50 protein-coding genes, 1 tRNA gene and 1 rRNA gene (1 of these 52 running past the window's edge) are annotated in these 57,671 nt (G+C 55.4%); 34 read left to right on the forward strand and 18 right to left on the reverse strand.

All coding sequences use genetic code 11. The features are described 5' to 3' along the window. Nucleotides 1–6: 6 nt before the first annotated feature. From rrf to nagZ, 8 genes are all read left to right on the forward strand, one after another. Nucleotides 7–123: ribosomal RNA gene (gene rrf, locus J3351_RS11170) — 5S ribosomal RNA — on the forward strand. Between the two features lie 253 nt (nucleotides 124–376). Continuing rightward, nucleotides 377–3,409: a right-handed parallel beta-helix repeat-containing protein gene (locus tag J3351_RS11175; RefSeq protein ID WP_207697753.1), complete on the forward strand. Its 3,033-nt coding sequence runs from the start codon at nucleotides 377–379 to the stop codon at nucleotides 3,407–3,409. 163 nt (nucleotides 3,410–3,572) lie between these two features. Next, nucleotides 3,573–4,466, forward strand: a complete 894-nt coding sequence (locus tag J3351_RS11180; protein WP_242699395.1) for a D-alanyl-D-alanine carboxypeptidase family protein — start codon at nucleotides 3,573–3,575, stop codon at nucleotides 4,464–4,466. An 85-nt stretch (nucleotides 4,467–4,551) separates the two neighbouring features. Then, a complete protein-coding gene (locus J3351_RS11185) occupies nucleotides 4,552–5,283 on the forward strand; it encodes a YkgJ family cysteine cluster protein (RefSeq protein ID WP_242699396.1) in 732 nt (243 codons plus the stop codon). Between the two features lie 164 nt (nucleotides 5,284–5,447). Beyond that, nucleotides 5,448–6,473 (forward strand): ABC transporter substrate-binding protein, encoded by a 1,026-nt coding sequence (locus J3351_RS11190; RefSeq protein ID WP_207697756.1) that lies wholly within the window; start codon nucleotides 5,448–5,450, stop codon nucleotides 6,471–6,473. A gap of 163 nt (nucleotides 6,474–6,636) precedes the next feature. Continuing rightward, the gene (locus J3351_RS11195; RefSeq protein ID WP_098922117.1) at nucleotides 6,637–7,584 is read left to right on the forward strand and encodes an ABC transporter permease; all 948 of its coding nucleotides are present in this window, start codon (nucleotides 6,637–6,639) and stop codon (nucleotides 7,582–7,584) included. Next, nucleotides 7,577–8,371, forward strand: coding sequence for an ABC transporter ATP-binding protein (locus tag J3351_RS11200; protein ID WP_207697757.1), 795 nt, complete (start codon nucleotides 7,577–7,579; stop codon nucleotides 8,369–8,371). The genes J3351_RS11195 and J3351_RS11200 overlap by 8 nt, the downstream gene beginning before the upstream one ends. A gap of 110 nt (nucleotides 8,372–8,481) precedes the next feature. Beyond that, nucleotides 8,482–9,660, forward strand: coding sequence for a beta-N-acetylhexosaminidase (nagZ, locus tag J3351_RS11205; protein ID WP_307862862.1), 1,179 nt, complete (start codon nucleotides 8,482–8,484; stop codon nucleotides 9,658–9,660). 71 nt (nucleotides 9,661–9,731) lie between these two features. On the opposite strand, the gene J3351_RS11210 is transcribed toward nagZ, so the two are convergent. Then, nucleotides 9,732–10,820 carry a sugar kinase gene (locus J3351_RS11210; RefSeq protein WP_035395021.1) on the reverse strand — a complete coding sequence of 363 codons (1,089 nt, stop codon included), beginning with the start codon at nucleotides 10,818–10,820 and terminating at the stop codon, nucleotides 9,732–9,734. A 278-nt stretch (nucleotides 10,821–11,098) separates the two neighbouring features. Beyond that, entirely contained in the window at nucleotides 11,099–12,019 is a 921-nt protein-coding gene (locus J3351_RS11215; RefSeq protein WP_207697759.1) for a 4Fe-4S cluster-binding domain-containing protein, read from the reverse strand. Nucleotides 12,020–12,153: 134 nt separating this feature from the next. Between J3351_RS11215 and J3351_RS11220 the strand changes: the two genes are divergently transcribed. The 3 genes from J3351_RS11220 to J3351_RS11230 all read left to right on the forward strand — a co-directional run bounded on the left by J3351_RS11220 (nucleotide 12,154) and on the right by J3351_RS11230 (nucleotide 16,565). Further along, on the forward strand, nucleotides 12,154–14,160 hold the full coding sequence (locus tag J3351_RS11220) for a fructose-1,6-bisphosphatase (protein ID WP_207697760.1): 2,007 nt from the start codon (nucleotides 12,154–12,156) through the stop codon (nucleotides 14,158–14,160). 238 nt (nucleotides 14,161–14,398) lie between these two features. Continuing rightward, complete coding sequence (locus tag J3351_RS11225; RefSeq protein WP_097773760.1) at nucleotides 14,399–15,682, forward strand: UDP-N-acetylglucosamine 1-carboxyvinyltransferase; 1,284 nt, start codon at nucleotides 14,399–14,401, stop codon at nucleotides 15,680–15,682. A gap of 94 nt (nucleotides 15,683–15,776) precedes the next feature. Then, nucleotides 15,777–16,565: an MBL fold metallo-hydrolase gene (locus tag J3351_RS11230; protein WP_097771776.1), complete on the forward strand. Its 789-nt coding sequence runs from the start codon at nucleotides 15,777–15,779 to the stop codon at nucleotides 16,563–16,565. Between the two features lie 61 nt (nucleotides 16,566–16,626). Here J3351_RS11230 and J3351_RS11235 read toward each other — a convergent pair whose 3' ends face one another. Then, nucleotides 16,627–17,175 (reverse strand): DUF1836 domain-containing protein, encoded by a 549-nt coding sequence (locus tag J3351_RS11235; RefSeq protein ID WP_117477426.1) that lies wholly within the window; start codon nucleotides 17,173–17,175, stop codon nucleotides 16,627–16,629. Between the two features lie 162 nt (nucleotides 17,176–17,337). On the opposite strand from J3351_RS11235, the gene J3351_RS11240 reads away from it, so the two are divergent. From J3351_RS11240 to J3351_RS11325, 18 genes are all read left to right on the forward strand, one after another. Then, on the forward strand, nucleotides 17,338–18,177 hold the full coding sequence (locus J3351_RS11240) for a DegV family protein (RefSeq protein WP_242699397.1): 840 nt from the start codon (nucleotides 17,338–17,340) through the stop codon (nucleotides 18,175–18,177). Nucleotides 18,178–18,329: 152 nt separating this feature from the next. After that, a complete protein-coding gene (gene cls / locus J3351_RS11245) occupies nucleotides 18,330–19,859 on the forward strand; it encodes a cardiolipin synthase (protein WP_207697761.1) in 1,530 nt (509 codons plus the stop codon). Between the two features lie 202 nt (nucleotides 19,860–20,061). After that, a complete protein-coding gene (locus tag J3351_RS11250; RefSeq protein WP_207697762.1) occupies nucleotides 20,062–21,078 on the forward strand; it encodes a hypothetical protein in 1,017 nt (338 codons plus the stop codon). Nucleotides 21,079–21,383: 305 nt separating this feature from the next. Beyond that, nucleotides 21,384–22,226, forward strand: coding sequence for a transporter substrate-binding domain-containing protein (locus tag J3351_RS11255; protein ID WP_207697763.1), 843 nt, complete (start codon nucleotides 21,384–21,386; stop codon nucleotides 22,224–22,226). A gap of 174 nt (nucleotides 22,227–22,400) precedes the next feature. Continuing rightward, on the forward strand, nucleotides 22,401–23,039 hold the full coding sequence (locus tag J3351_RS11260; protein ID WP_207697782.1) for an amino acid ABC transporter permease: 639 nt from the start codon (nucleotides 22,401–22,403) through the stop codon (nucleotides 23,037–23,039). A gap of 15 nt (nucleotides 23,040–23,054) precedes the next feature. Beyond that, nucleotides 23,055–23,837 carry an amino acid ABC transporter ATP-binding protein gene (locus J3351_RS11265; protein ID WP_097773767.1) on the forward strand — a complete coding sequence of 261 codons (783 nt, stop codon included), beginning with the start codon at nucleotides 23,055–23,057 and terminating at the stop codon, nucleotides 23,835–23,837. 260 nt (nucleotides 23,838–24,097) lie between these two features. Continuing rightward, nucleotides 24,098–25,453, forward strand: coding sequence for an MATE family efflux transporter (locus tag J3351_RS11270; protein ID WP_035394998.1), 1,356 nt, complete (start codon nucleotides 24,098–24,100; stop codon nucleotides 25,451–25,453). A 198-nt stretch (nucleotides 25,454–25,651) separates the two neighbouring features. After that, nucleotides 25,652–27,865 carry an ATP-dependent RecD-like DNA helicase gene (locus tag J3351_RS11275; RefSeq protein ID WP_207697764.1) on the forward strand — a complete coding sequence of 738 codons (2,214 nt, stop codon included), beginning with the start codon at nucleotides 25,652–25,654 and terminating at the stop codon, nucleotides 27,863–27,865. 152 nt (nucleotides 27,866–28,017) lie between these two features. Then, a complete protein-coding gene (locus tag J3351_RS11280) occupies nucleotides 28,018–29,043 on the forward strand; it encodes a rod shape-determining protein (RefSeq protein ID WP_005936170.1) in 1,026 nt (341 codons plus the stop codon). A gap of 165 nt (nucleotides 29,044–29,208) precedes the next feature. Further along, nucleotides 29,209–29,565 (forward strand): OadG family transporter subunit, encoded by a 357-nt coding sequence (locus J3351_RS11285; RefSeq protein WP_207697765.1) that lies wholly within the window; start codon nucleotides 29,209–29,211, stop codon nucleotides 29,563–29,565. 15 nt (nucleotides 29,566–29,580) lie between these two features. Continuing rightward, on the forward strand, nucleotides 29,581–30,789 hold the full coding sequence (locus J3351_RS11290; RefSeq protein ID WP_156072207.1) for a sodium ion-translocating decarboxylase subunit beta: 1,209 nt from the start codon (nucleotides 29,581–29,583) through the stop codon (nucleotides 30,787–30,789). Nucleotides 30,790–30,911: 122 nt separating this feature from the next. Continuing rightward, complete coding sequence (locus J3351_RS11295) at nucleotides 30,912–33,560, forward strand: ATP-dependent helicase (RefSeq protein WP_207697766.1); 2,649 nt, start codon at nucleotides 30,912–30,914, stop codon at nucleotides 33,558–33,560. Nucleotides 33,561–33,567: 7 nt separating this feature from the next. Then, nucleotides 33,568–34,347 carry an FAD-dependent thymidylate synthase gene (gene thyX / locus J3351_RS11300; protein WP_207697767.1) on the forward strand — a complete coding sequence of 260 codons (780 nt, stop codon included), beginning with the start codon at nucleotides 33,568–33,570 and terminating at the stop codon, nucleotides 34,345–34,347. Continuing rightward, a complete protein-coding gene (locus J3351_RS11305) occupies nucleotides 34,344–35,012 on the forward strand; it encodes a deoxynucleoside kinase (protein ID WP_207697768.1) in 669 nt (222 codons plus the stop codon). Before thyX ends, J3351_RS11305 begins: the two co-directional genes overlap by 4 nt. Nucleotides 35,013–35,035: 23 nt before the next feature. Further along, a complete protein-coding gene (locus tag J3351_RS11310; protein ID WP_097773776.1) occupies nucleotides 35,036–35,848 on the forward strand; it encodes a hypothetical protein in 813 nt (270 codons plus the stop codon). Between the two features lie 13 nt (nucleotides 35,849–35,861). Further along, entirely contained in the window at nucleotides 35,862–36,998 is a 1,137-nt protein-coding gene (mltG, locus tag J3351_RS11315) for an endolytic transglycosylase MltG (RefSeq protein ID WP_207697769.1), read from the forward strand. 143 nt (nucleotides 36,999–37,141) lie between these two features. Beyond that, nucleotides 37,142–38,377, forward strand: a complete 1,236-nt coding sequence (locus tag J3351_RS11320; RefSeq protein WP_097773778.1) for a U32 family peptidase — start codon at nucleotides 37,142–37,144, stop codon at nucleotides 38,375–38,377. 72 nt (nucleotides 38,378–38,449) lie between these two features. Next, nucleotides 38,450–38,523, forward strand: a tRNA-Ala gene (locus J3351_RS11325). Nucleotides 38,524–38,731: 208 nt separating this feature from the next. On the opposite strand, the gene J3351_RS11330 is transcribed toward J3351_RS11325, so the two are convergent. From J3351_RS11330 to J3351_RS11380, 11 genes are all read right to left on the reverse strand, one after another. Next, nucleotides 38,732–40,411, reverse strand: a complete 1,680-nt coding sequence (locus tag J3351_RS11330) for a recombinase family protein (protein ID WP_207697770.1) — start codon at nucleotides 40,409–40,411, stop codon at nucleotides 38,732–38,734. Nucleotides 40,412–40,432: 21 nt separating this feature from the next. After that, nucleotides 40,433–41,434: a virulence RhuM family protein gene (locus tag J3351_RS11335; RefSeq protein ID WP_207697771.1), complete on the reverse strand. Its 1,002-nt coding sequence runs from the start codon at nucleotides 41,432–41,434 to the stop codon at nucleotides 40,433–40,435. Nucleotides 41,435–41,513: 79 nt separating this feature from the next. Then, on the reverse strand, nucleotides 41,514–41,693 hold the full coding sequence (locus J3351_RS11340) for a hypothetical protein (protein ID WP_186850777.1): 180 nt from the start codon (nucleotides 41,691–41,693) through the stop codon (nucleotides 41,514–41,516). A gap of 67 nt (nucleotides 41,694–41,760) precedes the next feature. Further along, nucleotides 41,761–42,588, reverse strand: a complete 828-nt coding sequence (locus J3351_RS11345) for an ATP-binding protein (protein WP_370684128.1) — start codon at nucleotides 42,586–42,588, stop codon at nucleotides 41,761–41,763. Between the two features lie 5 nt (nucleotides 42,589–42,593). Further along, nucleotides 42,594–43,043 carry a hypothetical protein gene (locus J3351_RS11350; protein ID WP_207697772.1) on the reverse strand — a complete coding sequence of 150 codons (450 nt, stop codon included), beginning with the start codon at nucleotides 43,041–43,043 and terminating at the stop codon, nucleotides 42,594–42,596. A gap of 176 nt (nucleotides 43,044–43,219) precedes the next feature. Further along, on the reverse strand, nucleotides 43,220–44,929 hold the full coding sequence (locus J3351_RS11355; RefSeq protein ID WP_242699398.1) for a recombinase family protein: 1,710 nt from the start codon (nucleotides 44,927–44,929) through the stop codon (nucleotides 43,220–43,222). Between the two features lie 98 nt (nucleotides 44,930–45,027). Beyond that, a complete protein-coding gene (locus J3351_RS11360; protein WP_207697774.1) occupies nucleotides 45,028–45,207 on the reverse strand; it encodes a hypothetical protein in 180 nt (59 codons plus the stop codon). A 355-nt stretch (nucleotides 45,208–45,562) separates the two neighbouring features. Beyond that, complete coding sequence (locus tag J3351_RS11365; protein WP_207697775.1) at nucleotides 45,563–45,808, reverse strand: helix-turn-helix domain-containing protein; 246 nt, start codon at nucleotides 45,806–45,808, stop codon at nucleotides 45,563–45,565. A gap of 6 nt (nucleotides 45,809–45,814) precedes the next feature. After that, nucleotides 45,815–46,246, reverse strand: coding sequence for a sigma-70 family RNA polymerase sigma factor (locus J3351_RS11370; protein ID WP_207697776.1), 432 nt, complete (start codon nucleotides 46,244–46,246; stop codon nucleotides 45,815–45,817). A 523-nt stretch (nucleotides 46,247–46,769) separates the two neighbouring features. Next, complete coding sequence (locus J3351_RS11375) at nucleotides 46,770–46,955, reverse strand: cysteine-rich KTR domain-containing protein (RefSeq protein ID WP_097793625.1); 186 nt, start codon at nucleotides 46,953–46,955, stop codon at nucleotides 46,770–46,772. A gap of 71 nt (nucleotides 46,956–47,026) precedes the next feature. Beyond that, on the reverse strand, nucleotides 47,027–48,403 hold the full coding sequence (locus J3351_RS11380) for an MATE family efflux transporter (protein WP_207697777.1): 1,377 nt from the start codon (nucleotides 48,401–48,403) through the stop codon (nucleotides 47,027–47,029). 212 nt (nucleotides 48,404–48,615) lie between these two features. On the opposite strand from J3351_RS11380, the gene J3351_RS11385 reads away from it, so the two are divergent. The 5 genes from J3351_RS11385 (at nucleotide 48,616) to J3351_RS11405 (ending at nucleotide 52,649) form a co-directional block, all read left to right on the forward strand. Then, complete coding sequence (locus tag J3351_RS11385; protein WP_097793623.1) at nucleotides 48,616–49,155, forward strand: PadR family transcriptional regulator; 540 nt, start codon at nucleotides 48,616–48,618, stop codon at nucleotides 49,153–49,155. Nucleotides 49,156–49,466: 311 nt separating this feature from the next. Beyond that, entirely contained in the window at nucleotides 49,467–49,835 is a 369-nt protein-coding gene (locus J3351_RS11390; RefSeq protein WP_207697778.1) for a helix-turn-helix transcriptional regulator, read from the forward strand. 190 nt (nucleotides 49,836–50,025) lie between these two features. After that, entirely contained in the window at nucleotides 50,026–50,355 is a 330-nt protein-coding gene (gene mobC / locus J3351_RS11395; RefSeq protein ID WP_015536573.1) for a plasmid mobilization relaxosome protein MobC, read from the forward strand. Then, on the forward strand, nucleotides 50,316–51,644 hold the full coding sequence (locus tag J3351_RS11400) for a relaxase/mobilization nuclease domain-containing protein (protein WP_207697779.1): 1,329 nt from the start codon (nucleotides 50,316–50,318) through the stop codon (nucleotides 51,642–51,644). The genes mobC and J3351_RS11400 overlap by 40 nt, the downstream gene beginning before the upstream one ends. A gap of 111 nt (nucleotides 51,645–51,755) precedes the next feature. Beyond that, nucleotides 51,756–52,649 carry a Bro-N domain-containing protein gene (locus J3351_RS11405; protein ID WP_207697780.1) on the forward strand — a complete coding sequence of 298 codons (894 nt, stop codon included), beginning with the start codon at nucleotides 51,756–51,758 and terminating at the stop codon, nucleotides 52,647–52,649. A gap of 116 nt (nucleotides 52,650–52,765) precedes the next feature. Here the strand turns inward: J3351_RS11405 and J3351_RS11410 are convergent, their stop codons facing one another. From J3351_RS11410 to J3351_RS11425, 4 genes are all read right to left on the reverse strand, one after another. Further along, nucleotides 52,766–52,966 (reverse strand): transposon-transfer assisting family protein, encoded by a 201-nt coding sequence (locus tag J3351_RS11410; RefSeq protein WP_118564492.1) that lies wholly within the window; start codon nucleotides 52,964–52,966, stop codon nucleotides 52,766–52,768. A gap of 2 nt (nucleotides 52,967–52,968) precedes the next feature. Next, entirely contained in the window at nucleotides 52,969–53,895 is a 927-nt protein-coding gene (locus J3351_RS11415) for a hypothetical protein (RefSeq protein ID WP_207697783.1), read from the reverse strand. 21 nt (nucleotides 53,896–53,916) lie between these two features. Beyond that, nucleotides 53,917–57,123 (reverse strand): YodL domain-containing protein, encoded by a 3,207-nt coding sequence (locus J3351_RS11420; RefSeq protein ID WP_207697781.1) that lies wholly within the window; start codon nucleotides 57,121–57,123, stop codon nucleotides 53,917–53,919. 99 nt (nucleotides 57,124–57,222) lie between these two features. Continuing rightward, nucleotides 57,223–57,671 carry part of the coding region annotated (locus J3351_RS11425) for a DNA topoisomerase (protein WP_242699399.1) on the reverse strand (this coding region is incomplete at its 5' end). Its footprint extends 880 nt past the window's final position, so 449 of the 1,329 annotated nt are shown.

Raw genomic sequence — 57,671 nt, forward strand, 5'->3', positions numbered from 1 at the left:
ATATTGGTCGGTGACGATGACGGTGAGGTTCCACCTGTTCCCATTCCGAACACAGAAGTTAAGCTCACTCGTGCCCAAGATAGTTCGCTGGAAACGGCGCGTGAAAATAGGTAGTCGCCGACTTAAATGAAACCCCTGAGGAAGAAATTCCTTGGGGGTTTATTGTTTTTGTGCGGTACTTTCTTTCACTGGCAAAGAAATTGCCAAAGGTTTCTATTTCTGCCTGATTTTTTCGTACGGTGTGCTATCATAAGGCTGGAAACGCTTTTGGGAGAAACGCGTTCCCATGCAAAAAACAGTTGACAAAGGATCGGCCTGCTGTTTGACCACCACTTTTCGATCATGTGAGCATGAACTGGAAAGGAGCAGAAGAAAAATGACAAACAAGAAATTCAAGTTGGCAGCAATGTCGCTGGCCACTGCGGTTGCAGTGAGCACGGTTGGCCCCAGTGCTTCTGCGGTGACGTATTATCTGGGCGATGGCAGTGTAACTGTTGACCAGGATGAGAATCGTGGTGCGTACAGTTATCAGGGTGAGGACGGCAGTGAGGAACACCGTACCTACGTCAATGAGGATACACCGGATAAAGGTACGATCTACGTTAAGGACGGCAACGCGCCAGAAGTAGTCCCGCCAACCACTGATAACTCCAACAATGGCACAGAGGAAACCACACTGACGGATACTACCACAGATTCTTCTGGCAACAACACAGTGAACAGTTCCATGTCTGAGACCACAACTGAAAACACCATCACGGTCAAGGAAGATGTGAAAGATGCAACCATCGTGGTTGAGGGTGTGAATGTAGATACCAGTGATACCAGCACCCAGACTGACACCCAGGCTGAAGTGTCCGCAGATGCCAAAGAAGATAAAACCATCATCAAAGTGGGCGAGGGTGCAGATGTTGACCTGACAGTCAAGGATTCCAACCTGACCACCGGCGGCCATGGCATTGATATTGGTGTGAATCTGGATGACAAAGATGATAACAAAGGAGCTAACGTTGACCTGACGCTGGATAATACCAAAATCAATCTGACCGAAAAAGATAACACCGCAGGTATTGTTGCACGGGATCACTCCAAGGTGGACGTCACATTAAAGGGCGAAAACACCATTGATGGCAAGAAAGCCTTGGAGGATGCCGCCCAGGAAGCAGAAGAAGCGAAAAAAGAAGGCACGAGCAGCCCCAACCGCAATGTGGAAGGCATCCGCGTGGGCGGCGAAAACGCAGGTGATGACAGCAGTGGCGAGGGTGCGTCCCTGACCATCAAAGGAGACGAGACCAGCGACCAAGGCTCTCTGAACATTGACCATACTTCTACCGGAATGGTGATCTCTAACGATTCTGATGTGACCTTGACGGACAATGCCGATGTGGATATCAAGCACACAGAAGCAGGTTCCACTACGCAGGGTGGCCGCGGTATCGTACAGCGGGGTGACCTGGCCATAGAGGACAACTCCAGCCTGACAATCGACACGGTGCACCGAGGTGTTCACAAAATCGATAACGATCAGGGCGGCTTGAGATACGATAACAACGGGCATGGCATCGACAGCACCGCTGGTATCACTGTGACAGATGACAGTACCCTGGAAATTAAGGGAACAGATGGTTCTGCAATCTACGGCGGAACCGGTTCCAGCCTGACCGTAAAGGACAGCACGCTGGACATCGACGGCAATGGCAAGGGCATCGACTATGAGAGCGGTGCCGGGAACATCACCTTCGAAGATTCCAAGGTGGATATCAACAGCAATGGCATGGGCATTGCCGTTGCTCCCGAAGGCGGCACCAACATCACCTTTGACAACTCCACCGGAAGCGTCAGTGCTCAGAATGGTACTGCCATCTACGGCCCCGAGAGTAACGGAAAGGGAAAACTTACCGTTACCAACAAGAGCGAGGTCAAATTGGAAGCTCCCACTGGCATCTACGCTGGTTTTGATGAAGTAGAAATCAGCGGTAAGAGCAAGGTAACCTCCATAGGCAGTGTTGGTATGATGTTTGTTGGCGGTCAGAGTGGTGCGACCAAACTGCATGTTACCGGAGAGAGCGAATATAATCTGCAAATGGAGGGTTATGCTCATGCTCTGCGTGTTAACCTAAGCAAGAATCCAAGCAGTATTCTGGTTGATCAAAATAGCAAGTTGCACCTTTCGCAGGCTACAAAAGGCGCAAGCGCTATTGTTCTCGGTAACGGTGCAACTCTTACCATGGATAACGGCACTCTTATCACTGAGGGCAATTTCCTCAAAGGTATCTATTCTCTGGGCAGCAACTCCACCACTACCATCAAGAACGGCTCCCATGTGGATGTGAACTCTATCGTAGGCACTAAGAGTGACAAGGGACAGAAGCTCATCGTTACCGGCGGTACGCTGACCTATGACTACAAGGCCGACAACACCCTGTGGCCGGAGAACGAGCAGGGCGACAAGCTGACCAATTTCCTGCTGACCAAGGATGATGCCCACGCAAACTTCGATGCCCTTTCCTATAAAGGCCAGACCTATACCTACCTCTCTGACCTGAACAAGGAGACCGGGAAGCAGTATCTCTCCGTGTGGGTGCCCGCCGCCGCACTGAACTATATGCTGGATGTGGACGGTTCCCACGACCCGGAGATCATCGGCAAGGTGCTGGAAGAGCTGAAGCAGGCCGGATACAATTTCGACACTGCCTACCAGACCGCTGAGAATGGCGATCAGGTCGTTATTCTGCGGGATATGGTGGTGAACGGTAAGAGCCTGAACTTCACCAAGACCACCGATGCAGAGGGCAACACCAAGCTCATCTGGGGCAACTACGAAAAGCAGGCAGATGGTGCCCCCAACGCTTATGACATGGTCTATGGCACCGAGTACGAGTATGAGGGCAAGACCTATACCATCGTCTGGGGTTATGAGAGCCAGAACAACCCCAACACCACCGCAGCAGCGGGCGTGCTGGATGCTTTTGGCCCGGATTCCAACGTGAAGGTCACCGGCGAGAACATCGATGGCACCGACTCCGCACAGTACACCGTGACCATTTACGGCGCTCTGCGGGAAGTGACCGACCCTGTGATCCCCACGAACCCGAAACCGGAAACGCCCGAGGACTCCGATCCTACTCCTCCGGCTCCGGCTCCCACTACGCCGACCACCCCGGCAGTGCAGGATGCACGGCCCACCACTCCCGCCGTGGAGCAGGCAGTTGCTAAGACCACGCCCGCCCCGGAGACCCCCGTGAACCCGCCGGTACAGGATGTCCGCCCGGAGAGCGGCAAGCTGATCCAGACTGGTACCACCAACTGGATGGCAGATGTTCTGGTGCGTGCAGGCGGTGTTCTGCTGGCTGCCGGTTATCTGCTGGAGCGTAAGCGCAAGAGCATGTTCCATAAGGCACAGCACTGAACACACTTCTGTAAATGACGTAAAATGGTAAAATATTAAACTGGCTTGGGGCCGCTGCACAAATTTTTGTGGGGCGGCCCCACTTTTTGCAGAAAAAGGCGCTCTCGTCCCGTATTAAGGGATGAAAGCGCTTTTGAGTTTGCAAAAAAGGATGAGAACGAGAATGAAAACTTCACCGCACCGCCGGAAGCACCGGCGCAGAGCCTTCCGGCGGCTGTTCTGGCTGCTGGTGCTGGCGACCCTGCTTCTGCTGTTGTGGCCCCGGCGGGTCACGCTGGATGGGCTGAACAGTCCCCATGCCATTTTACTGCGGGCCGACAGCGGAGAGGTGCTGGCCGAAAAGGATGCCGACAGCACGATCTATCCGGCTTCCATGACCAAGATGATGACGGCGTTGCTGGCCATAGAAGCAAACCCGGACCTCGACACGCCCGTGACCCTGCCCGAGGAGATCTTTCCGGCTCTGCAGGCCCAGAATGCCTCGCTGGCGGGGTTTCAGCCCGGGGAAACGGCCACGGTGCGGGATCTGCTGTACGGTGCCATGCTGCCCTCGGGGGCCGAGTGCTGCGAAGCGCTGGCCCGGGAGGTGAGCGGCAGCGAGGAAGCCTTTGCGGCCCGGATGAACCAGAAAGCGGCAGAGCTGGGGATGACTGGCACGCATTTCTGCAACCCCACTGGTCTGCACGACCCGGAGCATGTTTCCACCGTGCGGGATATGGCCCGGCTGACAGAAGCAGCCCTGCAGAACGAGACCTTCCGCAAGCTGTTTACCACGGAGCGATATACCGTTCCGGCCACCAACTGCCACCCGCAGGGGTTCACGATGCACAGCACCCTGCTGAGCCAGCTGGACGGCACAGAGCTGCACCGTGGCCGGATTCTGGGTGGTAAGACCGGTTACACCGGGGAAGCAGGGCTCTGCCTTGCCAGTCTGGCCGAGGTGAAGGGCAGGGAATACATTCTGGTCACGGCCGGGGCAGGGGGAAACCACAGCACCGCGCCCTACCACATCGAGGATGCCGTAACGGTCTACCGCCGTGTGAGCCGGGGGTCCTGAACAGGGGAGCGGATGCGCTCCCTTTTTCTGTGCCCGGCTTTGTGGTACAATGGAACAAAACCATTCACAGAACAGGAGAACCATCATGCTCAAGGATTCACAGGTCGATCTCTGCGGCCGCACCGATTTTACCCGCACTGCGCCCCTGCTTGCCCGGGACGAGGCGTTTTCGTTTGCCTGCGCGGGCTGCGGCGGCTGCTGCCGGGGGCGGGAGGATATCGTGCTGTCGGGCTTTGACCTGTGGCGCATTGCGGCCCGTCTGCGCCTGCCGCCCCGCACCGTGGCCCGGGCGTTCTGTCGGGGGAGCATCGGGCGGGTCAGCCACCTGCCGGTGCTGCGGCTGGCCCCGCTGAAGGAGGAGCGCGGCAACTGCCCCTTCCTCACCGGGAACCACTGCGCCATCCACGATGCCGAGCCGCTGGTCTGCGCCCTTTACCCGCTGGCGCAGGAGATCACGAAGGACGGTCAGGTATCCTACTTTTTGCAGCCCACCCAGTGCGGCGGGCAGGTCATTGCGGCAAGGGTGGGGGATTATCTGGCCCGTTACGATGTGCCCGCCCGGGAGGCCACCGATGTGCGCTGGGCGCAGGTGTGCATGGAGTTGGAGGATACCGTGGAGCGGCTGGAGGCTCTGTTTGAGCCGGTGTTTGCCCGGCGGATGCAGGAAAAGCTGTGGCAGGCGCTGTATTACCGGTACGACTTTGCAAAAGAGTACCGCCCCCAGCTGGAAGAAAATCTGCTCTGGCTGGACAGTGAGCTGAAAAAGCTCGAAGGGATGCAGATGCGGCACAGAACTATCGAAAAAAGTGATAGATAAAATTACTTTGATTGATAATTCGGGCTGTTTCCCGGTTGTTTTAGAGCGGAAAGTGTGATATACTTCACGAGTGTAAAGCGGCAGCGCGATACGATAGGCCGCTTGAATACTGGCTTTCATGCGGTGTCCTGCTGCCGCGAAAGTAGAATTGAGGGAGTAATATCATGCGTAAAATTTCTCGTCGTTCGTTCCTGTCTGCCGCCGCTGTCTGCGGCGCAGCTGCTGCCCTGACTGCCTGCGGCGGTTCCTCCAGCTCCACGGCTGCTTCTTCCACCGCTTCCTCTGCTGCGGCTTCTTCCGCAGCGGCTGACGGCCAGAAGTATACCGTTGGCATCTGCCAGCTGGTGGAGCACGCCGCTCTGGACGCTGCCACCCAGGGCTTTGAGGATGCTCTGACCGCACAGTTCGGCGAGAATGTCACCTTTGACTTCCAGAACGCTCAGAACGATTCCGCAACCTGCGCCACCATCGCCAACGGCTTTGTTTCCGCAGGCGTTGACCTGATCATGGCAAACGCTACCCCCGCCCTGCAGGCCGCACAGGCTGCCACCAACAGCATCCCCATTCTGGGCACCTCCGTCACCGAGTACGGTGTTGCTCTGGGCCTGACCGATTTCGATGGCACCGTGGGCGGCAATGTCTCCGGCACCTCTGATCTGGCTCCGCTGGATCAGCAGGCGGATATGATCACCGAGTGGCTGCCCGAGGCCACCAAGGTGGGCCTGCTCTACTGCTCTGCCGAGGCAAACAGCCAGTATCAGGTAGACGAGGTTCAGAAGTACCTTGAGGCCAAGGGCGTTACCGCTACCCAGTACGCTTTCTCTGATTCCAACGATCTGGCCTCTGTCTGCCAGAAGGCTGCCGACGAGAACGATGCAGTGTATGTCCCCACCGACAACACCTGCGCTGCCAACACCGGCATCATCGACGGCATCTGCCGCCCGGCCAAGAAGCCCGTGTTCGCCGGTGAGGAGGGCATCTGCTCCGGCTGCGGCGTGGCGACCCTGTCCATCAGCTACTACGATCTGGGCTACACCACCGGTGAGATGGCTGCCAAGGTTCTGACCGGTGAGGCCGATATCTCCACCATGCCCGTTGAGTATACCAACGTGACCAAGAAGTACAACAAGACCATCTGCGATGACCTGGGCATGACCGTTCCCGAGGGTTACGAGGCCATTGAGGAATAACAGGCGCTCAGTCTGCTTTGCAGAAAGCTCCCCTGATAGGGGCGCAGAGTTCACGCTGCAGTAACGAAGAGACTTTACAATAAAATCAGCGGAGAAGAGTGAATTTTGGCTCTTCTCCGCTTTCCCGTATCAGAAAAAAGTGTAGTTACAGGAGGAAAACGTTTTGGATATTCTTGCAAGACTTGCCAACCTGCCCGGTGCCTTGCCCGGTGCCTGTGCGCAGGGCCTCATCTGGGGCATCATGGCCATTGGTGTGTACCTGACCTACCGCATCCTGGATGTGGCTGACCTGACCGTAGACGGTTCCTTTGGCACCGGCGGCGCGGTCTGCGTTATGTGCCTGCTCTCCGGCATGAACGTCTGGGCAGCGCTCTTCATCGCCCTGCTGGCCGGTCTGGCCACCGGCCTTGTCACCGGTCTGCTCCACACCTTTATGGGCATCCCGGCCATTCTGGCTGGTATTCTGACCCAACTGGCCCTCTACTCCATCAACCTGAAGATCATGGGCAAGGCCAACCAGTCCATCAACGTGGACAAGTACGACCTGCTGATCTCCCTGCGCTGGGTCAAGGAGCTTGCCCTGCACAACCCCATCATCATGGTCATTCTGGTCAGCGCCGTGGTCATCGGCGTGCTGTACTGGTTCTTTGGCACCGAGCTGGGCTGCGGCATCCGCGCCACCGGTTCCAACCCCGCCATGAGCCGTGCCCAGGGCATCAACACCAGCTTCAATGTGGTGCTGGGTTTGGCTGTCTCCAACGGTCTGGTGGCCCTGTCCGGCGCGCTGCTGAGCCAGTATCAGGGCTTTGCCGATGTCAGCATGGGCCGTGGTGCCATCGTCATCGGTCTGGCCGCTGTCATCATCGGCGAAGCCCTGTTCAGCCGCATTTTCCACAACTTTGCCCTCAAGCTGGTGTCCGTCTCGCTGGGTGCCATCATCTACTACATCGTTATCCAGCTGGTGCTGACCCTCGGCTTTGACGCAAACCTGCTCAAGCTGTTGAGCGCCTCCGTGGTGGCCGTGTTCCTGGCCGTGCCCTATTGGAAGAGCAAGTACTTCGCAAAGCCCGCGGCAAAGAAGGCACAGAAGGAGGATGCAAAAAATGCTTGAGATCCAGAATGTTTCCAAGACCTTCAACGCCGGTACCGTCAACGAGAAAACGGCCCTGAATGGTTTGAACCTGAAATTGAACGAAGGTGATTTTGTCACCGTCATCGGCGGCAACGGCGCGGGCAAATCCACCATGCTGAACGCTGTGGCCGGTGTGTGGCCTGTGGACAGCGGCAAGATCATCATTGACGGCACCGATGTGACCAAACTGGGGGAGCACCAGCGCGCCGCCTACATCGGCCGCGTGTTCCAGGACCCCATGACCGGCACCGCTGCCACCATGCAGATCGAGGAGAACCTTGCCCTGGCCGCCCGGCGCGGTAAGCGCCGCGGCCTGAGGATCGGCATCACCAAGGCCGAACGGGAGCGCTACCGTGAACTGCTCAAGAGCCTGGACCTGGGCTTGGAGGATCGCCTGACCGCCCGCGTGGGCCTGCTGTCCGGCGGTCAGCGTCAGGCACTGACCCTGCTCATGGCTACCATGAACAAGCCCAAGCTCCTGCTGCTGGATGAGCACACCGCCGCTCTGGACCCCAAGACGGCGCTCAAGGTGCTGACCCTTTCGGCCAGGATCGTGGAGGAGAACCACCTGACCACCATGATGATCACCCACAACATGAAGGATGCAATCAAGTACGGCAACCGACTGATCATGATGCACGAGGGCCACATCATCTATGATGTCTCCGGGGAAGAGAAGAAGAACCTGCACGTCTCCGACCTGCTGGCCAAGTTCCAGATCGCGTCCGGCGGCGAGTTCGCCAACGACCGCATGATCCTTTCCTGATGCATTTCTGATATAGGAAATCCCCTCCGGTGTGCGTGCCGGAGGGGATCTTTGCATCTTGTGCACCTTTGCAGGGTGTGCTACACTGAGAGAAAGAGGAGGTGTCTCTCGTGCGAAAAATCATCCGGCGGGCAGCTGCTGTGCTGTTGTCTGCGGCTCTGCTGCTGACGGGAACGGCCTCGGCAGCAGCCCAGATTGACCCGGTAGAGGAACGGCTTGCTGCCATGTCTCTGCGGGAGAAGGTGGGGCAGCTGTTCGTGGTGCGGGTCGAGGCACTGGACCCCAGTGGACAGTCTGATAGCACAAGGCTGACCTGGGCAGAACGGCAGGGGCTGAAAAAGTATCCGGTGGGCGGCATTGTGGTGTTTCGGCAGAATGTGAAAAGCCCGGAGCAGCTGAAAAAGCTTCTGGCAGATTTTCAGGCAGCATCCGGGACCGGTCTGTTGACCGCCGTGGACGAGGAGGGCGGCAGCGTGGCCCGGCTGGCCAATGCTTCCGGCTTTGATCTGCCCCAATACCAGAGTGCCCAGGCAGTAGGTACAACAGGGGACCCGGCCAATGCCCGTGCCATGGGGCAGACCATCGGAGGCTACCTCAAAACCTACGGCCTGAATCTTGACTTTGCTCCAGTGGCAGATGTGAACACCAATCCGGCCAATACCGTGATCGGGAACCGAGCATTTTCGTCGGATCCGGCAGTGGCGGCACAGATGGTGGCCTCCGCTGTACAAGGGTTTCACGATGCGGGCATACTCTGCACACTCAAGCATTTCCCGGGCCACGGAGATACCGCAGAGGACAGCCACTACGGCACGGCCAGCAGCACCAAGACTTGGGCAGAGATGCGGGAGACGGAGCTGAAGCCTTTTGCGGCTGGAATCGCAGCTGGGGCTGACGTAGTAATGACCGCCCACATCACCACCCCCAATGCAACGCAGGACGGCCTGCCTGCGTCGCTCTCCTACACTATGCTGACCGAGCGTCTGCGGGGGGAGCTGGGCTTTACTGGGGTCATCTGCACCGATTCGCTGTCCATGCAAGCCATTCGTGACCACTATTCTGCAGCAGAAGCGGCTGTAGCGGCGCTGAACGCCGGGGCAGATCTTCTGCTGATGCCGCCCGACCTGCCGGAAGCCTTTGACGGTGTACTGGAGGCTGTGCAGAATGGAACCATCAGCGAGGAACGCCTCAACGAGAGCGTCCGCCGCATCCTGATGCTGAAACAGAAAGCCGGGTTGGAGCTTGACACCCGCACCCCGCTGGAAAAGATGCTGGATGTGTTTCTGTAAGATTGAAGCATAATAAGAAGATCCCCTCCGGTGTGCGCGTACCGGAGGGGATCTTTGCGTATAAAGGAATGTTACCGCTTGATGTCGTAGTTCATGTTCATCAGGTTGCGGATGGAGCTGACATCATCGGTGATGTTGGCATCGCCGTGGATGGTGTGCTTGATGGCGCTGCTTGCCACGGCAAAGTTGACCATATCCATAGCCTTATAGTTGTGCAGCATGGCGTAGATCAGGCCGCTGGCAAAGGCATCGCCGCCGCCCACGCGATCCAGAATGTTAAAGGTGTAGAGCTTGCTCTCAAAGGTGTGGCCGTCGTACCACATAAAGGCCTTGAGGCTGTTCTCGCTGCCGCTGTGGGCATAGCGCACATGGCGGGCAATGCACTTGAGGTTGGGGTAGCGGGCAATGAAATGCTGGAAGATCTCGTCCTGCTGCTCATAGCTGGGCTGCAGGGGCACGCCGTCCTTCCAGTCGCCCTTGCTGTGATCGTTGTCGTCCTTCCACAGGTGGTAGGGCTCAATGCCCAGCAGAACGTCAACGTAAGGCAGGCACTCGGTGCAGAAATCGCGGGCTTCCTCCCAGCTCCACAGGGTAGAGCGGAAGTTGCCGTCAAAGCTGACAGTCAGGCCCTTCTTTTTGGCCACCTTGAGCATATCGATGATGAGGCCGCGGCAGTTGGGGCCCAGTGCCGGGGTAATGCCGCTCAGGTGCAGCCAGTCGTAGCCGTCCAGCAGAGCGTCCAGATCGACCTGGGAGAAGTCATACTCGGTAATGGCACTGTGCTTGCGGTCGTAGATGACCTTGGAAGCGCGGATGCCGTAGCCAGTCTCCAGATAATAAGTACCCAGCCGGTTGGAGGGGGTCTCGTTGGGCTCGGTCAGGATCATGGGGGTGCAATGCACATCGTTGGAGCGCAGCCAGCGCACCGCGCTCTTGCCCAGGCTGTTGTTGGGCACTACGCTGAAGAAGGTGCTGTCCACACCCAGGTTGGCCAGGGCCAGTGCAATGTTGGCCTCGCTGCCGCCGTAGCTGGCTTCAAAGCTGGATGCCATGCGGATCTTTTCGTAGTTCGGCGGGGTCAGACGGAGCATGATCTCGCCGCAGGTGATAAATTTCTGGCCGTTGGGCTCGCTGCCGAGGATGGGATTGTAGTGTTCCATAACGCTCCTCCTAAAAAGTCGTTTCTGGGATCCATTTCATGTGAGAACACATTGTTGTATCCATTATACCGCACTGCGCACCGGATAGCAAGCAAATGCTGTTTCGGCCGAGAGAAAAAGAAAGAGAAATTTTGGTTGTTTTGACGAAAGAACCCCTCAGTCACCTGCGGTGACAGCCCCCCTAATAGTGGGGCCCTTGGCATTGCGTAAAGCCTTATGGTTTTGCCAAGGCCGCCCCTACTAGGGGCGGTGGCATCCCGCAGGGATGACGGTGGGGCTCACACCCCTGTCAGGTCAAAGCTGGGCGTATACTCTTCCTTTGCACTGCTCTTCTGCTGCATATAGCCAGAGCTGAGGCCCAGATCCATGGCGTAGTTGACCACCCGGCGGTATTCGTAGGTGGTGATGCGCCGCCCGATACCGTGGTCTGCCGCCTGATAGAAGGGGGTGTACTGGCTCATCACGCTGGGCAGGAAGCACCCGGGGTCGGCCTTGTTCCAAGCCGCCATCTGATCGAGCACGGCAAAGCTGTCGTCCACATGGCCGGGCAGGGCAAGGTGGCGCAGGATCACGCCCCGCTGCAGGATGCCCTCGCTGTCAAAAACAGGGTGTCCGGCCTGAGCCATCATGGCTTCAATGGCGGGCCTGGCCTGTGCAAAATAGTCCGGCGCGGCGGAAAGCTCTGCCGAAAGGGCAGGAGAAACATATTTCAGGTCGGCCAGCCAGATGTCGATGAAGCCGCGCCAGGCGTGCACGCTCTCCACGGTCTCGTAGCCGCCAGTGTTGCAGACGATGGGCAGATGCAGCCCCTGCGCCCGGGCCAGGTCGAGGGCGGCGATGATCCAGGGCCGCCACTGCCCAGGCGTGACAAGGTTGATGTTGTGGGCTCCCTGCGCCTGCAGGTCCAGAAAGATCTCGGCCAGGCGCTCCACGGTGATCTCCTTGCCCAGTCCCTCGGCGCTGATGGGGTAGTTCTGGCAGAAGTAGCACTTGAGGGTGCAGCCGGAGAAAAACACCGTGCCGCTGCCCCGGGTGCCGCTGATGCAGGGCTCCTCCCAGAAGTGCAAGGCAGCGCGGGCCGCTTTCAGGGTGCGGCCCGCCCCGCAGAAGCCCGTCTGCCCGGCGGCCCGGTCGGCTTTGCACTGCCGGGGGCAGAGAGTGCAGGCTTCCGGCACGGCAACAGAAATGGTTTTGGGCATAATATCCAAGTCCTTTGCAAAAGATTTGACAGAATTCCTTTCGTTTATTATACCATTTATGACATGGAATGTGGTATACTATGATAGAATATTATATATCATGCAAAAATACTACATATCAGACGGAGGATGTCATGCGCACCGAAAACGAGGAGATCCGGGATCATTTGAAATATCTCTCCCTGCTGGCACGGGATTACCCCTCGCAGGCGGCCGCCGCCAGTGAGATCATCAGCACCCAGGCCCTGCTCAAGCTGCCCAAGGGCACCGAACATTTTATGAGCGACCTGCACGGTGAAAACGAGGCCTTTGTCCACATCCTGAACTCGGCTTCGGGTGTCATCCGGGAAAAGGTGGACATCGTGCTGGGGGAGAGTGTGCCGGAACAGACCCGTGCAGAGCTGGCAACGCTCATCTATTATCCCAACGAGAAGCTGCCCCAGCTCAAAGCTGGGTGCGCGGATGAGGAAGCGCTTGACCACTGGTACACAGAGACCCTGCTTCAGCTCATTGATATCTGCCGGTTGGTGTCCTCCAAGCATACCCGGCAGCATGTGCGCTCCTGCCTGCCGTCCAGCTGCGGGTATATTCTGGATGAGCTGCTCCATGCCCACTTTGAGGACCACGACAAGGACCTTTATTATGGGCAGATCGTGGGCAGCATCATCGAAAATGGCCGCGCTGACCGGTTCATTGTCCGGCTGTGTGAGCTCATCAAGCGGCTGGCTGTGGACAAGCTTCACATTGTGGGGGACCTGTTTGACCGCGGCCCCCGGCCTGACATCATTCTGGACCGGCTCATGCGCCACCACCATGTGGATATCCAGTGGGGCAACCATGACGTGGTCTGGATGGGTGCCGCCGCCGGAAGTCCCATCTGCGTCTGCACCGTGCTCAAAACGACACTGGCCTACCACAACCATGCCATGCTTGAGGACTGCTACGGCATCAACCTGCGGCATCTGCAGCGGATGGCCGAGCAGTTCTACGGAAATGACGACCTGACCCTCTGGATGCCCCACACCGACGCGGCGCGCGGCCCTTACACCGAGGGCATGCTCCACCGCTGTGCCGTGATGCACAAGGCCGTGACCATTCTGATGCTCAAGATGGAGTGCAAGGTCATCGACCGCAACCCGGATTTCAAGATGCAGGGTCGGGATTTCCTGCAGCACATCGATTGGGAAAAGGGAACAGTGACCCTGAACGGGCAGGCATACCCCCTGCGGGACACCAGCTTCCCCACCGTAGATCCGGCAGACCCCGCCGCCCTGAATGATGATGAGCGGCTGGTGCTTCGCAAGCTGGTGGAATCCTTCCGGCAGAGCGAGCGTTTGCAGCAGCATGTGGAATTTTTGTATGCCAAGGGCAGCGTTTACCACATCGAGAACGGCAACCTGCTCTACCACGGTGTGGTGCCCATGACCAAAAACGGCAGCTTTGCCGTGGAGCGGTTCGAGGGACACAACTACTCGGGCCGCGGTTTGATGGACTACTGTGACGAGCGGGCACGCCGCGGCTACTTTGCCCCCGAGGGCAGCGCTGCCCGGCGGAGCGGTCAGGACTTTTTGTGGTATCTGTGGTGCGGCAAGCTGTCGCCGTTGTTCGGCCGCAGCGCCATGACCACCTTTGAGCGGCTGTATATTGCCGACCCCGCCACCCACGAGGAAGTCAAGGACCCCTATTATACATGGTACAATGAAGAGGCCGCCTGCCGCCGCATCCTGGCGGAATTCGGTCTGCCCGGCACCAGCCACATCGTCAACGGCCATGTGCCGGTGCGGGAGAAGAGCGGCGAGAGCCCCATCAAGGGCGGGGGCCGTCTGGTCGTCATTGACGGCGGGTTCTGCCGCGCCTACCATGAAAAGACCGGCATTGCAGGGTACACGCTGGTGTACTCCAGCCGCACCATGTCTCTGCGGACCCATCAGCCCTTTGTCAGTGCCGAAAAGGCCGTGAACGAAAACATCGACATCGTGTCGCAGAAGAACATACTGGAAACGGAGAACCACCGCATTCTGGTGGAAGAGACGGACGAGGGAGAGATCCTGCGGGAGCGGGTACACGACCTGAAGCAGCTGGTCAAGGCATATCAGCTGGGCTGGATCAAGGAGACCTGCAGCGAGGATTGCGTCTGGTAAGGGGCGCTGATTGTAAAATTTTTGAAATAAGAAACAAAAATATCGAATATCTCCGCAGATTCTGGGCAAAACAGAAAATAATCCGGCAGGGAAAAAGGGGGCTTTGCTTTTTGCCCGAAGTTGTGTATAATAAGATAGTTGTATCGTGAGGGTGTGTGCCCGGCGGTGCGCGGAGAGATCAAGCAAGAACCCTGAGTGGCCCTGCCGCTGGCGGGCCTGCGACAAGGAGATTATAAAATTGGAAAAGTTTGTTATTACGGGCGGCAAGCCCCTGCATGGCGAAGTTACCATTTCCGGTGCAAAAAATGCGGCTGTGGGCATTCTGCCTGCCACCATTCTGGCGGCAGATGTCTGTGTGATCGAAAACCTGCCGGACATCAGTGATGTGGCAGTCAGCCTGAAGATCCTGAGCACCCTGGGTGCCAGCATCAAGATGCTGAACCGCAATACCTACGAGATCGACACCACCCACCTGAACAGCACCAACGTCCCGGACGATCTGTCCCGCCAGATGCGTGCCAGCTACTACTTCCTGGGTGCGCTGCTCTCCCGCTTTGGCAAGGCACAGGTGGCCATGCCCGGCGGCTGCAATCTGGGCCCCCGCCCCATCGACCAGCACCTCAAGGTGTTCAGCGCGCTGGGTGCAGAGGACAGCGTGGACTATGGCATGATCACCGTGCGTGCCAAGGAACTGAACGGTGCCCATATCTTCTTTGATAAAGTCAGCGTGGGCGCTACCATGAACGGTATGCTCTCCGCTGTGATGGCACAGGGCCAGACCATTCTGGAAAACTGCGCCAAGGAGCCCCATGTTGTTGATCTGGCAAACTTCCTGAATATGTGCGGCGCGGATGTGCGCGGTGCCGGCACCGATGTGATCAAGGTGCGCGGCGTGGAAAAGATGCACGGCTGCACTTACAGCATCATCCCTGACCAGATCGAGGCGGGCAGCTACATGGTTGCCGCTGCTGCCACCGGCGGCGACGTTCTGATCAAAAATGTCACCCCCAAGCATCTGGAACCCATCACGGCAAAGCTCCGCCGTGCCGGTGTGGATGTGGAGGAATTCGATGATTCCGTCCGCGTCTCCCGCAAGGGCGATATCCTGCCGCTGAAGATCAATACCATGCCTCACCCGGGCTTCCCCACCGATATGCAGCCCCTGATGGGGGTGCTGCTCAGCGTGGCAAAGGGCACCTCCACCATCACCGAGAGCGTGTGGGACAACCGCTTCCGCTATGTGGACGAGCTGCGCAAGATGGGCGCAGTGGTGCAGGTGGACGGTCAGGTGGCCGTGTTTGAGGGGGTGGACAAGCTGAACCCTGCCCCCCTGCGTGCTTCTGACCTGCGTGCCGGTGCGGCCATGGTCGTTGCTGCCCTGATGGCAGACGGCACCAGCGAGATCGAGGAGATCGGCCACATTGAGCGCGGCTATGAGAACATCGTGGAAAAGCTGCGCGGCCTGGGCGCTGAGATCAGCAAGGTGGAGCGGATGCCCGCCGCACTGGAATCGGCAATGTGATCATTCAGAACCTCTCAGTCTGCTTCGCAGAAGTTCCCCTGACAGGGAGCTTTTGTGAAGCCATGACGGAGAGGTTCGTTTCTTGAGGTTTGAAATGTCTGAATTCATCTCGTTATACTCTGGTTCCTCCGGCAACTGCAGCGTGGTGCGCACGGGGGAGAAGTACATCATCATCGATATGGGAAAGGGTGTGCGCACTACCTCGGCGGCACTCAAGGAACTGGGCCTGAACATCAGCGATTGTGCGGGCATTCTGGTCACCCACGAGCATTCTGACCACGTCAAGGGGCTGGCCACTTTCCTCAAAAAGAATCCGCTGCCGGTATACGGTGCAGATGATACGCTGGATTTTCTGGATGCAAACGGCATCGTGCCCGCCAGCTGTGAGCTGCGCACCCTGTCCGGCGGGGAAGAGGATGTGGGAGATTTCGGTGTGACGATGTTCCCCACCAGCCACGACGTGCCCTGCGTGGGCTACCGCATCCACACCCCGGACAACAAGACCATGACCATTGCCACCGACCTGGGTGTCCTGACCCCGCCGGTGCATCAGGCCCTGAGCGGCTGTGACCTGGTGGCGCTGGAAAGCAACTACGACCTCCACATGCTCCGCAGCGGGCGGTATCCTTACTACCTGCGCTCCCGCATCGAGTCCAACCGGGGCCACCTCTCCAACGATGAGTGCTCGGCAAAGCTGCTGGAGCTGATCCAGGAGGGATGCAAGAAGTTTGCCCTCTGCCATCTCTCGCAAGAGAACAACACCCCGGCGCTTGCTTTGCAGACCATGTTCAACACCCTGGGCGCGGCGGGTGTCGTGCCGGAAAAGGACTGCATCGTGCAGGCCCAGCGCCGCAATGAGATCAGCCCTGCGCTTACATTTTAAGAAAAAATAGCCCTCTCCATCATTGCTTTACAAAGCATGACGGAGAGGGCCATTTTTGTTGTTATGCCAGATCCGGCAGGATATCGGGCCAGAGGGCCTGCTCCTGCCGCAGGTCGGTAAAAACGCAGTCCAGATAGATCTTGTTCACAGCCGAGATGATGGTGCTGCGCAGGAGCTTGCGTGCATCATCAACATCCGGCTCCAGCTCGGAAAAGCTTTTGGTCAGGCCGAACACATAGGGCAGGTAATTCTCCAGCTCATCGCAAAAGGTATCATACGCCTGCGCGGAGGTATAATGCGCCCGCTGCATCTTGAACAGACTGTCGATGTTTTCCATGGACAGGACATTTTTAGAAACTACGATGTAGATCAGGCAGGCCAGCTGATCCCGGGTATACTTCTTTTTGATGGGGTGGCTGATGATCCCTTTCTTAACGTAGTTGCTCACCATGGAAGCGGTGAGCTCCACCCCCTGAAATGTGCGGAAACACCCGTTGACAAACTGTACACTCTGATCCAGATAAAGCCCTACGGTGGGGAGTTCTGCATACCGGGGCAGGGCAAACCCTGCGGCGCAGGCCGCAACGCGGCGGTTTGATTCTAATTTCATGCGGACAGTATACCATGTTTTGGAAATGTGGTCAACAGGAAATTGAAAACTTTTGAAATAATTCAATAAAACAGTTGACAGGGTTTTGAAAAGCTGATATAGTGATTCAGACAACAGGAAAAACTGCGGCATCCGCTGCCGCCGGAATGGAGATAAATGCTTATGAACACCAAGATTGTTGTGGATTCCTCCGCCAGCCTGTACACCTTGCAGGGCGTGGATTTTGAATGCGTTCCCCTGAAGATCATCACCGACGATGCCGAATATCTGGACAACGGCACGATGGATGCCTTGGGCATGGCCCAGACCCTGCGTACCTATAAGGGCAAGACCTCGACCTCCTGCCCCAACGTCAGCGACTGGCTGGCCGCCTACGAGGGAGCCGACGAGGTGTATGCCATCACCATCACGGGCACTCTGTCCGGCAGCTACAATGCCGCCCAGCTGGCCGCCGAGGAATACCAGCAGGAGAACCCCGGCAAGCGGGTGTTCGTGCTGGACAGCCTTTCCACCGGCCCGGAGCAGCGCCTGCTGGCCGAGCATCTGCGGGATCTGCTGGCTGAGGGCAAGGAGTTTGACGAGATCTGTGAAGAGATGCTCCGCTACCACAAGCACACCCATCTGCTCTTCTCGCTGGAATCGCTGGCCAATCTGGCTCGCAATGGCCGCGTGAAGCCTGCCGTTGCTGCTGTGGCGCGGATGCTGGGCATCCGGGTCATCGGACAGGCAAGTGAGGCCGGAGAGCTGGATGTTCTCTGCAAGACCCGTGGCGAGCATGGTGCGCTGGAGCGCATCGTGCTGGAACTCAAGGAGCACGGCTACACCAACGGCAGGCTCCATATCTCTCACTGCGGCAATCCCGCCGCCGCCGAGCGCCTGAAGCACATGGTAAAGGCTGTGTTTGATGGAGCAAAGGTGGACATCAGCGAATGCGGCGGTCTGTGCAGCTATTATGCAGAGCTGGGCGGCCTGCTGGTTGGTTATGAGGACGCGGAAGCATAAGCGAACGGCCCTCGGAAAAATTCTGCCCACGATTGAATAGGCGCTCATAGCGGGGAAAGCCGTTGTGGGCGCTTTTTTGTTTGCAAAATCTTCCGCTCTGCGCTATACTAACAGCATCAAAATCGCCGTGGGCGGCAGGGGAGGGATACCACATGTTCAGATTGCCCATCGTCAAGTTTTTCAACCGCATCTTCAACCGTGTCACGATCACAGTGGTGCTGGTGGCTTTACAGGTGCTCTGGCTGCTCTGGGCGTTCTGGTCGTTCACGGCGGGGCGGGTCTGGCTGAACGGTGCCCTGAAGGCGCTGAGCATCATGATCGTGCTGTATCTGGTGCGCAAGGATGAAAACAGTGCTTATAAGATCGGCTGGATCGTTCTGATCGGTCTTCTGCCCCTGCTGGGCGGCGCGCTTTATCTGGCTTTTGGCAACAAGGCCCCCGCCAAGTATCTGCGGGAGCGGATGCAGAAGGTGGAACAGGCCCATCAGACCGAGCTTGCCCAGCCCGAGGGCCAGACCGATGCGCTGGATATCTCCAGCCGGAACCTGAGCCGCTATGTGGCAAAGTTCGGGCCGTATCCGGCCTGGAAAGATACCGCTGCCCACTATTTTTCCTGTGGGGAGGAGATGTATCCCCAGCTGCTGGCGGATCTGGACAAGGCAGAGAAGTTCATCTTTCTGGAATTCTTTATCCTCCGTTCCGGCAAAATGTGGGACGGCGTGGAGCAGATCCTCCGCCGCAAGGCCGCTCAGGGGGTGGATGTGCGGCTGATCTACGATGATTTTGGCAGTCTGCTGGGTTTGCCCAGTGATTTTGTCATCCGCATGGAGAAGGCGCACATCCGCTGCATCCCCTTCAACCCGGTGGTGCCGCTGGTCTCGCTGGTGATGAACCACCGCGACCACCGCAAGATCGTGGTGGTTGACGGCAATGTGGCCTACACCGGTGGTGTGAATCTGGCGGATGAGTATATCAATGCCGAGCAGCGCTTTGGCTACTGGAAGGATGCGGCCATCCGGCTGGAGGGTGCCGCTGTCTGGAACTTTACCGTGATGTTCCTCAATGCATGGAACGCCTTCCGCCCGCAGGAGACCGATTACACCGCCTTTGCGCCCACCCGCCTGCCCGCAGTGCAGGATGGCGTGGTACAGCCCTACGCGGACAGCCCGCTGGATGAGGAACCGCTGGCCGAGACGGTCTATCTGGACATCCTCTCTCAGGCCCAGAGATATGTTTATATCTATACGCCCTACCTGGCCGTGGGCGAGGAGATGCTGGATGCTCTGAAAAATGCGGCCAAGCGCGGGGTGGACGTGCGGCTCATCCTGCCCGGGATCCCGGATAAGAAGCTGGTGTTCCGGCTCAGCCGTTCCTACTATCTGCCCCTGCTCAGGGCGGGCGTGCGCATTTATGAATTCACGCCCGGTTTCCTCCACGCCAAGTGCTATGTCAGCGATGACCGTGTCGCCGTGGTGGGCAGCATCAATATGGATTATCGGAGCCTGTTCCTCCACTTTGAATGCGGAACACTGCTCTTCCATAACAGCCAGATCGCCGCACTGCGGAAGGATGTGGAACGCACCCTGCCGCAGTGCCGGGAGATCATGCGCTCCGACTGCCGCACCAATCTGCCGGGCACAGCACTGGACAGCGTGCTGCGGCTGCTGAGTCCGTTGATGTAAGCGGCTGCGCGCAGCACTCGGGGAGCTTTTCCGCGCAAGTGAAACGGGCCATTCCGTCGCCCGCCCTATTGCCTGCGGCAACAGGGTCCCACCCCAGCGGACACTTGCTTTGGAAAACTCCCGTCGGCTGCGTAATTTTACGTTCTTCTGGACATACTATGGGGCAAAGGCCCAACGGGCCGTGTGGAAAGGGAGCGTATCTATGAATCAGAACCATCGGGCTCTTTGGAGCTGTGCCATGGCGGCGGCGCTGCTGCTGACCGCCTGCGGCAAAACGAACGCCGGGTCGGGCAGCTCCGGCAGCATGAGCGGAAGCAGCGGCACATCCTCCGCACAGACCCAGACAGCGGCATGGAAAACCGGTCTGGGTGTGGTGACAGAGGCCACCGATCAGGACAGGGCAGGGAAAATTGAACTGGCAGCGGCCGCTGTCCTGCTGGATGGCGAGGGCAAACTGGAGAGTGTTCTGCTGGATGAGCTGGAAGTGTCTGTTTCGGCGGACAGCACCGGCCATGTGACCCTGCCCACCGACTGGCGCACCAAGCGGCAGAAGGGGGACGATTACCCGCTGGCCGAGGTCTCTTCCCTGAAAAAGGGCTGGGGGGAACAGGCGGATGCCTTTGCCAGTTACCTGATCGGCATGACCCCGGAACAGGTCTCCATGCTCAAAGTGGATAAGGATGGCAAAGCCACGGATGCCGACCTGCTGAGCGGGTGTACCATCGCTGTGGATCGCTACCGGGATGCCGTGACCCGGGCCTGCGCCAATGCCAGGGCACTGGGTGCCGCCAAGGGCGACAGGGCCGCGCTGGGCATCGAAGCGGTGAACGGGACTTCGGACATCACCGCCACCGATGACAAGGATGTGAATGCGCAGGTGGATGTGAGCATCGTGGCACTGACCACCGATGCGGACCGCCGTGTGACCAGTGCCATTGCGGATATGGCCGAGCCGGCCCTGACGGTGGTGTCAGACGGCGGTGTGACAGCCCCGGACCTCGTCAAGACCAAGCTGGAGCTGGGTGAGGACTACGGGATGCGCGGTGCGTCGGCGCTGGGCAAGGAGTGGTATGAGCACAGCGAGGGCTTCTGTGATGCCCTCAAGGGCAAGACCCGCACCGAGATCGCCGGGCTTTCCGGCGGCGATGCCGACCTGAAGGCTCTGTGTACCATTGACATCACCGATCTGCAAAAGGCGGCGCTGGATGCCCTGAGCTGAGGGGGAAGCCCTTTTCGGTCTCGCAATCGCGCACCGGCTCTCCCGGATAGGGGGGCGGTGGCATTCCGCTGAATTTTCAGAGAGAAACATCTCGCCGCGTCTGGCAGCTGCCGACGCGGCGTTTTTGTTTTGTCAAATTGCCCGCTTTGCCGTGGTAAAGCGGTAAAGATTTGAGCAAACTGCGAAAAATCAGGTTTCCCCCTTGCCAAATGGCAGAAAACGCGCTATTCTATAACCACAGTTTAGCAATTTAGCATGGTAAAGCAATAAAACAAAGCTGCTTGCCACTGAGGGAGGAACCGTATATGAAACGTCTTGTATCCGCATTCCTGGCCGGTGCCATGGCACTGAGCCTTGCCGCCTGCGGCGGTGCCGCTTCCATTTCCACTGCCGCATCTGCTTCGGCCTCTGCTTCCGGCAGTGCTGCCGCATCCCAGACCGCAGGCAGCGACCTGGATTACATCAAGGGCAAGGGCAAGCTGGTCATTGGCTACACTGTTTACGAGCCCATGAACTACACCGATGCCGATGGCAACTTCACCGGTTTTGATACCGAGCTGGCCACTGCTGTCTGCGAAAAGCTGGGCGTGGAGCCGGAGTTTGTGGAGATCAACTGGGATACCAAGGTCGTGGAGCTGGATGCCAAGAGTATCGACTGCATCTGGAACGGTATGACCCTGACCGATGACATCATGCAGAACACCGCTACCACCAAGGCTTATGCAAAGAATGCACAGGTGGTCGTTGTGAAAGATGGCACCGATTATACCTCTACCGCTGATCTGGTGGGGAAGACCGTGGTTGCCGAGGCTGGTTCCGCCGGTGAGGCCGCCATTGAGGGGGACGAGAACCTGGCACAGGCTGATTACGTTTCCAAGGGCGTTCAGACCGACTGCCTGATGGAAGTTGCCGCAGGCACTGCCGATGCCGCTGTACTTGACCTGACCCTGGCCAACGCCATGATCGGTGAGGGCACTGACTATGCCGACCTGAAGATCGTGGACGAGCTGAACGCCGAGGAGTACGGCGTGGCATTCCGCAAGGACAGTGATGCTGCCGCCGCTGTGGATGAGGCCTTTGATGCACTGAAGGCCGATGGTACCATGCAGGCACTGGCCGATAAGTACGATTTGGCACTGGCTGACTGAATTTGTTGAACAACTCCTTCCGTCATCGCGATGCGATGCAACCTCCCTCGGTGAGGGAGGCTTTTTGTTGCCGATGCGTGAAAGGCTCCCGAGCAGAGGGAACTTTCACCGGCTGTGATGGAAGGGAATATGGATTCTGAATAAAAAAGGTGTGTTTTTGTGTCTGTGATTCTTATGCGCCTGTCCGGCGCGTTCCTGCTCAATTGTGAGCTCTTTGCCCTGACACTGCTGTTTGCACTGCCGCTGGGGCTGGTGGTCTCGTTTGGCTCCATGAGCCGCTGCAAGCCGCTGGCCGAGCTGGTCAAGACCTTTGTCTGGATCATCCGCGGCACCCCGCTGATGCTGCAGATCATTGTGATCTATCTGGGCCCCGGCCTGCTGGGCATGAACAACCCCTGGCCCTCCGGCTCCGGCGGACGGATGGTGGCGGCGGTGGTGGCTTTTGCCATCAACTATGCCTGCTATTTTTCTGAGATCTACCGCGGCGGCATTGAAGCAGTGCCCAAGGGGCAGACTGAGGCCGGGCAGGTGCTTGGCATGACCAAAACACAGATCTTTTTCAAAGTGACTCTGCTTCAGGTCGTCAAGCGCATCCTGCCCCCCATGGGCAACGAGATCATCACGCTGGTCAAGGATACCTCGCTGGCAAACACCATTGCCAATAAGGAGATCATTATGATGGCCAAGGAGTACAGCGCAAAGGGCCTGATCTGGCCGCTATTCTCCACCGCGCTCTTCTTCCTGGTGTTTGTGGGCGCACTGACCATCCTGTTCAACTGGGCTGAAAAAAAGCTCGATTATTTCCGCTGCTAAGGAGGCAGATAGATTATGGCGTTGCTCGAAGCTTCCGGTATCGGGAAAAATTTTGGCGAGACCCATGTGCTGAAGGACATCTCCCTGGATCTGGAGCAGGGGGAAGCGCTGGCGATCATCGGCTCGTCCGGTTCCGGCAAAACAACTCTGCTGCGCTGCCTGAACTTTCTGGAACGGCCTGACACGGGTGTGATCAAGGTGAACGGCGAGACCATGTGGGATGCCGCCGACCCTGCCACCCAGAAGGAAAGTGAGATCCGCAAAAAGCGGCTCCATTTTGGTCTGGTGTTCCAGAACTTCAACCTGTTCCCGCAGTACACGGCCTTACAGAACGTGATGCTGGCAGGAGAACTGCTGGCAAAGGAACGCCCGGAGTATCAGGCGAATAAAAAGGCCATCCACGCGGAGCTGGAACAGCAGGCAAGAGAGCTGCTGGCGCAGATGGGCCTTTCGGAGCGGGCCGGCCACTACCCGCATCAGCTCTCCGGCGGCCAGCAGCAGCGTGTGGCCATTGCCCGCGCGCTGGCGCTTCACCCGGATATCCTCTGCTTTGATGAGCCCACCAGCGCCCTTGACCCGGAGCTGACCGGCGAGGTGCTGAAGGTCCTGCGTGATCTTGCTGACCGTAAGACCACGATGATCATTGTTACCCATGAGATGCACTTTGCCCGCGATGTGGCCGACCGCATCCTGTTCATGGATGGCGGCGTGGTCGTGGAGGAGGGCCCTGCCAAACAGCTCATCGACCACCCCCGGGAAGAGCGTACCAGACAGTTCCTCGCACACTATTCAGAATGACCCGCCGCTGAGCGTTCCGGATGAGGATACCCCGCCTTCGGGCAATGCCGGAACGGGGTTCTGGAGCATTCTGTTCCAGCTGCTGATGCATCTGGCCGGGAAGCACTGAAAAATTTGAAAAAACCTCTTGAAAATTCATCGCAACCTGATATAATACCCACATGAACAAAAACGTCCTGCCCATTGCGCGGCAGGGCGTTTTTGTCGGAAAAAATTCGTGTGATAAGGTCTGTGATGCTTTCCCAAGGAGGAACGTGCGTATGACGAAAGATATGACGCAGGGCAGCCCGCTCAAGCTGATCCTTGCCTTTGCGGTGCCGCTGATGCTGGGCAGCCTGTTCCAGCAGTTCTATAATCTGGCGGATACCATCATCGTGGGCCGCTTTGTGGGCGTGGAAGCCCTGGCGGCGGTCGGCAGTGTGGGTGGTCTGAACTATCTGGTGCTGGGCTTTGTCAATGGCATTGCCTGCGGCTTCTCCATCCCCATCTCGTGGACATTCGGTGCGAAAGACTATGTGGAGATGCGCCGCTACACCGCCAATGCTGTCTGGCTGAGTGTCTTTTTTGCCGCAGTGCTTACCGTGGTCACGGTGGCCATGACCCGTTCCATTCTGGTCTGGACCAATACCCCGGACAACATCATTGATCTGGCGGACATCTACATCCGCACCATCTTTATCGGCATCCCGTTTACGCTGCTGTACAACATGACCAGCGCCCTGATGCGCGCTCTGGGTGACAGCAAGCGGCCCCTGTACTTCCTGCTGGTGGCAAGCTTTCTGAACATCGGGCTGGATCTGCTCTGCATCATCACCTTCAAGATGGGCGTGTTCGGTGCAGCATTCGCCACCGTGTTCAGCCAGGCAGTGGCCGGTCTGGGCAGCCTGTGGTACATCCTCAAGCATTATAATGAGCTGCGTTGGAACAAAGAAGAAAGCCGCCTGAGCAGACAGCACTGTGTCAAGCTGTGCGGCATGGGCATCCCCATGGGTCTGCAGTGCAGCATCACGGCCATCGGTTCCGTTGTGCTGCAGGGTGCAGTCAATGGTCTGGGCAGTGACATCGTGGCAGCACAGACTGCAGGCGGCAAGGCGGCACAGTTCCTGTCCGTCCCGCTGGAGAGCATTGGCACGGCCATGACCACCTACGCCAGCCAGAATATGGGTGCCCACGACCTGAACCGTGTGAACAAGGGCGTGAACACCGCCCTGGGCATCGGCTGTGTGTACAGTGTGGCATCCTTCCTGATCCTGCGCGTGCTGGATAAGGCTTTGATCGGCCTGTTCCTTGAGAGCAGCCAGACCGAGATCATGGCCAACGCCCAGAGCTTCATCTTCTGGAACAGTGTGTTCTATATCCCGCTGGCGGTCCTTATCATTTACCGCTACACCATTCAGGGGCTGGGTTATTCCAGCCTGGCCATGTTTGCCGGTGTGGCAGAGATGATCGCCCGTGCTATGGTGGGTTTCCTGTTCGTGCCGCTGTGGGGCTATTTTGCCGCCTGCATTGCAAACCCGGTGGCCTGGTTCTTTGCCTGTTTCTTCCTGATCCCGGCGTATATCGTTGTGTTCCGGAAGCTGAAACAGGAAAAAGCAAGACCGCACGCAAACTTGTAAAAATTGAGCCGCTCTTTTGCGAAACCGCAGAAGGGCGGCTCTTTTGTTGCCTAGTAGGGGAGGCTTTGGCAAAGAGGGAAAGCCTCACGCAACGCCAAAGCTGAGAGGTTGTAAAGAGCAGGGCCTGCCCAATTCCTTTACAAATAACACCAAAACGATTATACTATAAATAATTATGTCACAAGGGGGGTGAGGAGCATGGAGCTGGAACAGATCGAGGGAACAGTGGAGAACATTATCTACGAGAACCCGGATAACGGCTACACGGTGTTTGAAATTTCCGGCGGCGGCACGGTCACCGTGGTGTGCGGGATCGTGGGCGAGCTCCATGCGGGCGAGAGCGTGGTCTGCCGCGGTAAATATGAGAACCACGCCACCTATGGCCGCCAGTTCCACGCCCAGGAGTGCGAGACCGATATGCCGAAGGATCTGGAAGCGGTGTACGCCTTCCTTGCCAGCGGCTCCCTGCCTTATATCGGGGCGCGCACGGCCAATAAGATCATCGACAAATTCGGCGCGGCGGCGCTGGAGGTGATCGCCAACGACCCCGCCCAGCTCACCCTGATCCCCGGCATCTCGGCGGACAAAGCTGACCGCATCCAGCAGGAGTTCAAGCGGATGTTCGGAATGCGGGAACTGATCGCCTATCTGGCTCAGTTCGAGATCAGCCCCCGCCGCGCCATGGAGGTGTTCCGCGTCTTTGGCCCCAGTGCCATGCAGGCCATCTCCCAGAACCCTTATCTGCTCTGTGGGGAACCCCTGCAGCTGGATTTCCGCCATGCGGACAGCATTGCACAGTATTACCACATGGAAGGGGACTGCACCCAGCGGCTGGAAGCAGCGCTTCTGCGCACCCTGCGCCACAACGCGGGCAACGGCCACACCTGCCTGCCCCGTGCGCAGCTGCTGGACACGGCATCCCACTTCATCCAGCAGCCACCCGAAAAGCTGGCCCGTGCGCTGGACCACTGCATTGAGACCGGGCAGCTTGGCGTGAAGATGCTGGAGGCGGTGCCGTATATCTATCTGCCTGACCTGCTGGAAGCAGAACAGGCCATTGCCGACCGGCTGGCCCTGCTGGCGAAGCGGGAAAAGCAGACGGTGCGGGACCTTGATAAAAACATTCAGGTGCTGGAGCTGACCCAGGGCTTTGCCTATGCGCCCCTGCAGCGGGAAGCCATCCGCAAGGCCATGACCGAAAACTGCCTTGTGCTGACCGGCGGCCCCGGCACCGGTAAGACCACCACGGTCAACGCCATCCTGCAGCTGCTGGAACATCAGGCAGACCGGGTGGCGCTTTGTGCTCCCACGGGCCGTGCGGCCAAACGGCTGAGTGAACTGACCGGCCGCAAGGCCTCTACCATTCACCGCCTGCTGGAGGTGGACTACTCCGGCGGCGTGGTCAGCTTTATCCACAATGACAAGAACCTGCTCAAATGCGATGTGGTCATTCTGGATGAGATGAGTATGGTGGATGTGAAGCTGTTTCAGGCGCTCATTGCAGCCCTGCGGTACAGCTGCCGCATTATTATGGTGGGCGATGCCGACCAGCTGCCCAGCGTGGGGCCCGGCAACATTCTGGGCGAGGTCATCCGCTCCGGGCTGGTGCCCACCGTCTGCCTGAACGAGATCTTCCGGCAGGCTAAACGCAGCCTTATTGTGGAGAACGCCCACCACATCATCAGCAGTGAGCCGCTGCAGAAGGGCGGAAAGACAGACGATTTCTTCTTTCTGGAATCGGACGGCGATGCGGCACAGAAACTGGTGTGCGATCTTGTTACCACCCGTCTGCCCCGGAGCTATGGGTTTGACCCTGTCCGGGATATCCAGGTGCTCTGCCCCACCAAGCTGGGCCCCACCGGCACCCAGGCGCTGAATGTGGAGCTGCAGAACCTGCTCAACCCGGAGCAGAAGGGCAAGCCCCAGCTCCAGAGCGCCTCCCGGGTGTTCCGGGTGGGCGATAAGGTGATGCAGGTGCGGAACAACTACGAGATCGTCTGGAACCGCATTGGCGGGGAGCAGGGCGTGGGAGCCTATAACGGTGATATCGGCATTGTGGAATCCATCAACATGCGCGACCGCTCCATGGTGGTGCGGATGGATGACCGCCGCCTGCTCTACCCGGCGGAAAACCTGAACGAGCTGGAGATCGCCTACGCCATCACGGTGCACAAGAGCCAGGGCAGCGAGTTCCCGGCGGTGGTGCTGCCGGTGGCGCAGGTGCCGCCAAGGCTCTGCTACCGCAACCTCTTCTACACCGGCGTGACCCGCGCCCGCAAATTGTGCATCGTGGCCGGGCGGCGGGATGTGGTGAACCGGATGATGTCCAATGTCCGGCAGAACCTGCGGTACAGCGGCCTGTGCGAATTGCTGAAAGAGAATCTGCCGCCGGAACAGATGGCGGCAGAATAACCTCTCAGGCGCTTTGCGCCAGCTCTCCTACTAGGAGAGGTTTGGTCTATACTTTTTTACCGGCTTATGCTACAATATAAATTGATTTGATTTCCCGCCCGAACGGGCATTTATGATAGAAAACAGGGGAGCAGAGAAAGGAACGTTTCATTATGGCACAGAATGACATCGGCATCGATCTGGGCACAACGACCATTATCATTGCACAGGCAGGGCAGGGGGTCGTGCTCAACCAGCCCAGCGTGGTGGCAATGGATACCCGCAAGAACTCCGTGCTGGAGGTGGGCGACAAGGCCCTGGCCATGGTAGGCCGCACCCCCAACTATATTTCCGCCATTTTCCCGCTGAAGGACGGTGTCATCAGCGACCACACCATGACCCGGGAGCTGATCTGCCGGTTTGTGAATCAGGTGTACAGCTCCCACATGGTCAAGCCCCGTGTGGCTGTCTGCGTGCCCGCTGCCATCACCGGCATTGAGAGCGATGCCGTGGTGGAGGCTGTGATGGCCGCCGGTGCCCGTCAGGTCTACCTGATCGATGAGCCCATTGCCGCTGCACTGGGTTCCGGCATCGACATCACCCAGCCCGATGGCCGGATGATCATTGATATCGGCGGCGGCACCACCGATATCGCTGTCCTGTCTCTGGGCGGCAAGGTCAAGGCCACCAGTGTCCGTGTGGCGGGCAACCACTATGATGACGAGATCCTGAAACATGTCCGCAACAAGTTCAGCATTGCCATCGGCCAGCGTACCGCAGAGCAGCTGAAAAAGAACGTTGCCTGCTGCCCCCAGAAGGCTGATTTTGACGAGACGATGGAGGTCAAGGGCCGCAGCCTGCTGACCGGCCTGCCCATCAAGGTGAATGTTTCCACCAGCGACCTCTATGAGCCTGTGATGATGCTGAGTGAGCAGATCGGCACTGCCGCCCATCAGGTGCTGGAAAAGACCCCGCCCGAGCTGGCAGGCGATATCTTCCGCAATGGTGTGGTGCTGACCGGCGGCGGCGCACAGCTGCACGGCCTGCCCGAATACCTGAGCCAGGAGCTCAAGGTGGATGTGACCGTCTCGCCCGATCCCGTGAACTGCGTGGCATTGGGCACCGCCATGAGCCTGGGCCTGAACGATAAGCTGGAGACCGGCTTCCTGGATGCGACCCCCCGCATGGGCCGCCGTTAACCGGGGCCCTGACCCAGCTCGTTAAGAAATTGGAAAAGTTGCAACAAAATTTTGTTCATACTTGTTGAATCGGGTCGGGAAATATTGTATAATATTGTCAAATCGCTTTTTGCGCGCCGGGGCCTGCTCCGGAGTGCGGAGTAAATTATTATTAGGAGGAAGACCATGAATCTGGGTTCTGATGTGGTTATCACCATTACCGGTATCGTGCTGGTGTTTGCCATCCTCATCCTGCTGATGCTCATCATCACGCTGGAAGGCAAGATCTTCGACGGTATGGCCGCCAAGAAGAAGGCAGCCAAGGAGCCTGCAGCTCCCAAGGCTGCCACAAAGCCCGCCGCCCCCGTGCAGCAGGCTGCTCCCGCCCCTGTGGTGGAGGAAGGCATTCCCGGCGATGTGGTTGCCGCGATTATGGCAGCCATCCACGCCATGGGCAATGGCAAGTACACCCTGAAGGCCGTGCGCCGTGCTGCAAATGGCTGGAGCAAGGCTGGTGTCAACGACACCACCGCACCTTTTTAACACAGGAGGAAAAACATGACACAGTTTATCGATACTCTGGTCGGTATTTTCCAGAGTTCCGGCTTCGCACGGTTCGGTGAGCCGGGCGGCTACCTCTACGCGATTATGATCTGCGTGGGCTGCTTCCTGCTGTACCTGGCCATCGTGAAGGAATTTGAGCCCCTGATCCTGCTGCCCATGGCATTCGGCATGATCCTTGCCAACCTGCCCGGCAGCGGCATCATCCACATGCAGTACTTCGTTGGTGATGGTCTCGAGCACCCGATGTGGATCGAGATCCTGAATAACGGCGGTCTGGCCGATATGCTTTATATGGGTGTCAAGCTGGGCATTTACCCCCCGCTGATCTTCCTGGGCATCGGCACCATGACCGACTTCGCCCCCCTGATCTCCAACCCCAAGAGCCTGCTACTGGGCGCTGCCGCTCAGTTCGGTATCTTTGGCACTTACATGGGCGCTCGTCTGCTGGCCGCTACCGGCATTGTGGACTTCACCCAGAAGCAGTCCGCTGCAATCGCCATCATCGGCGGTGCAGACGGCCCCACCGCCATCTTCGTTACCTCCCGTCTGGCACCTGAGCTGCTGGGCAGCATTGCCGTTGCGGCGTACAGCTACATGGCTCTGGTGCCCGTGATCCAGCCGCCCATTATGAAGGCGCTTACCACCAAGAAAGAGCGTACGGTCGTAATGAAGCAGCTGCGCACCGTGTCCAAGACCGAGAGGATTATCTTCCCCATCATGGTCACCATCATTGTCTCTCTGATCGTTCCCGATGCAGCCGTTCTGGTCGGTATGCTGATGCTGGGCAACCTGATGAAGGAGTCCGGCGTTGTGGATCGTATCCAGAAGACTGCCGGCAATGAGTTGATGAACATCATCACCATTTTCCTGGCTCTGTCTGTTGGCTGCACCACCTCTGCAAACACCTTCCTGAACAGCCGCACCCTGTTCATCATCGTGCTGGGTCTGATCGCCTTCTCCTTTGGTACCGCTGCAGGCGTTCTGTGTGGCAAGGTGATGTACGCCCTGACCGGCGGTCAGGTCAACCCCCTGATCGGCTCTGCTGGTGTTTCCGCTGTTCCCATGGCCGCCCGTGTTTCTCAGAAGGTCGGCCAGAGCGAGAACCCCTCCAACTTCCTGCTGATGCACGCCATGGGCCCCAACGTCGCTGGCGTTATCGGTTCCGCAGTTGCTGCCGGTATCCTGATCAACATCTTCGGCTAAGCTTTATCTGAACACTGCCGCCCCTCCTGTGCTGTACAGGAAGGGCGGTTTTTTATGTACAACCCTCTTGAATTGTGATATACTTATAAAGTAAGTGATTTTATAGAAGAACAGGTGAAACAATGGCAGCAAGTCTCCAACAGGAATTCTGCGCTCTGCGCGATACCTATATTGAAAAGCAGTTTGGCCGCCTGAACGATATGCAGCGGCAGGCGGTATTTACCACCGACGGCCCGCTGCTCATTCTGGCCGGTGCAGGCAGCGGCAAGACCACTGTTCTGGTCAACCGCATTGCAAACCTGATCCGGTTTGGCTCGGCCCACGGTTCCAGCTGGACCCCCCGTGAGGTGACCGAAGAGGATGTCAAGGCCCTGAAAACGGCAATTATGACCGGCACCGATGCGCCCGCCTGGCTGGACGGGATGCTGCGGCAAAATGCTGTCCGCAGTTGGAACGTGATGGCCATCACCTTTACCAACAAGGCGGCAGGGGAGCTGAAAGAGCGCCTGCGCAATATGCTGGGCGGCGAAGAGGGGGACGAGGTGTTTGCCTCCACCTTCCACTCGGCCTGTGTGCGCATCCTGCGCCGCTGGGCAGAATCCATCGGCTATCCCCGCAGCTTTACCATCTATGATACCGATGACTCCCAGCGCGTGATGAAGGCGGTCTATAAGGAACTGAGCATCGACGATAAGTTCTTCCCGATCAAGAGCGCCATCAACCAGATGAGCCGCTGGAAGGACCAGCTGGTCAGCCCGGAGGAGGCGCTGCGCACCCCAGCCCGGGACACCAAGGGAGCCATTGCCGCCAAAGTTTACGCCGCCTACGAGAAAAAGCTCAGGGAGGCAGGAGCCTTCGACTTCGACGACCTGATCTACCAGACCGTGCAGCTGCTGGCGGAACACGAGGATGTGCGGGAGTTCTACCAGAACAAGTACCGCTACCTGCTGGTGGACGAGTATCAGGATACCAGCGTGGCCCAGTTCCGGCTGGTCAGCCTGCTCACCGGCCCGGAAAAGAACATCTGCGTTGTCGGTGACGATGACCAGAGCATCTACCGTTTCCGCGGTGCCACCATTGAGAACATTCTGAACTTTGAGCGCATCTTCCCCGGCACCAAGACCATCCGTCTGGAGCAGAATTACCGTTCCACCTCCAACATCCTGAATGCTGCCAACTGCGTCATCCAGCACAACACCGAGCGTAAGGGCAAGACCCTGTGGACCCGGAACGACGAGGGCGATAAGGTGCAGGTCTACACTGCAGAGAATGAGCAGGACGAAGCCATGCACATTGCTGATGTCATCGGTGAGCACCTGAAAGAGGGCGGGCATCTGGCGGACCATGCGGTGCTCTACCGTATGAATGCCCAGTCGGCCCCCATCGAAAGCTACTTTACCCGCGCGGGCATTCCCCATAAGATCGTGGGCGGCCAGCGCTTCAACGACCGCAAAGAGGTCAAGGACATCCACTCCTATATGTCCATCGTGGCGAACGCCCGGGATGATGTGCGCCTGCGCCGCATCATCAACGAGCCTACCCGGAAGATCGGCAATACCACCGTCGATGTGATCGCTGACCTTGCCGCCCAGCAGGGGATCAGTATGCTGGAAGTCATCTCCCACGCGGATGCATACGCCAAACTCAGCCGTGCCATTATGCCGCTGCTGAAATTCTGGCAGATCTACGAAAAACTGCAGGAATCGCTGGAAACCAGGACACTGGACGAATTTGCCCAAGATGTCATTGAGGTGACCGGCTACAAGGCCATGCTGGAAGCCGATGCGGCCAAGGGCCACGAGGATGCGGCAGACCGCCTGCAGAACCTGGGCCAGCTGGTCAACAACGTCAAAAACTACTGCGACCAGCACGGCGAGGATGCCTCACTGGAAGGCTATCTGGAGGATATCGCCCTCATCAGCGACATTGACAGCTACAACGAGAGCGCTGACCAGGTGGTTCTGATGACCATCCACTCTGCAAAGGGTCTGGAATTCCCCTATGTGTTCCTCATTGGCATGGAGGAGGGCGTGTTCCCCAGCGAGATGAGCAAATACTCCGAGGCAGATCTGGAGGAAGAGCGCCGTCTGGCCTATGTCGGCATCACCCGCGCCAAGAAGGAGCTGTATATCTCCAACAGTGTCTCCCGGATGCTCTACGGCCGCACCCAGCGCAACGAGCCCAGCCGCTTCCTGCGCGAGATCGAGCCTGAGTATATAGAGGAGACCCGCAGCCCGGCGTTGGAACGCCGTTCTTCCATGGGCTGGGGGTCCAGTTACAGTGATACCGTTCCCGGTGGGGCCTCGGGCTACTCCGGCGCGTCCGGCTGGGGCCGCAATTCCAGCAGCTTCGGCGGCCGCACCGGCGGCAGCTACCTCAACCGTGAATACAATGCCTCTGAGCGCGGCGGTTTCGGCTCCGGTTATGCAGGCCGTGGCAGCAGTGCTTCCGGGTCTGGCAGCGGAAGCAGCGCCCCGCGCACGTCTGGCTCCTCCGGTTTTGGCGCGGGCTATGGCCGCCCCGCGGCCCCCAAGGCAACGTCCAAACCCGTGAGCTTTCCGGGGAGTCCGGCAGCTTCCCGCCCGGCATCCACCGGCCCAAAGCATTACGAGGTGGGCGACATTGTGGAGCACAAGGTCTTTGGCCGGGGCAGGGTGCTGGCGGTCAAGGCTGCTGCCGGAGACCAGATCGTGGAGATCAACTTTGAAAAGGTCGGCGTGAAGAAAACCATGGCAAATTTTGCGCCGCTGACGAAAATCACGGAGGAATGAGAAAACTATGATGACCGTTCGATTGATCGCACATACCCCGGAACCGGAAAAGGTGGTGGCGGCAGCGGCCAAGCTCTGCTACTCCGATGCCCATATCACCGACCTGCTGGACGGCCTGACTGAGGAGAAAACGGCCAAGTTCCTGACCATGCTCAGCGACCTGGGCCATGCCAGTCCCATTGAACATGCCAGCTTCACCTTTGGCATTGAGGGTGTGAGCCGCACCCTGCTGGCCCAGATCACCCGGCACCGTATCGCATCCTTCAGTGTCCAGAGCCAGCGGTATGTCCGGCTGGACGACTTCCACTATGTCATCCCGCCGGAGATCGAGGCCATCCCTGAGGCAAAGGCAGCCTTTCTTGAGAGCATGGATGAGGATGCGAAGCGCTACCTGGACCTTGCAAAAAAGCTGGAGGACGGCCACACTGCCCGCCTGATGGCGGAGGGGATGCCGGAAAAGCAGGCCCGCGCCAAGGCCTCCAAACAGGCCAATGAGGATGCCCGTTTTGTGCTGCCCAACGCCTGCGAGACGAAGATGGTCGTGACCATGAACGCCCGCAGTCTGCAGAATTTCTTCCATCTGCGCTGCTGCTCCCGTGCCCAGTGGGAGATCCGTCAGCTGGCCGAGGAAATGTTCCGGCTGGTCTACCCGGTGGCACCCCATATCTTTGCCAAGGCCGGCCCGGCCTGCGTCAGCGGCCCCTGCCCCGAAGGCAGGATGTGCTGCGGCAGAACTGCCGAAGTCCGCGCAAAATATGAGGCCATCAAGCAGGAGGCTGGTGTATGAGCAAGGGCAAGCTGATCGTTCTGGAAGGGCTGGACGGCAGCGGCAAGGGCACGCAGGCTAAGCTGCTGGCAAAGCACCTGACGGTGACGGATCATCTGGTAAGAGAGATCACCTTCCCGGATTATGACAGTGATTCCAGTGCGCTGGTCAAGATGTATCTGGCCGGGCAGTTTGGTGACAAGCCTGACGATGTCAACGCCTACGCGGCATCCAGTTTTTATGCGGTGGACCGCTACGCGGGGTATAAGTCAGACTGGGGCGAGTTCTACGAGGAAGGCGGCATCTTGATCGCTGACCGCTACACCACCTCCAATGCCGTGCATCAGTGCTCGAAGCTCCCGCCGGAGCAGTGGGACACATTCCTGCAGTGGCTTTTTGACTATGAATACCACCTGCTGGGCCTGCCTGCACCGGATAAGGTGATCTATCTGCAGGTTGACCCGGCGGTGAGCCAGCGGCTGATGACTGCCCGCTACCATGGCGACGAGACCAAGAAGGATGTCCATGAAAAGGACACCGAATATCTGGCCCGCAGCCGCCGGGCGGCAGAATACTGCGCCGCTCACCTCGGCTGGGATACCGTCCACTGCACGGCAGGGGAGAAGATGCGGAGCATTGAGGATATTCAGGAAGAGGTCAGAACTCTTGCTCTCGCTGTTATTTGAAACAAAAGGAGGCATCCTATATCATGTACCGTTTGATGCAGCCGTCCGATTGGGCGGAGGTGCTGGCCCTGTGGCAGGCCCAGCGCGGCGACACGGAGGAGTTTGTCCGTGGCGCTGTGGAGCGCTTTGCCGGGGTGCAGAATGTCTACGTCGCGGAGGAAAACGACCACATTGAGGCTGTGGCACTGGCTGTGCCGGTGACCCTGCAGGGCCGCCCGGGCAGCTACCTGTTCGGTCTGTGCGGGCAGGGCAGCCTGCTCCTTGCGGGCCTGGTGGATACCCTGTGTGCCCAGCAGAAACTGCGGGGCGCAGGCTTTGTGGTGGCAGTGCCCGCCAGCCCGGAACAATCAACGCTGCTGCAGGATAAAGGCTTCCAGAAAGCCTTTGCCCTGCGCTGCCTGCCCCGGGAGGTGGAGCGCAACCTGTGGAGCCAGGCGGAATTCGATTCCGTGACGGCAAAAAAACTCTGCGAGCTGCGGGCAAAATACTGGCCCGACACCGTTCAGCTGCCGCCGGAGCAGATGGGGGAAGTTCTGCGGGACCTGTATTCCCGTGGCGCGACCATCGTATCCAGTGAGCAGGGCTACGGCATCTATTTCCGCAGGGAGGATACCCTTTACTTTGTGGAGATGATGGCGGAAAATGACCGTGCTGCCGAGGTGCTGATGGAAGCCGCCCGGGAGAAAGAGGTCATTGTGGAAAAGGCTGTCATCACGGTGGGAGCTGCCCAGAATCTGTTCCTGGGCGAGGGAACCCGGCAGGAGTATGGCCTCATCCGTTTTGAAGGAGAACCTTTTGATGTTTCGGAGAGCTACATGCGCCTGATGATGGATTGAAAGGAACGTGGATATGGCAGAGAAACACCAGAAAAAGAAAAGAGGCAGTGCGCTGAAGATCCTGTTGGTCGTGCTGTTGCTGCTGGTACTGACAGTCGGTGCGGCAGGCGTGTTTGCGTATAACGAGATCAACGGCAATGGAGGAAAGCCCGGTGCAGAGGTGACCGTCAGCATCCCCCAGGGCAGTGGCGTTGCTGCCATCGCAAAGGAGCTGAAGGAGGCTGGAGTGATCCGTTCGGCCTATCTGTTCCGCTGGTATGTGGGGCACAAGGGTGCCGCCGGAAAACTGCAGTACGGTGATTTTACGCTGCAAACCGGCGGATATTCTTACGATGGCCTGATCGCAGAGCTGTCCACGTATGCCAAGGCGGATTCGGTGCGTCTGACCTTCCCGGAGGGAACCACTGCCATTGCCATTGCCCGGAAAATGGAGGAAGCCGGTCTGTGTACTGCCGAGGAGTTTTTGGAAGAAGCCAACACCGGAGATTTCAGTGAGTACACCTTCTGGCAGTATGTCCCGGACGATGCCGATGCCCCCGACCGCTTTATGAAGTGTGAGGGCTACCTCTTTCCGGACACCTATGAGTTTTTGACGGACGATACCGTGCATCATTATGTTGCAACGTTCTATGCACACTTCGATAAGCAGTTTACGGACGAGATGTACAGGGAACTGGAAAAGCAGGAGCTGACCCTGCCCGAGGTCATCACACTGGCCTCTTTTGTGCAGGAGGAAGCGGGCAACGATCAGGATTCCAATGTGGCGCAGGTGTTCCGCAACCGTCTGGCCGAGGGTTCGCCCTACCCCAAGCTCCAGAGCAACACCTCCAGCTATGTCCAGAGCGATGAGGACAACAACTACCTCTGGAACTGGGTGGCTCCGTATTATGGCGGCTGGGAGGATATCCCCGAGAACATCCGGAATGCCTACGATACCTACACCTGCACCGGCCTGCCCGCCGGGCCCATCTCGAACCCGGGCCTTGCCGCGATCCAGGCTGCTCTGGCACCTCAGTGTGATGAGGAAGTCAGGGACTGCTATTTCTTTGTTACGGACCTTTCCGGTCACTACTATTACGCCAAGACCTATGCTGAACATCAGGACAACTGCCGGAAAGCGGCTGAAGTCAATCAGAGTTTGAAGAAGTAAGTCCCTCTCAGTCGGCTTCGCTGACAGCTCTCCCAAGGGGCGAGCCAATTGCGGCTCCGGAGTCAGGTTTGCAGAAACCGATCCGATGAGGCGGCATCGCGTCAGCGATGACAGAGAGGGTGTTAAAAAGAGAGGACGATTTTATGTTACAGATCCCGGAACTGCTGGCCCCGGCAGGCGACTTGGAGCGCCTGCGTTATGCCATCAACTATGGAGCAGACGCTGTTTATTGCAGCCTGCCGGAGTTCGGTATGCGGTCGGCTCCTGCCAATTTTACGCCGGAGCAGCTGGCCGAGGGTGTGATCTATGCCCATGCCCGCGGCCGCAAGGTCTATCTGACCATGAACACGCTGCCCACCAATGAGGAAGCTGACCGCCTGCCCGAAGCCATCAAGGCTGCTGCTGCCGCCGGTGTGGATGCCTTTATCGTGGCCGATCTGGGCGTGCTGGAAGCCTGTAAGCAGTTCGCCCCGGAGATCGATGTCCACATGTCCACCCAGACCGGCATCACCAACTGGGCCGCTGCGCGTGCCGCTTACAACATGGGTGCAAAGCGTGTGGTGCTGGCCCGTGAGATGAGCCTGCAGGATATCGCCACCCTGCGCGATAAGACCCCGCCGGAGCTGGAGATCGAGGCGTTTGTCCACGGAGCCATGTGCATGAGCATTTCGGGCCGGTGTCTGCTCTCCAATTACATGGCAGGCCGGGATGCCAACCGGGGCCAGTGCGCCCAGCCCTGCCGCTGGAAGTATTACCTGAGCGAGGAGACCCGCCCGGGCCAGCTGTATGAGATCGGCGAAAATGAGAACGGCAGCTATATCCTCAATGCAAACGATCTGTGCACCGCTCCCTTCATCGACCTCATCTGCAAGGCAGGTGTGGACAGCCTGAAGATCGAGGGCCGCGCCAAGACGTTCTACTATGTCGCCAGCGTCACCGCCGCCTACCGCAAGGCTCTGGATCAGTATCTGGCCGACCCGCTCAACGATAACTTTGAGCTGAGCGATGACGTTCTGGCTGAGCTGACCCGTACCAGCCACCGGCACTACTCCCCGGGCTTCTACTTTGGCCGCGAGCAGGCCCGTCAGGCAACCGACAGCGCTACTTATATCCGTGAGTGGGAGTTTGTGGGCACTGTGGAAAGCTGGGAGAATGGTGTTGCCTCTTGCCAGCAGCGCGGCAAATGGAGCCTTGGGGATACGTTGGAGGTGCTCTGCCCGGATGGGCGCAGCATCCCGCTGCACCCGGAGTGGATCAAAAACGAGGCAGGGGAGAGCGTGGAATCCACCCCCCACGCCATGGAAAAGTACACCATCCCCACCCCAGAGCTGCCCCCCATGAGTCTGCTTCGCCGGAAGGTAGAAACTCTTGACAAATGATTCCAGAAGCAGTAAAATAATAAAGTCAAAATGAACGATGTCCTCTGGCTCTAGTGGTCAGAGGACAGTTGAGGGCTCGTAGCTCAGTTGGGATGAGCGTTCGGTTCGCATCCGAAAGGTCGAGGGTTCGACTCCCTTCGAGTCCATACAATAGAAAACCGCTCTGTCGTAGCTATACGGCAGGGCGGTTTCCTTGTTTGCAGTGCTATGAAACAGTGAGTACTGTTTCGATGGATCTGGAGCCGGTTCAAAGGTGGAAAATTACTGCTCCTCAAACCTTGAAAGTGCTAGAAATCAAGGTTTCATGCGGGTTAATGCCGTGATACATTCGCAATGGCTTGAGGGTTGCGTTTGTTACATCGTTTTGGTATAACAACTCACAACCTCCACGTGACTTCCATTGTCCAAACACAAATCCGCGCCATTTTCGATGATAGGCAGTCGGAATTTGATGGACTTGAGCCACTGGCCGTTGGGCTGACGCTCCGGGTAGATCTGAATTTCGGAAATCAGGTGCTCCATCAGCTTTTTGCGTTCGACAGGATTCATCACATTGTAGAGCTTTTCAAAGCAGACGAGAACCTTGTAAATGTTGTCGCCGGTGATTTTGTCTGCTTCGATGGCCTGTTTCTTGGCACGAGCCGTCACAAGCTGATTCTCGGTACCCTCGATTTTATCGTACATCTTGTAGAGCCGTTCGTCAAGGTCGGATTTGCGCATGATGTAGTGCCGGTCATCCGGGTCAAGGGTGTCGATTTCATCCATGAGTTTGGATTTGACGGAGTAATACTGGCGCAGTTGCTTTTCGGCGGCTGCGATTTCCTGTTCAATGGCAGTGGTGTCTACTTTGCTGTTGATCTTTTCCTGCATCATGGCGGCAAACTTTGGATTGCTGACCAGTTTGATGATAACCTCCACCACGGCGTTGTCCAGAACTTCTTCCTGAATTTGCTTGTTGAAATCGCATTTTTGCCCACGCTGCATCTTGCGATGCTTGCAACTGTAATAAGAGAAAGATTTATAGGGTGTGCCATCTTTCTTTCGTTTGGTGCATTTGTTGCTGTACATTCCAGCACCGCAAATGGGGCACTTGATAAGGGCGGATAATAAATGCGCCTGTTCCGTCTTGCTGCGGTTGACTGGTTCGTATCGTTTAGACTGCGCCAACAGCTTGACCTGTGCGGCGTTCCACAATTCTTCTGATACGATGCCCTTGTGCAGGCCGTCCACCAGCAAATAATTCTCCTGTGGAACCTGATGATATTCGTTCCGGGTGCCGTGGATCTTTTCGAGTTTGCGGCGACCAAAGGCGATTTTTCCGCAGTAGACGGGGTTCTTCAGGATGGCACGAATCAATGTTGCACTGAAAAGGGGAGAGGTGCCATTTTGACGAGCAAGTTTCTGAAAGCCGTGGGTCTCCAGATATTTGGAAAGACCATTTGCACCTGTGTCCTTGTTTACATATTGCTCAAAAATCGTGCGAATGGCAGGGGATTCATCCTCATTGATTTGCAGCACACCGTCAACCAAACGATAGCCATAAGGCGCAAAACCGCCGTTCCAGCGACCTTCCCGTGCCTTCTGGATGCGGCCTTCCATGGTTTGGACACGGATGTTCTCACGCTCGATTTCAGCGACAGCGGACAGAACGGAGATCATCAGTTTGCCAGCGTCTTTAGAAGAATCAATGCCGTCCTCCACGCAAATCAGGTTCACACTAAAATCCTGCATTACCTGCAGGGTAGACAGTACATCGGCAGCATTGCGGCCAAAACGGGAGAGCTTGAACACCAGCACATAGGCAACGCCATCCTTGCCGGATTTGATGTCCTCCATCATCCGGCAGAAAGAAGCACGGCCTTCAATGGATTTACCCGATTTGCCTGCATCCTCATATTCGCCAACGATCTGGTAATTGTTGAAGTCTGCATAGGCTTTCATGCGAGCTTTCTGTGCATCCAGCGAATAGTCATCGATTTGCATGGTGGTAGATACACGAGTGTAAATATAAACTTTTGTCTTTCCCTGTGACATAAGAAATCCTCACGGCTACCGTTATTTCTTGTCGATTTTCTGCTCTAAGAACTGGATGGAATCCAGGTAGTCTTGTTCCACGTCGCTGAGCGTTTTAGCCTTGTATTTCCGATATTCAGTGGTGGCTTTGTCCACGGCCTGCTTGTGCGTCACAGTGCCGTTTCCGACAAGCAACTGCTCACCGCTCATAGTCAGAATACGGTCAAGGTGGTTTGCCCAATCCTGCATTGTCATGGGCTGTTCACGTTCTGCCTGACGCTCAGCAAAATCCAGATAACCGGAAACCAACTGCCCCATAGCACGAAGCTCTTTCTCGTTCAGATAGTTTTTGGCAATAGTAGCTTCTCGTAAAGTGGGCTGGTTTCCTGCAAAAGTGGTCAGACCCATAAATTCCTTTTCGGCATCTACACGATTGTAAATGACCTCAGCGGCAGTCTGACCGTGGATGGCATAATGAATTTTATTCTGGACTTTTTTGAAGAACTGGACGGAGATTTCTGCTTTTGGGTCGTAGTCAATGCTGGTTGCATAGATTTCCAGAATCTGACGATAAAACACTTTTTCGGAAGCACGGATGTCACGGATGCGTTCTAACAGCTCTTTGAAATATCCACCGCCGCCCAGATTTTTCAGGCGTTCGTCATCCAGCGCAAATCCCTTGCGCATATATTCCTTCAGGATGCCAGTTGCCCAGATACGGAACTGTGTGCCTCGTTTGGATTTGACACGATAACCAACAGAAATAATGACGTCAAGATTGTAGAATTCGACCTGATAGGTCTTTCCGTCTGCGGCAGTTGTTGCAAATTTTGCAACAACTGAATCTCGTTCAAGCTCACCCTCTGCAAAAATGTTTTTGATGTGACGGGAAATTGTGGATTTGTCACGTTGGAACAACTCAGCCATCTGGTCAATGGAAAGCCAGACGGTGTCACCGTCAAAGGTAGTATCAATTTTGGTCAGGCCATCTTCTGTGGTGTAAATGAGGATGGAATTTTTAGGAGAGTCATCTGGACGATTCATTTTCGTACCTCGTTCAAAATATGGAACATGGTGAGAGAATCTCACCATGTGTTTGGACAGCAATTACAAGAACATTATATCATGCTGCAAGAAGTTCATCAACAGCAATTTGCCCGGTTTCGATTTCTGGGATTAAAATTTCTGCATATTTTTCGATCATATCGGCCAGAAAGCTCGCCAAGGCACTCCATTCATCAAAGTTGGATGTGCAGGCGGAAACAGGAAAGATATCTTTTTCGCTAGCAGGATATTTTTTCAATAGGCGGCTCTATTTCCTTGTAGCTGGACAGTGTGTACCAGCGATTTTATCAAACTTCCTTTCAAACTCATCCAATCAATTCTTTCAGCCGTTCCAGCTTCTCCTGTGCGGTTTCTTTGCGGAAACTTACGCCAATGCATGAAATCGGAACGCACATTTCTAACAGGCGGTCATAGATTCGGGCATGCGCGGTATCCTGCGGATGCCGGATCTCGTCCAGTGTCAGGTTGGTCGTGACGATCAAAGGCTTTCGGCTGCGGTAGCGACTGTCTACAATGTTGTAGATTTGTTCCAGCGCATACTCTGTGCTGCGCTCCATGCCAAAATCATCAATGATGAGAAGTGGATAGCGGCACAACCTGTCTACCACCTCATTCCGCCCGGAAAAGCTGTTGTTCAGCTCGTTCAGGATGTGTGCGAAGTTCGTCATGCGCACAGGCACTTCCTGAGCTATCGGAGCGTTCGCAATACACCCGGCAAGGAAACTCTTGCCTGTGCCGACACCGCCCCAGAACAGAAGCCCAATGTTCTCTGAGCGCATGGTCTGCCACTGCTCTACATAGCGGTGTGCATGGTGCATCTGTGGGCTGCGTCCGTTGTCGTTTGCAAATGTCCAGTCCAGCAGAGCGGAATCAGAAAAGCCGTCTGCTTTCAGCCGCCGCACAAGGTCGAGGTGTTTCTGCGCCTTAATAGCTGCTTCCTGCTGCTCCCGTTCGGCTTTATGGCAGGCACATTCTACCGGATGCTTGTTCTTCCCCATCAGGACAAGACCCTTGGCAAAGAAGGCTTCTTTTGGGGTTCTGCACTTGCCGCAATAGAGCAGGCCATTCTCACCGGGATAGTCCGCTGCATTTTCGGGAATACTGGAAACGGATTGTTCCAGAACTTTTTTGATCGTCTTTATAGGCTTTCTCCTTCCTTGAAGGTGTAGTCCGGGATGCCCGGCGTCGATTTTCGTTCTGTTTTCTGCCGCTTTGCCCAGATACGCAGGGTGGCGGCATGGTCGGCGTACTTCTTATCTGTGGACTGGATATAAGCCGAAAGCTGTTCGATTAGATCATCCAGCCCGGAGAAATCAGCTTTGAGTCGCCTGTACTCCTTTGCTGTTAAAAAGACATTTTGATATTCTCCAAAGGTCAAATGAGCGTCTGTTGTTCTTATCAGGTGGCTATCTTTCAGGTTGCTCTTATTACGTTGGTTAGGTGTGCATTTCTGCGCAATCATACTACTCGTTTCTGCACAGTCATCCTTGGCATTTTTGTATACTGTGACTGCGCAATTCTGCGTAGTATGCGGAACCTTGAGCAGAATACGGCTGGGCTTGGAAAATCCACTGCGGATACGTTCCACGAGCTGTGCGTTTTCCAGCTCGGAGAAAGAGCGCGTTACACTGGAAATGCTGCATCTCAAGTCTTTTGACAGATGAGAAAGCGGATAGACTACATAAATGCGATCCTGTGCATCGATCCATGACGAATGTTCTTACAGCATTTAGCTGTCAAAGAACATTCGTCATTTTTTATTTGCTAAATAGCGACATCACAGGGGGCGTAGTTCACAACTACGCCTTTTCTTGTATTCACCGATACATCGGGTGTCGGTAAAGGAAGTGCGCTTGGAATCTCGATGGTGCCCACGCAGTTGTAGTGAATGCGGAGCCGCTGCTCCCATACACCATTGACCTTTTCTGCATTGAACACTTCGATTTTTTCCACCAGTTCATTCAGCATCCGGGGTGTCAGCTTTTTTGCTCTGGTGTACTTGCGAACCAGACTGATGAACATATCCGTTGTCATAGTACGGCTGCTCTGCTTTTCGATTTCGGAGCGGAGCTGTTTGATTTTCTCGGTCAGCTCCTTTTGCTCGTCCTCATATCTCCGGGACATTCTGGAAAAGCGTTCGTCAGAGATTTTGCCGGAAACATTGTCCTCATAGATGCGCTCAAAGAGGCCGTCCAGTTCTTCATCACGGGCAAGAAGTGTTTTCAACTCTTTTTCTTTCAGCTTGCGGTCGGTTTCATCCGCCTGCTGGGAGTGCCCGATAACAGCTTTCAGGAAGTCGTCCTCGTAGAGGCTGGCAAACTTGGTCAGCCGCCGAATCTCGCCCAGCACCACTTCTTCCAGAAAGTCTACCCGGATGTAGTGGGTGGATTGACAGGTACCACGGTTGCCCTTGTAGTTGGAGCAGTTGAAATACTTGATTTCCGGGTTGCCCTGATTGAAGTGGAAGTGCAGATTGCAGCCGCAGTCTGCGCAGACAAGCAGGCCGGAGAACATATTGTGTTCTCCGTTGCTGGTACGGCGTTTGCGCATCTTTCCACGCTTCTGCTGTACCTGTTCAAACACGGCACGTTCAATAATGGGTTCGTGAACATTTTGGAACACTACCCAATTTTCCGGGTCGTTATGAATCCGCTTCTTATTCTTGTAGGACTTGGAGTAGGTTTTGAAGTTCAGAACATCACCACAATACTCCTGCTGGTACAGAAGATGGGTAATCGTGGAGCCATTCCACTTGGTGGCGGGGCGCGTCTTGGTCTTTCCGGGACGGCCGATGCCTTTCTGAATCCAGTAGGCCTGCGGCGTCAGGATGCCTTCCTTTTCAAACTGGGTGGCAATCTGTTCCGTACCAAAGCCCTCCAACGTCATATCAAAAATGCGCCGGACAACTTGTGCAGCTTCTTCATCAATGACCCAATGCTTGGGATTGTTCGGGTCCTTGATATATCCATAGGGAGGAAGTCCCATCGGTTCGCCGGAGTTGCCTTTGATTTTATTACTGATACGGCGTTTCTTGCTGATGTCACGGGCATACCACTCATTGAACAGGTTTCGGATGGGTGCCAGTTCATTTTCTCCCTCGGCCGTGTCGATGTTGTCCGAAACGGCAACAAGTCGGATGTCATGGTCTGGGAAAAATTCTTCTGTCAGCCGCCCGACCTCGATATAGTTTCGGCCCAGACGGGAAAGGTCTTTGACGAACACAGCGGAGGCTTTCCCTTGTTCAAGCTGCTGCATCATTTCAACGAAACCGGGACGGTTCATGGTCACGCCGGAAATGCCATCATCCAGAAAGTGAACCAGATTGGTATAGCCTTTTTCCTTTGCAACTTTGGTGAGCAGTTTCTTTTGGTTGCCGATGCTGTAACTCTCGCCCTCCAAATTATCATCACGGGAAAGACGCTCATAGAGAAAAGCGGTTGCTTCACGGGATTTCTTGTTACTCGACTGTTTCATACTCGCTCCTTTCTTGGGACAGTCGAATAGCAAATTCACTTGTACACCTATATTATAACACAATCCGCTTTCTCTGTCCGCTGCCTCCCGAAAGGTCATTATAATTTTTCGCTTTCGGATTTCATCAGCCGGAGAAGAACTTCTCCTAAGGTCTGGGAACTTTCTTCTTTGAACACCGGCTCAACGATAAAGGAGCGATTGCCAATACGATAAGGCGAATCCAGAGTAAGCATCTCTGGATTTTTTGTTTTTTCCGGGTTTGTTTTTTTCGCTTGCATCGTAAAAATCCCCTTTCTTAAAAATCAAAAAACGAGCCAACGGACGGCTGCTGGCAGCAGCCCACGGGAATCTCACCCCTGCATTCCTCATGCAGCCCTACTCATTGCCTGCGACGCTCTGAACGCTCGGACTTTGACGGTAAGGGAGTATCAGCCTGCCTGTATGTCATGGCCCGCAAGCAGCCGCGCTTGCATTGCGGCGTGGTGGTGATCGCTCCACTTTTCAAAGAAAAGCATCGTGGCGCACCCGCCGTCCGGCTCGATACAGACAGCAACGTATCCGTTTGCCCTATAATGCACCGCCATTGTCCTGCGGGCATATTTTTCAAGGTGCAGTCCCGAAACGTGGAAAGGGTCAGACCGTTTCGGCTTTGGTTACAATAGAAGAAATCAGTTTGATTTCCAGATGGCGTTTCATGTACTCGTCTATGCACACATGAGGCTGACCGTGCTTGTCATAGAGAATGCCTGTACAGAGCTTGATGATATAGCCTCTGTAATGTCGCAAAACCTGTTCAACTGCATCGGTGTCCCCAGCGCAGGCAGAGCGAATTACCGAGAGCGGCAAAAACTCTCTGCTCGTGTGTTCATAGGAGTTCATTTACGCCTAACCTCCCTCCGGCAAGTGCGCCTTTAGCTTTTTTTGCAGCTCGTTCAGCGTTTTTGCCCGGTGCCGTTGAACAGCACTCCGGGACATTCCCATGAGGTCGCCAATCTCGCCATCGCCCAGTTCCAGAACACAAAACAGAATCAGAATGCTTTGCTCTTGCTTTGGCAGAGCGGCAAACGCATTGGCAACAAGTTCATTGTCGATGTGCAGATCACAGCCGTAGGATGAAAATACAAATTCTTCACTTGGATAATAGTCTACACTCGTGAGCTGCCCCAGTTCTTCCAACGAAAGAACGCTGAATGACTTTTCACGGTCAAGCAGACGTTTCTTATTTCGGTGATAGTTCCGGGCCTCATTTCGCAGCACCGCTTTGCAGAACGCATCGAATCGGTACTGTTCGCCATCGTTGCGAGGGATAGCTTCCATCTTCTCACCCCCTTTCCGTGGGGATGTCGGGTGGATTTTTCCCTTTCCGCTAATATGACACCCGAAACACCCGATTCTACCCGCTTTTTTGAAAATTTCCAAAAATATTTTTTGAAACAGGTAGATTTTCAGATGGCAATAGAAAAGCCCAGCAGATCGAAAACGGCCAACCGGGCATAATGGCAGCACGAAACGCGCAGTAGCTACATCGTATAGTACATAGTAAAAGCCCTGCTGACCCTGTGCGGGAGCAAGGCTTTTTTTGACAGTTCAAAGCTAGGCGTTCGATAGAATATCAGGCGCATGGCGGCATCCTCCTATGGCCGCCATACAGACGATGAAACGCTCTGATACGCAAAAAAGAACCGGCGGCCTTGATTTTCTCAAAAGCCGCCGGTTCAAAATGGGCGCGTAAAATTACCTGCTCCAACCAACGGCTTTTTTATTTCCCCTTAGTCGGGGCAGGTTCGCATCATATACTGAAAAAAAGAACCGATAATCACAAGTGAATTCACCTTGTGCATTACCGGCTCTGCGTCTGTGCGTCTGGCTCTTGGATGATAGATAAATTTAGTTTTCTTACCGCAATCAGGGTTTCATGTTTGCATTTAGGACAATATAACGGAAAATTATCCAGTATTGTATCATTGCGAATTTTCAACCGTGTTTTGCTTCCACAAAAGGGACATAAAATCCATTCTATCTTCATCTTATCTTCCTCTGTGCTTAGTTTTCTTCTTTTACTACCGTATAGCAAGCTGACGTTTTTTCTTCGCCTCTTTACATTTCCGAATTGGACATAACCTGTTTTTCAGCCATAGACAATTCCCGATGAAGGTGTAATGCCATAAATACAGTGATTACTACGGAAATCACATCTGCGATGGGTTGGGCATATAGGATTCCGTTCATTCCCCATACCATAGGCAGCAGCAAAATGACAGGAATAAAGCAGATGCCTTGTCTGCATGCGCCCAAAAAGAAACCTGCCGCCCCCTTGCCCAGAGCAAGAAACAAAGAGGAGTATACCGTGTAGAAACCGAAAAGAATGAATGTAAGGCCATTCGCAAATAGAGATTTTTGACCCACTAAAATCATTTGAGTATCTCCCTTAGTAAATTGAGAGATAATCTGCGTAGAAAAAACAGCCATCACCAAACCTACGACTAAGCAGAAACTTGTAGACCAAATGATTGAGGTTTTGATTGCTTCACGCAAGCGATCAAACTTCTTTGCCCCGTAGCTGAATCCAGCAATAGGCTGGAACCCTTTCAGAAATCCAAAAACAACAAGAGTTCCCATAGAAGTAATTCGCGTAACCGCCCCCATACCTGCAATGACCGAATCGCCATAATTGCTGGACGTGCGGTTAATTAGCGCAATCGAAAGACTTGTCAGCAGTTGGAACACCAAAGTGGGAACTCCAATTTTTAAAATTTCCGCCATCATTTGCCTCGTAGGAGAAAACTCTTTTATGCTGAACGTAAATACGCTTTTTTTGCGAAGAACATAGGTGAGATAAACAAGCGTGGATACCATTTGCGAAATTGCTGTGGCGATTGCTGCACCCGCTACCCCCATGTTCAAAGTGTAAATGAAAAGAGGGTCCAATCCGATGTTCAATACGGCTCCCAGCAGCAAGGCGCACATGGTCGTCTTTGCGGCACCCTCGCTGCTTACGATGTTGTTCATTGTTACATTAAACACGTTGAAAATACAGGAGAGCACATAAATTCTTGCGTATGTCAGGGCATACGGCATAATTGTTTCTGTTGCGCCCAACATCGCCAAAATTGGTTTGAGGAAAATCGTAGAAAACAGAATGATAATGGCGCCAATCAGAATACTGCTGTATAGTGCGGTGCTTGCCACTCTATTGGCGGTATCTTTATCTCCGCGCCCAAGCAGTCTTGACAGATAGGATGCGGCTCCGTTACCGAACATAAGCCCCAAACCAACCACGACTTGCCCCAAGGGGAACACGACGGAAATAGCACCCATTTGACTTTTTCCCAAACCAGCCACAAAATAGGCATCCACCAGATTATAGAGTGCATTGATCAACATCCCAATCATAATCGGTATGCCGAGAGCCATCAGAGCTTTGGGGATAGGCGCACTGCCCAAAAGCTCAAGTTTGTTGTTGCGTTCATTCATTGTTAAAACTCCTTTCGTCTCTTCAGGTATAATTTACAGTAGTGTAGGCCATAGTGCTACACAGTATAAATAATAGTACTATAATTTATAGTATATGTCAAGAGGTGAGGCAATTTATCTTGACAAAAAGTATAAAATACAATACTATATTTTATAGTGAATTTGACGGTGTTCTTTTATTCAGAAAACATAGCGAAAGGACGTGATTCCACATGGCAACCATAGATTTAATTGTATTGGGAATATTGAAAAAGGAGCCAATGAGTGCCTACGATATTCAAAAGTTGGTAGAATATAGAAACATATCCAAATGGGTAAAAATCAGCACTCCATCCATTTATAAAAAAGCCATTCAGTTAGAAGAAAAGGGGCTAATCCGAGGCGAAATCGTAAAAGAAGGGAAGATGCCAGAAAAAGTGATTTATTCCCTGACGGATGCCGGAGAAGCAGAATTTGAACGGCTCATGTTTGAGATTTCTGAAAAACCTATTAACATTTTTCTAGACTTCAACGCAGTTATTGTGAATTTGGATTCCTTGCCACCTGAAAAACAAAAATCGTGTATAGCAGAAATTGAGGAAAATATTAGTACCTTAAAATCCTATCTGGAATATAATATACAGAAAAAAGAAAATGAACCCAGTATTCCCGCAACAGGTATGGCTGTTTTGCGTCAGCAGTATGTACTGGTGGAAGCAATCCAAGCATGGATTGCTTTATTAAAAGAGAATCAAATAAATCCTTTAGAATAAAGACGAAAAAAAAAAATAGAGCAGTTTACCTAGAATTTAAGCTTTACTGTTACTCAAACAAGTGGCATTTTAACTCTCTACATATCGTTGGAATGAACTTCTGGATGCTGTATGTTATTTTGATCTTGGCAGGAAAGGAAGCGTTCGTGTTTATATTCTTGTGTTCGCTTTGACAACTACTGCAAAGGATTATGTATAATCAAGTGAATGATAGTAGTATCAAAATATGAATTATAAAATGTAGACAGAACGGATATAGCAACATTTCGCCAATCGCTCATGAACTATAAAATGTATATGGGTGATGCAGAATGGCGAAAATTGAGGACTGTCCCGGCTTTGAAACGTTCGGAGCGGATGTCAAGGCAGCTCGAAAGGCAAAACAACTTTCCCGCAGTGCGCTGGCTGACATGATACATTGTGACAGCCGGTATCTTGCGAACATCGAAAACGAAAGCACGCTGCCCAGCCTGCCGGTGGTGATTCAGCTGATAAAAATATGTGGTCTGCCCGTGGAGCGGTACTTCAACCCGGAACTCATGCGGGAAGAAAGTGCGGAACGTCAGCGGGTCAGCCACAAGCTGCAGCTTTGCCCGGAAGAATACTTACCCATCGTAGAAGGTGCCATTGACGGTGCCTTACGAATCCATGAACAGGAAAAAGAGCCCGTGTGTGTCTGATTGTCATGCACGGTCATTGAGAGGATGCAAAAGCGTCCTCTTATTTTTTTGCATTTTGCGGGCAAAACGGGGGTGTTGTGGTGTCATAGTAGTGGGGAAAGGTAACGTAGCAAGCATAGGGAGTGTAGCCACTCCCGGCAAAAATGCTTGCTGGGGAGTACCCCAGACCCCCAAGAAACGAGGTGAAACTATGACGAACCGAACCCGAAAAATTGTCCTGCGGGTTCCCGTGACGCCGGAGGAACAGGAACTTATTCGGCAGAAGATGGCTCTGCTACACACACGGAATTTTTCTGCCTACGCCCGGAAGATGCTGATAGATGGTTATGTTGTCCACATCGACACCACCGACATCCGGGCGCAGACCGCCGAATTGCAGAAGATTGGTGTCAACGTCAATCAGATCGCGCGGCGGCTGAACAGCATGGGGCCGCTGTACACACAAGATGTTGCGGACATCAAAGGAGCACTGGCACAGATATGGCAGTTACAAAGATACATCCTATCAAGTCAACGCTGAAAAAGGCACTGGACTACATCGAGAATCCAGCCAAGACGGATGAAAAAATGCTGGTGTCCTCCTTTGCCTGCTCCTATGAAACCGCCGACATCGAATTTGAACTGCTGCTATCACAAGCCATGCAGAAAGGCAACAATCTGGCCCACCACCTGATACAGTCTTTTGCGCCGGGCGAAACCACGCCGGAGCAGGCCCACGAGATTGGCCGGCAGCTTGCAGATGAAGTCCTGCAAGGCAAATACCCGTATGTGCTGACCACGCACATTGACAAGGGGCACGTCCATAACCATGTCATCTTTTGTGCCGTGGACATGGTGAACCAACGAAAGTATGTTTCCAACCGACAGAGTTATGCCTACATCCGGCGCACCAGCGACCGGCTGTGCAAGGAACATGGTCTGTCTGTGGTGATGCCCGGTCAAGACCGGGGCAAAAGCTATGCCGAGTGGGATGCACACCGCAAGGGTACGAGCTGGAAGGCGAAGCTGAAAACCGCCATAGATGCAGCCATCCCGCATGCCAAGGATTTTGACGATTTTCTGCGGCTCCTGCAGGAGCAGGGCTATGAAGTCAAGCGGGGCAAGTATATTTCGTTCCGTGCGCCCGGACAGGGGCGGTTCACTCGCTGCAAAACGCTGGGCGAAGCCTACACCGAAGAAGCTATCACCGAGCGCATCAAAGGGCGGTTTGCGGAGCGGAAGCCCAAAGAAAACCGCAAAATTTCGCTGCGGATTGATTTGGAGAACAGCATCAAGGCCCAGCAGTCCGCAGGGTATGAGAAGTGGGCAAAACTCCACAATCTGAAACAGGCTGCTCGGACGCTGAACTTTCTGACGGAGCATGAAATTGATAGTTACCCGGATTTGGAAAGCCGGGTGGCCGAGATCACCGCCGCCAGCACCGAAGCTGCCGCCGCGCTGAAAGCAGCCGAACGCCGACTTGCAGAAATGGCCGTGCTGATAAAGGATGTCACCACCTGTAAGGAACTGCACCCACTGTTGCAGGAGTATCAGCGGGCTGCTGACAAAAAGCAGTTCCGACGTAAGCATGAAGGAACCTTGATTCTCTATGAAGCAGCGGCGAAAGCTCTAAAAGAGCAGGGCTTTCAAAAGCTGCCCGACCTCTACGCCCTGAAAAACAAGTATAAGCAACTGGCCGAGCAGAAAGACCAGATGCAGCGGCAGTACAATGATGCCAAACGCCAGATGCAGGAGTATGGCATTATCAAGCAGAATGTGGACGGCATCCTGCGGACAACACCGGGAAAGGAGCAGATGCAGGAACGGTAAATCTGCACAAAATATTGGTCGGATTTTTGAACCCCAAACGCTTAGACCGGGTGGCGTTTCCACCCGAAATCATGTAAAATAGACCTAGACAACGAAAGCGAGGAACCCTCTATGGCAGAAGTGAACGATAACAGCTCTATCCAGCTTTTTGAAGATCAGAAAATCCGCACTGCATGGGATGCAGAAAAGGAAGAATGGTATTTTGCCATCGTTGATGTGATTGCTGTTCTGACTGACAGCGCAGACCCACAGAACTATTGGCGCGTTCTAAAAAAGCGTCTTAAAGACGAAGGAAATGAAACCATTACAAATTGTAATGGTTTGAAAATGACCGCTCCTGACGGCAAAAAGCGCAAAACGGATGTCGCTAACACTGAACAGCTCCTGCGCATCATCCAGTCAATCCCATCTCCGAAAGCTGAACCGTTCAAGGCATGGCTGGCAATGGTAGGCAAGGAACGCATCGAGGAAACCATCGACCCGGAGCAGGCCATCGACCGCGCGCTTGATACCTATTTGAAAAAAGGCTACTCCGAAGAATGGATTCATCAGCGGCTTTTGGCAATCCGCATCCGAAACGAACTGACGGATGAATGGAAGAAGCACGGAGTGCAAAAGGGCAAGGAGTACGCCATTCTGACCGATGAAATCTCCCGCGCATGGTCTGGCATGACCACAGGGCAGTACAAGCGGCTGAAAGGTCTGACGAAAGAAAATCTCCGGGACAATATGACCGATTTGGAACTTGTGCTGACCATGCTGGCGGAAGCCTCCACCACGGATATTTCCAAAACTGCAAAGCCACAGACCTTTGAAGAAAACAAGCAGGTTGCCAAACGCGGCGGCAAGGTGGCCGGCATTGCGCGGCAGGCTCTTGAAGCGGAAACCGGCAAGCCTGTTATCACAGAAAAGAATGCGTTTGACTTCCAGCAGCTTGTGACCGACATTGTAGAAGATGCCGCCGAACTGCCGGAAAATCCCACCGAGAAAAAAGATAAAGACTGATACATGAAAAATAGCCGGACACAGCAGCCACAAGGCCACCGTGTCCGGCTATTTTCGTTTTGACAATGACACATTACTTTGATTAAAAATAATGCGTTATTGTCAAGCTGACGGTATTATTCACCCGTAAAATCAAACCTCTGTCCGTCAAAGTCAGCATCGGTCATGCGCTCCAACTTTGCAATGGTGCCATTCGCAAGCCGCCGCATTTCGGTATCCATATCCGGCAGGGCAGCCAGCATCCGCGCCATCGTCCGGCGGCGGTCAGAGGTGTGGTACATACAGATTAAATTTTCTTCTTCCACGCTGAAATTCATGGTTAAACCTCCATTTCGTGTTGCTTGCTGCGGGCCGCTTCCTTTTTCGGGCTGGCGGCCTGTTTTGTTTCGGAAAGCTGTTTGCGGACGGAAGCGCGGGGCTTGCGAATGTTCTTATCTCGGTTCTCGTTTTTATCAATCAGCGCGTAAATACCGAAACGGTCTTTCACGCTGGACAGATGCAGGGACTTGTACGGCAACATGGCAAGCAGCTGGTCCGTGTCCCGGCTGGATGCCAGTTTGGTGAAATAGGGCGACACCTCCACCATAAAATGATTCTTGTCCGGGCTATTGGGAGCAGCCAGCCGCTTCATATCTGTTGCAATGCGCTGAGCCTCGGCCTCGATCAGCCCAGTGTGCAGTTCCGCAAGATGTTCTTTGAAATCACCGGGCCGTGCCGGTTCCCGGCTGCGTTGCTCCTGCCGGATGGCCGCTTGCAGAAGTTCCGGGTCACGGGGCTGAATTTCATGCCGCACGAACTCTCCAAAATATTTGTCCGGGCGGCTGTCGAAATGCTCTTTCGGGCCAATCTCCCGCATCCCACTTTCGTAGATCAGACGGTTGGCACCCACGGGCAAGGCGGCATCCCGGATGTGCTGGAAGTGCTGCTGGTAGTCCAATTCATACAAGTTGCCTTGCACGGTTCCATTGGCCGTGCCGGTCAGTTCCACCGCATAGGCAAGAATCCTGTCATGGGTCTGTTCGCCGCAGAATTTCCATGTATTGTAGGCTTGGGTATCTTTGAGCAGCGCGTCCCGTTCCCGGAAGCAGAATGTTCCAGAAGGCCGGGACAGCCACAACAACAGCTTATCTTCCGGCTGGTCGCTGCGGGCTGCTTCCCGCAGTATCTTCATGTCAAAGGCAAAATCGCTCTGATAGTATGCGGTGTTCTGGTGCATAATAGCTTCCAGCGCAGCGATCACATCCATATTTTCAAATTTTTGCACGGCTTATACCTCCAATTCCTTTGTCTTTTCCCGTGGCTGCGTTTGCTTGCTCTGCTCCTTTTTTGCGGCATCCAGCTGTGCCCGGATGGACGGCTTTTTCGGTTTTGCGGCGCAGGACTTCTTGGTTTTCGGTGCCTTTTCCTCGGCCTTGACTGCGGCGGCAAGGTCCGTCAGAGAAATTTGTTCCCCGGCTTTTGCTTTTGCCTCCAATTCGCCCAGAGAGGGCGCATTGTTCAACACACCATCAATCATATTTTCGTTTTGTTCCGTGGAAAGTTCTGCGGTGCGCAGCGGATTTTCCCGCAAAAACTCCGGCACCTGCTGGAAGCCCACACTGTCGCAGTAGTGGGCGGTGTCCTGCCCGTTCTGATGCAGCACCACCACATCCGAAACAGACAACGAATGTCCCTTGAAATCTGCCGGATGGTTCACATTGAATGTGCGGTAGATGTCCTCCAACGTGGTGCCAGCAGTCAGCGGCGCAGAGTAAACTTCTGCGTAGTTGGCCTTGTCCACAGTCCGGCCAGCGGCCTGCAGGCGGTCGTATGGCTCAAAACGGTAATCGTGAGTGGAATCCTCATTGCGCAGCTGGTAGATGGAAAAGCTGTCCTGCTGCGGTGCTTCAAATCCTGCCGCTGCGTATTCCTCTACCGTCATTCCGGCAGCGGCCGCTTCCTGCGCGATCTCGGCCTGCACCTGTGCCTTGTAATCCTGCAAGCTCTGGTCGAAGTCGGCCAGCTTGGGCGGTTCCGGCAAGTTGTATTGGCCTTGGTTGAGCATCGAGCGGCAGTCCTGCACATAGGTCACAACCGCGTTGTAATAGACGGTCTGTTCCGGCGAAATGTTCTGTTCCTCCCGTAAAGCAGTGGTGGCGGTCTGCTCCATAGCGGAAAGATTGCAATGCTGTTTGAGGTACGGGATAAACTCGGTCAGCACCATTTCCCGCTCTGCCTTGTCCTGTACCCATGCTTCCGGGCCCTTGTTGTGCAGAACAAAATTTTTCCAGTTCTCGTCTTTGGCGTAGTATTCGTGGTAGTTCTGGATGTGCTGAACCAAAGAGCCCTCTCCGTCACCGAAATCCTGCCGCCCCTCGTAGTTGTCGGGCTGACCGTTCAGGGTAAAATCAATGCGGAACGCGGTCTTGTCGTACCAGCCACCCTCGTAACCATCCTTTTCCCGGTCTGTGTGCTGGGCGGTGTCCAGTTCTTCAAAAACGCGGTTTGCCACAGACAGCGGCATGATTTCGCCGTCCTGCAACTTGTCGCTTTCACTCCACAGAATCGTGACCGTAGGCTCTGCGGATAAATCTGTCGCAGCGGCTTTTTCTGCTTCCGGGGCAGAAAGTTCATTTGCTTTTTCCGCCGCCTCTTGGAATGCCGCCAGCTTATCGCCCAACAGAACTTCCGCCACCGCGGCTGTCTGCCCCAGCAGATTAAGTGCTTCCTGCCCGGCATCCGGCAGGGTCAGACCGGGCGCGTCCAGCTGCCCACCGTCCAGAGCCGTGTGGTCCGGGCCATACAGAGTGTAGTCATAGCCAGAATCGCAGGTCTGGATGAACAGCGTATTACCATTATCCAGTGCAAATGCGGCCTCCTGTGCAGTGGAAAGTTCTGTTTCCCGCTGCTGGCGCAGTTCTGCCAGATGTTCGTCCAGCGCAGAGATCAACTCATGGGCCGCGCTGCGGATAATTTCCAGAGAGGCTTTCAATTCAGCCAACTCCCGGCCAGAACTCCACCCGGCCACATAGCCAAAGGAATATTCGGACGTGTCCAGCCCGTAGTGCTGGCAGACTGCATAGGCCACACTTTCGGCCTGCACTTCGCGGGTGCGGCTGTCCGGGCGGTTGGTTTGTTCCGGGTCGTTCGGGTCGATGGCGTGGAGCTTGGCATGGGCAATCTCATGGATAGCCGTCTTGACGGTCTGTAACTGGCTCATGCCCTCTTGGATGGCAATGCGGTTGTCGAGCAGATGAAAGTACCCGTGCGCCCCGCCCTCGATGTCCTCAAACCCGATGGGCACCGGGGATGTCTGCTCCAATGCCTTGAAAAAATCTTGGTAGTCCTGCACGCTGCCGGACAGTTTATTCACCGCGATAGAGGGCAGAGGTTCGCCCTCGGTCTGGCTGACATCGAACACGGACACCACCTTGAAAGCCGGAATCTGCACCGTCTTTTCTTCCGTCAGCGGCTTTCCATCCTTATCCAGAATCGGCTTGCCCTGTTCGTCCAGCTTTTCCATCTTCTGCTTGACCTTGTAGGGCGCAGGAGCAAGAATCTTGATGCCTTTTTCGCCCTTTTTCACAGTGCGGTGGAACGTGTCTTTCCACTTGTTGAAGCCCGCCACCAACTGTCCGCCCTGCATGGCAATCAGCAAGGTGTTGTTGAAACTGTAATTGTGGAATTTTGCCATCGTGGTGAGGTAGGCTTTGTAGCGGTCACTGTCGAATAATTCTTGAATGCCTGTTTCCAGACGGTCCGTGATTTCTTTCATCCGTTCCGTGCTGTCCTTGCCGTTCAGGATGATGGGAATAACTTTCTGCTGTTCTGTTGTGGACTGCACCGGCGGTGGGATGTTGGCCGCATCCCGCAGGATTTCCGATGCAGGAAAAGACAGCACCCGGTATTCCTCTGGCACAGGCTGGCCCTCGTAGACTTTCTGCCATTCGTCCCCGCTTTTGACAAGGTAGCCGTACTGGGTGAATGCGCCCTGCTCCTGCTGGGTCACATACCGGCCAAACTGCGCCGTGTCGATGCCGCCTTTCCATTCTTCCGGCATATCCACCATGCCGGAACGGTTCAAGTAGTAGTCTCCCAGCTGGGCAGGGCCGCGCACATCCGGCAGATGCACATAATAGTCCACGTTTTCGGGAAAGTCGGTGATTCTCCCGATGCTGGAAAGCTCACTCTGCGGGGCTTGCAGGGCGGCGTTCAGCTCTGCGCGTTCCCCGGTAGAGAGTGTTTCCAGTCGTGATGCCAGAAAGTTCAGTTCGTCCACATTGGATGCCAGCACCATGTTGTAAGGGATGGCAAAACGCTTTTCTTCCTCGGCAAAGTAGCCGGAAATGAAAAGGCCCTGCGGATTATCGGACGAAATGCCGATTTGCCGCAGGGCCGCTTGTACCTGTTCGGTTGTAGTGGGCAGGTCCAGCCAGACGCCATCCCTGCCTTGCTGCTGCCGATTTTGCAGCTGGATGGAAAATAATTCGCTCATTTGGTCACACTCCTTTTTTTGCTATCCTACGGATAGAGAGAGCCGGTTATGGCAAAATGAATGCTTCACCTTACCATAACCGGCCCTCGTATTTTTGCCTTACTCTTTGCGCTCTACCCGGTAATTGACGTACTTGCCTCCCGTATCTGCCAGAAGCACCGTTGCATCATAGGTTTTGCCTGTCTTTTCGGAATAGAGGCCCTTGACCTTTGCCTTACCGTTTTTGAGCAGAGCAGCGGCGATCTTCGGTGTGAACGCCTTTTTGCGCTGCTCAAAGAAGCGGTCATTCTTCCACATCACGAACTGACAGCTACGATTCCCGCAGTAGAAGTTTTTCTTGCCCTCATAGACGTTTTCACTGCACCGGGGACACTTGCCGATAATAACCCGTTCCGACTGGAACAGGTTTTGCTTATCTGCACTGATACAAGAATAGGTCTTGACCAGCTGGCGCACCTGCGCTTCAATTTCGGCCATGAACTCGTCCGCGTCTGCATTGCCCTTGGCAATCTCGGTCAGGCGGTTTTCCCATTCAGCGGTCAGGACGG

Origin of the sequence: Faecalibacterium sp. Marseille-Q0746, assembly GCF_017377595.1 — a bacterium.
GTDB classification, from domain to species: Bacteria; Bacillota; Clostridia; order Oscillospirales; family Ruminococcaceae; genus Faecalibacterium; species Faecalibacterium duncaniae.

Bases quoted from the DNA above. Each gene is read 5' to 3' on its own strand.
- J3351_RS11175 (WP_207697753.1), top strand. From the start codon at position 377: ATGACAAACAAGAAATTCAAGTTGGCAGCAATGTCGCTGGCCACTGCG.
- J3351_RS11180 (WP_242699395.1), top strand. From the start codon at position 3,573: ATGAAAACTTCACCGCACCGCCGGAAGCACCGGCGCAGAGCCTTCCGG.
- J3351_RS11185 (WP_242699396.1), top strand. From the start codon at position 4,552: ATGCTCAAGGATTCACAGGTCGATCTCTGCGGCCGCACCGATTTTACC.
- J3351_RS11190 (WP_207697756.1), top strand. From the start codon at position 5,448: ATGCGTAAAATTTCTCGTCGTTCGTTCCTGTCTGCCGCCGCTGTCTGC.
- J3351_RS11200 (WP_207697757.1), top strand. From the start codon at position 7,577: ATGCTTGAGATCCAGAATGTTTCCAAGACCTTCAACGCCGGTACCGTC.
- J3351_RS11210 (WP_035395021.1), bottom strand. From the start codon at position 10,820: ATGGAACACTACAATCCCATCCTCGGCAGCGAGCCCAACGGCCAGAAA.
- J3351_RS11215 (WP_207697759.1), bottom strand. From the start codon at position 12,019: ATGCCCAAAACCATTTCTGTTGCCGTGCCGGAAGCCTGCACTCTCTGC.
- J3351_RS11220 (WP_207697760.1), top strand. From the start codon at position 12,154: ATGCGCACCGAAAACGAGGAGATCCGGGATCATTTGAAATATCTCTCC.
- J3351_RS11230 (WP_097771776.1), top strand. From the start codon at position 15,777: ATGTCTGAATTCATCTCGTTATACTCTGGTTCCTCCGGCAACTGCAGC.
- J3351_RS11235 (WP_117477426.1), bottom strand. From the start codon at position 17,175: ATGAAATTAGAATCAAACCGCCGCGTTGCGGCCTGCGCCGCAGGGTTT.
- J3351_RS11240 (WP_242699397.1), top strand. From the start codon at position 17,338: ATGAACACCAAGATTGTTGTGGATTCCTCCGCCAGCCTGTACACCTTG.
- cls (WP_207697761.1), top strand. From the start codon at position 18,330: ATGTTCAGATTGCCCATCGTCAAGTTTTTCAACCGCATCTTCAACCGT.
- J3351_RS11250 (WP_207697762.1), top strand. From the start codon at position 20,062: ATGAATCAGAACCATCGGGCTCTTTGGAGCTGTGCCATGGCGGCGGCG.
- J3351_RS11255 (WP_207697763.1), top strand. From the start codon at position 21,384: ATGAAACGTCTTGTATCCGCATTCCTGGCCGGTGCCATGGCACTGAGC.
- J3351_RS11260 (WP_207697782.1), top strand. From the start codon at position 22,401: ATGCGCCTGTCCGGCGCGTTCCTGCTCAATTGTGAGCTCTTTGCCCTG.
- J3351_RS11265 (WP_097773767.1), top strand. From the start codon at position 23,055: ATGGCGTTGCTCGAAGCTTCCGGTATCGGGAAAAATTTTGGCGAGACC.
- J3351_RS11270 (WP_035394998.1), top strand. From the start codon at position 24,098: ATGACGAAAGATATGACGCAGGGCAGCCCGCTCAAGCTGATCCTTGCC.
- J3351_RS11275 (WP_207697764.1), top strand. From the start codon at position 25,652: ATGGAGCTGGAACAGATCGAGGGAACAGTGGAGAACATTATCTACGAG.
- J3351_RS11280 (WP_005936170.1), top strand. From the start codon at position 28,018: ATGGCACAGAATGACATCGGCATCGATCTGGGCACAACGACCATTATC.
- J3351_RS11285 (WP_207697765.1), top strand. From the start codon at position 29,209: ATGAATCTGGGTTCTGATGTGGTTATCACCATTACCGGTATCGTGCTG.
- J3351_RS11290 (WP_156072207.1), top strand. From the start codon at position 29,581: ATGACACAGTTTATCGATACTCTGGTCGGTATTTTCCAGAGTTCCGGC.
- J3351_RS11295 (WP_207697766.1), top strand. From the start codon at position 30,912: ATGGCAGCAAGTCTCCAACAGGAATTCTGCGCTCTGCGCGATACCTAT.
- thyX (WP_207697767.1), top strand. From the start codon at position 33,568: ATGATGACCGTTCGATTGATCGCACATACCCCGGAACCGGAAAAGGTG.
- J3351_RS11305 (WP_207697768.1), top strand. From the start codon at position 34,344: ATGAGCAAGGGCAAGCTGATCGTTCTGGAAGGGCTGGACGGCAGCGGC.
- J3351_RS11310 (WP_097773776.1), top strand. From the start codon at position 35,036: ATGTACCGTTTGATGCAGCCGTCCGATTGGGCGGAGGTGCTGGCCCTG.
- mltG (WP_207697769.1), top strand. From the start codon at position 35,862: ATGGCAGAGAAACACCAGAAAAAGAAAAGAGGCAGTGCGCTGAAGATC.
- J3351_RS11320 (WP_097773778.1), top strand. From the start codon at position 37,142: ATGTTACAGATCCCGGAACTGCTGGCCCCGGCAGGCGACTTGGAGCGC.
- J3351_RS11330 (WP_207697770.1), bottom strand. From the start codon at position 40,411: ATGTCACAGGGAAAGACAAAAGTTTATATTTACACTCGTGTATCTACC.
- J3351_RS11335 (WP_207697771.1), bottom strand. From the start codon at position 41,434: ATGAATCGTCCAGATGACTCTCCTAAAAATTCCATCCTCATTTACACC.
- J3351_RS11355 (WP_242699398.1), bottom strand. From the start codon at position 44,929: ATGAAACAGTCGAGTAACAAGAAATCCCGTGAAGCAACCGCTTTTCTC.
- J3351_RS11360 (WP_207697774.1), bottom strand. From the start codon at position 45,207: ATGCAAGCGAAAAAAACAAACCCGGAAAAAACAAAAAATCCAGAGATG.
- J3351_RS11365 (WP_207697775.1), bottom strand. From the start codon at position 45,808: ATGAACTCCTATGAACACACGAGCAGAGAGTTTTTGCCGCTCTCGGTA.
- J3351_RS11370 (WP_207697776.1), bottom strand. From the start codon at position 46,246: ATGGAAGCTATCCCTCGCAACGATGGCGAACAGTACCGATTCGATGCG.
- J3351_RS11375 (WP_097793625.1), bottom strand. From the start codon at position 46,955: ATGAAGATAGAATGGATTTTATGTCCCTTTTGTGGAAGCAAAACACGG.
- J3351_RS11380 (WP_207697777.1), bottom strand. From the start codon at position 48,403: ATGAATGAACGCAACAACAAACTTGAGCTTTTGGGCAGTGCGCCTATC.
- J3351_RS11385 (WP_097793623.1), top strand. From the start codon at position 48,616: ATGGCAACCATAGATTTAATTGTATTGGGAATATTGAAAAAGGAGCCA.
- J3351_RS11390 (WP_207697778.1), top strand. From the start codon at position 49,467: ATGGCGAAAATTGAGGACTGTCCCGGCTTTGAAACGTTCGGAGCGGAT.
- mobC (WP_015536573.1), top strand. From the start codon at position 50,026: ATGACGAACCGAACCCGAAAAATTGTCCTGCGGGTTCCCGTGACGCCG.
- J3351_RS11400 (WP_207697779.1), top strand. From the start codon at position 50,316: ATGGCAGTTACAAAGATACATCCTATCAAGTCAACGCTGAAAAAGGCA.
- J3351_RS11405 (WP_207697780.1), top strand. From the start codon at position 51,756: ATGGCAGAAGTGAACGATAACAGCTCTATCCAGCTTTTTGAAGATCAG.
- J3351_RS11410 (WP_118564492.1), bottom strand. From the start codon at position 52,966: ATGAATTTCAGCGTGGAAGAAGAAAATTTAATCTGTATGTACCACACC.
- J3351_RS11415 (WP_207697783.1), bottom strand. From the start codon at position 53,895: ATGGATGTGATCGCTGCGCTGGAAGCTATTATGCACCAGAACACCGCA.
- J3351_RS11420 (WP_207697781.1), bottom strand. From the start codon at position 57,123: ATGAGCGAATTATTTTCCATCCAGCTGCAAAATCGGCAGCAGCAAGGC.